Consider the following 52,365-nt stretch of genomic DNA (forward strand, 5'->3'; position numbering starts at 1 on the left):
CTGACGCTGAGCGTGGACGGGGCCTGGCTGCTCTCGGATCTCGGCTCGACGAACGGGACGTACCTCAACGACGAGCAGCAGGCGCTGACGGCGGGGCAGACGCGCTCGCTCAAGGACGGCGATCAGGTGCACGTGGGCGCCTGGACGACGATCACCCTGCACGCCCCGGCGGCGTAGGACCGGGCGGGGTCTCTTTCGGCCGGTCTTCGCGCGAAATCGCCGCGCCGTCGTCCGCGGGCGCGTTACCTTGCCGAGCGTGTCGAAGGACCGCCGCGTGGGGCACGCCGAGCGCACCCAGGTGCTCGGGCTGCTCGGCAACGCCTTCGAGGCGGGCGTGCTGCCGGTCGGCGAGTACGACGCGCGGGTGGCGGCGGTCGGAACCGCCACGCGCGCGTCGCAGTTGCGACTTCAGGTTTCCGACCTGCCACCGGCGTACGCGTGGGGTGGATCCGCCGCGGCCGTGACCGAACCGCCGTCCGGCGCCGGACGGATCGCCCTGATTCTCGGCGTCGCCTCGGTGCCGATGTCGATCTGCGGGGTCGGCCTCGTCCTCGGGATTCTCGCGGTGATCGCGAGCCGCGGCCCCGGCCGGCGGCGGGGCGTGCCGACGGCGCTGGTCGGGCGGGTCTTCGGGATCGTCGGGATCGCGCTGTCGCTGGCGGCGCTGACCACCGTCTTCCTCGCCTGGAACGGCCGCACGAGCCCGTGACAACCACGGCGACGGCGGGCGGGGCGATGGTCAGGGCCGGAACAGGTGGGCGTGGCGTGCGCACCAGTCGGCGAAGGTGCGCGGAGCGCGGCCGAGGAGCCGCCGGACGGTGTCGGTGCGGAATCCGGTGGTGTCGGCGCGCATGAGCGCGAAGCCCTCGACGAGCGCGGCGGCCAGGGCGGGCGGGGCGCCGTGCGGGAACCGGGAGCGGACGGCCTCCTCCGGCGTGCCGACCGGGCGGACCTCGAGGTCGCGGCCGATCGCGGCGGCGAGGATCCGCACCTGCTCGGCGACCGTGACCGTCTGCTCGCCGGTGAGCACGTACTCCGTGCCCTCGTGGCCATCGGCGGTGAGGGCCAGGGCGGCCACGGCGGCGATGTCGGCGGGGTCGATCGGCGCGTACCGGCCGGGGCCGATCGGGTCGAGCACGAAGCCGCCCTCGCGGATGGTGGGCAGCCAGTCCAGCGCGTTCGTCATGAAGCCGCCCGGCCGCAGGATCGTGGCGGGGATGCCGGAGGCCCGGACCACCTGCTCGCGATCGTGGTGCCACCGGCCCATGGCCGGCATCGGGTCGCCGAGGACGTTGGACGAGGACAGGTGCACGATGTGCCGGACGCCGGCGGCTCGCGCCGCGGCGACGGCATGCTCGGTCTGCGTACGGCCGATCCCCGGGGTGAGCAGGAACAGCTTGTCGGCGCCGTCGAACGCCGCCGGCAGGGTGGCCGGGTCGTCGAGGTCGGCGACGACCCGCTCGGCCCGGCCCACCGCCCGGGACGGATCGCGGACCAGGACGCGCACCATGGCGCCGCTCGCGTCGAGGGCCGCGGTGAGCTCGCGGCCGATGTTCCCGGTGGCGCCGGTGATCAGTAGCATGGGGACTCCCGAGGTCGCTAACCAGTTAACGAGCTTGTCGGTGGGAACGCTAACCGGTTAACGACTTTCCGTCAACGAGGAGGCCGCGGTGCCCGCGTTCCTGGATCTGCACGGCCGGACCAACAAGGTGCTCCGGGCCGCCGCCGAGGCTGCGGTCCGGCGCCACGGCCTGCACCTGGGCCAGGACCACCTGCTGGCCGTGCTGTGGCGCCGGGACGGCCGCACCCCGGGCGAGATCGCCGCCGCGGTCAACGTCTCGACCCCGGCGGTGGTGAAGATGTCCGGCCGCCTGGTCGACGCCGGGCTGATCACCCGCCTGCGGGACGACCGGGACAGCCGCCTGGTACGGCTGTGGCTGACCGACGCCGGCCGCGCCCTGCAGGAACCGATCGAGGCCGAGCGCCGGCTCCTCGAGGAGCGGGTCACGGCCGATCTCACCGAGGCCGAGCGCGCCGCGCTGATGTCGGCGTTGACGAAGATCTACGCGGCGGCGCGGGCGCTGCCGGACGAGCCCGCGTGACGCGGCGGCTCAGGCGGGCTGCCGTCCCCGGGCCGCCTGGCCGATGATCTCGTCGATCACCTGGGACCAGACCGCCGCCGGCGGGAACTCGTGACCCACCCCCTCCAGCCAGACGAGGCGGGCGCCGGGGATCTCGGATTGCAGGGCGTACGCGTGCGCGGCCGGGAAGAACGGGTCCTGGGTGCCGTGCAGGATCAGGGCCGGTGCGGTGATCGTGCCGAGCAGGTGACGGTACGGGGTGCCGTCGGCGCAGCAGAAGTGGTTGGCCTGGGTGGCGGCCATGTCGGCGGTGCGGTCGAAGATCCGCTCGGCCAGGCGGCGCAGGTGGGGCTCGGCGGCGGTGAAAGGGCCGCCGAGCTCTTGGGTGCTCTCGACGAGGCGGCGCACCGCGGCGGCGCGGTCGGACCAGTCCGGGTCGGCGGGCATCTCCGCGGGTTCCGGCGACCCGGCGGGGGCCGATGACGGGGCGGGATCCGGCTCGGGTGCGAAAGCGTCGGCGGAGCCGAGCCCGGGGCTGGTCGACATCAGCGTCAGCGACAGCACCCGGTGCGGGCGTTCCACGGCGATCCGCTGGGCCAGCGCACCGCCCATCGACAGGCCGACCAGGTGGGCGCGGCGCACGTGCAGCGCGTCGAGCACGCCCAGGGCGTCGTGGGTCAGGTCCACTGCGGAGTACGGCGGGCGCCCGGGCGGGAACGACGTCGACCGGCCGGTGTCGCGGTGGTCGTAGCGGATCACGTACCGGCCGCGGGCGGCGAGGCGGCGGCAGAACTCGTCCTCCCACCAGTCCATGGAGCTCGCCGCGCCGGCGATGAGCATCAGCGGAGGGTCGGCCGGTTCGCCGAACGTCTCGACGCAGAGCTCGATGCCGTTGACCGGCAGGGTGGAGGCCACCATCCCGCCATTGTCGGGCATCACACTTGACAGCCGGGTTAAAACTCGCTCACCACGCTCCGAAGTGGCCCGATACACCGCCAATTTCGGATTTATCCCCCGCGCGTGGCGCCCGGGAGCGGGCTGGCGCATGCCCGGCCTGGAAAAGGCCTACGAGCGCAGAGCCTCGGCGATGAAGTCGAACGCCGCCGGCAAGCATCGCGACCAGTACCCGAAGTCGTGCCGCCCGTCCTCGAACGATCCGGCCCGCGGCGGCTCCGGCAACCGGCGCCGCAGCTCGAGGACGTCCTCGTACCAGCTGTCCTGCTTGCCGCACCACAACCCGACCGGGGTGCCCCGCAGCAGCCGCGCCGCGCCCGCCACGTCGTCGTCCGGCCGGACCGCGGGCGAGAAGGCCGCCACCCCCTTGAGGAATCCGGGGAACGCCTCGGCCAGCAGCAACGCGCCGGACCCGCCCATCGACCACCCCCAGGCGGCCACCCGGGACGGGTCGAAACCCCGCTGCCGGCACCACACCGGGATCTCCTCGTGCACCATCCGCTGCGGGTCGTCCCGGGCGACGGGCCGCCACGCGAGCCGCCCGCCGTCCGCCCCGGCGAGCACGAAGGGTGGCAGCCCCCGCCGTACCGAATCGGTCAGGAAGCGTCCGAGGCCCAGGGCCGCGTAGTCCGCGGGATTCTTCGAGGCACCGTGCATCACGAGGCAGACCGGGAGCCCGCGCCCGTCGCCGAAGCCGGCCGGGACCGCCGTGTAGAAGCCGACCGTCCGGCCGCGGGCCGCCGACCACCGGTGTTCGAGCCGTTCCGCGCCGGGCGGCGCCGGCGGGACGACGGGCCGCGATCCGGCCATCCGGGTGCGATATCCGGCCACTCCGACATACGCCGCCAGCGCCGCGGCGCCGGCCAGCACGATTCGTCGTCTCATCGTCCCCCACAACGGCGATATGTCCGATGGCGTGACGTTCGTGACCCTCGTGGGCGGCTGCCACGGCGACTACCTGACGCCGGCCAACCGGGCCCACCCCCGGGCCACGACGGCGATCCTTACCTTCCGCGGCGCCCCGAAAGACACCCGGCAAGGGAATTAGCGCTTTTACCCGGAGTGATTCGGACGGCCGGAAGACTCGGCCGTTCGGCCGGTCCTGCACTCTTAGTGATCTTGCCTAGGCTGCTCCGGTGCAGCTCACTCACGTAGCAATGGCCGCAGCCGTCACAGTAAGTACGGCCGGCGTCTCTTACGTAGCGTTGAACCCCGACCGCCTCGAGAAGCGGGCCCGAGCCGTCGCCGACCGCGCTAGCTGCCGCACTGTCGACGCGGCCATCACCGCGTACGTGGCCGTGCACGACGAGCCGCCGGCCGCGATCGCCGACCTGGCCGGCTACGTGAAGGGCGACATCACCGCCTACCGCATCGTCGACGGGACGGCCACGGGCCCCGGCTGCTAGCCGGCGTGCCGGGCGTCCCCGAGCGTCTCCAGCGCCGCCAGCCGCAACGCCTCGCTGCGCGCGTACAGCGACGCCCCCGCCCCGGGCCGGGTCCGGCCGCTCAGGCCGCTGAACGACCCGCCCGCCTCGGTCAGGATCAGCGACGTGGCCGCGAAGTCCCAGATCTGTCCCCCGGTCTGGATCGCGAGGTCCAGCTCCCCGCGGGCCACCATCAGGCCCGGGTGGATCGCCCAGGGCAGCGGCGGCGTGACCGCCTTGAGCGGCGCGACCAGGTGGGGCGCCCACTCCTCGGGCACCACCGCGAACCGGCTTTCCCCGAGCGTGTCCGGCCCGCCGCCGTCGACGTGCACCGGCGTGGCCGCCACGGCCCGGCCGCCGACGATGCGCCCCTCGAAGGCCCCCGATCCGCGCGCGGCCCACCAGATGCCGCCCTGGGCCGGGTGCGCCGCCACCCCGGTGACGATCTCGCCGTCCTCCTCGAGCGCCAGCAGCACCAGCCACCGGTCGTCCCCCTCGACGAACAGCCGCGTCCCGTCGATCGGGTCGATGATCCACCGCCGCGCGGCGCCCGAGGTGGCGCCGCCCTGCTCCTCGCCCAGGATCGCGTCGCCCGGGCGGGCGGCGGTCAGCACGCCGCGGATGGCGGCCTCCACGGCGCGGTCGGCCGCCGTCACCACGGACCCGTCGGCCTTGCGCTCGCGGGGCAGGTCGGCGAGCGCGCCGAAGTGCGGCAGGGCCACCGCGGCCCCGGTGATCACCGCGCGCTGGGCCAGCTGAAGGTCGGTCTCCACCAGCCCATCCTGCACGTGCGCCCCGGCATTTCCCCGGCAAGCCAGCCGCGACGACCGTTTCGTGTTCCCCTGATGCCGTGCGCGGAGCGGTCGGCGGTCAGCGGCCCCCGTCGCGCCGGCGGAGCGAATTGAGCAGGCACATCCCGGCCGCGAACGCGCCCGTGCACATCGCCAGGTAGATCAGCAGCAGGGCCGCCCCGGTGTGGAACGGCAACGTCGCGAAGAACAGCGTCAGCACCGCGCCCAGCGCCGCCGAGCCCGCCGTCAGCGTCCAGCCGGCCGCCTTGTCCGCCGGCGTGAAGTGCGGGGACGCGCTGGCCAGCAGCATGCCCGCCACCGGCGACACCACCGGCAGGAAGAACGCCCCGGCGGTCAGCATCCCCACCGCCGTGTATTCCGCGACGCCCGCCCGCGGCGCCGGCCCGGACACCGGCATCGCCGCCATCGTCGGCATGGCCGGCATCGGCGGCGGGACCAGGGCGGGCAGCCGGATGTGCGGCGGAAGCTGTCCGCGCCGGACCGCGTCGACGAGCCGCTCCGGCGGCCCTAACCGCTGCACGATCGCCGCCGCGTCCTCGAGCGGCGACGACGCCATCCGGCGCGCCGAGATGTAGTCCGCCACGGTGCTCATCAGCTCGTCCCGCAGCTGCGGCGACAGATCCTCGCTCTGCGCCCACAGCGCCGCGAGATAGTCCAGAACGATCACATCGGTGTGCGCAAGCGGTGCCGTGCTCATGTGTCTCCCCCATGCTGGTCCGGCGGGTGCCGACAGCATCCGCGCCGGCGCCGGCCGGCCGCATCCCTCCCCGGACCGAATCCGCGCCCCGGCATCGGCCGAAAGGCGTAGCGGAGCCGCCCGCGCAACCGCAGGGCCGGGAGAGACGCCTGCCCGACGAGCTACCCGACGAGGGCCGGACGCGGCGCCGACCAGCGCACCCGGGCCGCCGCCCGCACCCGCGAGGCCTTGTACAGCCACCTCGCGTCCCGGCCGAACGACCAGGTCAGCGACGCCAGCGCCACGGCGAGGGCGAGCTGCGACAGCAGCGGCGGCAGCAGGTCGGCGGTCACCAGCGCCAGCACGATGCCCTGCAGCGCCGCCACGACCTTGCGGGAGAACCGGTACGGCAGCGCCGCGGTCAGCCACGGCAACGCCCACGAGGCCGCCACGAACAGGTACCGGTACGCGCCGAGCGCCACCGTCCACCAGCCGAACCGGTCCCCCGCGTACACGCTGAGCACCAGGATCAGGAACGCGTCGACCTCCATGTCGAAGCGGGCGCCGAGCGCGGTCGTGCTCCCGGTGCGGCGGGCCACCTGACCGTCCACCCCGTCGAGCGCGAGCGCCACGCCGGCCACCGCCACCAGCGCCGGGGTGCTCACCGGGTGCGCGAAGGACGTCACCACCAGGGCGGTCACGCCGCCGACCAGGATCGCGCGGGAGAACGTGACGACGTTCGCCGGGCCCATCGACCGCATGCCGTGCCGCCGCAGCCCGGCGCCCAGGCCGCCGCAGAGCACCAGCCCGTAGACCGCCCCGGCCAGCAGCCCGGCCGCGGTGAGCCCGAGCGTCGCGGCCAGCGCGCCGAGCAGGACGGCCTGCGCCCCGAGGCCGATCATCGGGCCGCGAGCGGGCGCCGACGGGGTGGCTGCGAGTGTCACCGTTCCTCCAGAGCAAGATCGGCTGCGTATGGTTGCCGCTGTCAGCGCTTAACACGTGCGGCAGCGATGTTCGGTTCAGCAGTTGAGGAGACAGCCCATGCCGGCCGACGCCAGGGCGTTCTGGCTCGCCTCCCCCGGGCGGGGCGAGATCCGCACCGAACGGGTGCCACGTCCGGCCCGCGACGAGGTCCTGGTCCGTACCCTGCATTCCGGGGTGAGCCGGGGCACCGAGACCACGGTCTTCGCCGGCCGTGTCCCGCGCAGCCAGTGGCCGCTGATGCGGGCGCCGTTCCAGGAGGGCGACTTCCCGGCGCCGGTCAAGTACGGCTACCTCAACGTGGGCGTCGTCGAGGAGGGGCCGGCAGAGCTGCGGAATCGCGTCATCTTCTGCCTGTACCCCCATCAGACCCGATATACCGTCCCGGCGACGGCGGTCACACTCGTGCCCGACGGCGTGCCGCCGCATCGCGCGGTCCTCGCGGGCACCGTGGAGACGGCGGTGAACGCGCTCTGGGACGCCGCGCCGATGATCGGCGACCGGATCGCGGTGGTGGGCGGGGGCATGGTGGGCGCGTCGGTCGCGGCCATCGCCGCGCAAATTCCGGGTGTACGGGTGCAGCTCGTCGACGTCGACGCGTCCCGGGCCGCCCTCGCGGCCGCGATCGGCGCCGAGTTCGCCACCCCCGAGGACGCCCGGGACGGCTGCGACATCGTCGTGCACGCCAGCGCCACCTCGGCGGGCCTGGCCCGGTCGCTGGAGCTGGTCGCGCCGGAGGCCACCGTCGTGGAGCTGAGCTGGTACGGCGACCAGCCGGTCACGGTCCCGCTGGGCGAGTTCTTCCACTCCCGCCGGCTGACCGTGCGCTCGAGCCAGGTCGGCGGGATCGTCCCCGGCCGCCGCCGCGGTTACCCGCAGCGCCTGGCGCTCGCACTCGACCTGCTGGCGAACCCGGCCTTCGAGGCGCTGATCACCGGCCGCTCGCCCTTCGCCGAGCTGCCCGAGGTGTTGCCCCGGCTCGCGGCGGGTAGCCTTCCCGCCCTCTGCCACGTGATCGACTATCCCGAGGAGTAGGCACTTGTTCAGCGTCACCGTCCGCGACCACATCATGATCGCGCACAGCTTCCGGGGCGAGGTCTTCGGACCGGCCCGCAAGCTGCACGGCGCCACCTTCGTCGTGGACGCCACGTTCCGCCGGCCGGAGCTCGACGACGACAACATCGTGGTCGACATCGGCCGGGCGAGCGAGCGGCTGCACGCGATCTGCGGCGGTCTGAGCTACCGCAACCTCGACGACGAGCCGGACTTCGCGGGCGTCAACACCTCGACGGAGTACCTTGCGAAGGTGATCGCCGACCGCCTCGCCGCCGCGGCGGCCGCCGGCGAGCTGGGCCCCGGCGCGGCCGGTCTCACCGGGATCGCGGTGACGCTGCACGAGTCGCACATCGCGTGGGCCACCTACGAGCGCGATCTGTGAGCGGTCCGCTGTGGGCGGTGCTGCCGGGCTCGATCGACGACCCGGCGGCGCCCAGCGGCGGCAACCGCTTCGACCGCATCGTGCTCAACCTGCTCTCCGGCGCGACCAGCCCGCAGGCCGGCGCCGCCGACTTCCCGACGCGGCCGGTCTACGAGGTCGCCGTCGACGGCGCCTGGCCCGCCCCGGACGAGCGGGCCCGCGAGTGCCTCGGCCACGCCCTGTCGGACATCCCGGACAGGTCCGATGTGCTGCTCGACGGGCTGGTGGCCTGCGGGGTCCCCGAGATCCTCGCCCCGCACAAGAAGCGGCTGCGCCTGATCGTGCTCGTCCACCTGCCGCTGAGCGACGAGACCGGCCTGACCGCGCGGCAGCAGGCCGACCGCCGGGCTCGCGAGCGCGCCACCCTGCGCCTGGCCGCCCTGGTGATCGCCACCAGCCGGGCCGCCGCCGCCCGCATCTCGCGGATGCACGAGCTGCCGGGCGAGGTCGCGGTGGTCGAGCCCGGCGTGTCCCCGGCCGAGCCGGCGGCTCCCGGCGAGTCGGGCCACCGGCTGCTGTGCGTGGCCGCGGTCACCCCCCGCAAGGGCCAGGACCTGCTCGTCGCCACCCTCGAGAAGAGCCTCGCCGGCCTGCGCTGGACCTGCACCTTCGCCGGGGCGATCGGCACCGCCGTCCCGCACACCGGCGAGAACATCCGCTTCGCCGGGCCGCTGCACGGCACGGCGCTGGACGCCGCGTACGCCGATGCCGATCTTTTCGTTCTTCCCTCGCGCGCCGAGACCTACGGCATGGTGGTCACCGAGGCCCTGGCCCGCGGCCTGCCGGTGGTCGCCACCAGCGTCGGCGGCGTCCCCGAGGCCCTGGGCCGGGCGCCCGACGGCACCCGGCCCGGCATCCTCATCCCGCCGGACGACCCGGCCGCCCTGGCCGACGCCCTCCGGCGATGGCTCACCGACCCCGATCTGCGCGCGCGCCTGCGCGCCGCCGCCGCCCAGCGCCGGCAGACCCTCCCGACCTGGGATGACACCGCGAGACGACTGAGTGAGGTGCTCGACTCATGACCGGAGAGTTCAGCGCGTCCTGGCTGACCCTGCGCGAGCCCGCCGACGCCGCGGCCCGCAGCCGGGAGCTGGTCACCCTGCTGCCCGGCCCGATCCGCACCATCCGCGACCTCGGCTGCGGCACCGGCTCGCTCGGCCGCTGGCTGGCGCCCCAGCTGGACGGCCCGCAGCACTGGATCATGGCGGACCGCGACCCCGCGCTCCTCGAGCACGCCGCCGCCAACATGCCCTTCCCGGCGGTGACCGTCGAGACCGCCCTGGGCGACGTCACCGCGCTCACCGGCGCCGACCTGGCCGGCACCGACCTGGTCACCTGCTCGGCCCTGCTCGACCTGCTCACCGCCGGGGAGGTCACCAACCTCGCGAACGTGCTGGCCGAGTCGAAGACCGCGGCGCTGTTCACCCTTTCGGTGGCCGGCACGGTGACCCTCGACCCCGCGCTGCCCGAGGACGCGACGATCGAGGAGGCCTTCAACGCCCACCAGCGCCGGGTCGACGGCGGGCGGCGGCTGCTCGGCCCGGACGCCCCGGCCGCCGCGCGGGCGGCCTTCGAGCAGGCGGGCGCGACGGTGATCACCCGACCGAGTCCGTGGCGGCTGGGCCCGGAGAGCGCGGCCCTGATCGCCGAATGGCTGCGCGGCTGGGTCGGCGCCGCCGCCGAGCAACGCCCTGACCTGCGATTCGACACCTATCTGGACACCCGCCTGGCGAATCCGCCGAACGCCACGATCGGGCATGTTGATCTTTTGGCGATCTTCGGCTGAACCCTTTGCGCCCGTCCCGGCGTACTAGGGGAGGACGGGCACAACGGAGGGGACGGCGACGTGACGCGATCGATCTGGCCTTGGCTGCGGCTGCTGGGCGGGGCCGGCATCCTCGCGGTGCTGCTGTGGCGGCTCGGCACCGGCGCCTTCCTGGACGGCCTGCGGGTGCTCGACCTGCCGATGCTGTCGGTCGCGTTCACCATCGGCGTGGTCACCACCGTGTTCAGCGCGTGGCGGTGGTGCCTGGTGGCGCGCGGGCTGGGGCTGCGGCTCGGCCTGCGCGGCGCGATCGCCGACTACTACAAGGCGCTGTTCCTCAACGCGGCGCTGCCGGGCGGCGTGCTCGGCGACGTCGACCGGGCCGTCCGGCACGGCCGCGACGAGGGCGATGTCGGGCGCAGCGTCCGCGCCGTGGTGCTGGAGCGCACGGCCGGGCAGATCGTGCTCATCGGCGTGGGCGTCGCGGTGCTGCTGTCCGTACCGTCGCCGGTCCTGACCCTGCTCGAGGAGCACGGCGCGGTGGCCGCCGCCGGCGCCGCGAGCATCGCCGCGGCCGCGGTCCTGATCCTGCTCGCCTGCCGCAAGCTGCGGCAGGGCGGCTCCAAGGTGGCCGCCGCGGTGCGCACCGGGCTCGCCGAGATCCGCACCGGCCTGCTGGCCCGCCGCAACTGGCCAGGCATCACCCTGGCCTCGACGGCCGTCCTGGCCGGACACCTCGCGACGTTCGTGGTCGCGGCCCGCGCGGCCGGTTCGAGCGCCTCGCTGCTGCGGCTCGCCCCGCTGATGCTGCTGGCGCTGCTGGCCATGTCGCTGCCGCTGAACATCGGCGGCTGGGGCCCGCGCGAGGCGGTCACCGCGTGGGCGTTCGGCGCGGCCGGCCTCAGCGCGACCCAGGGCCTGACCACGGCGGTCGTCTACGGCGTCTTCGCCTTCGTGGCGGCGGTGCCGGGCGCGGTCGTGGTGCTGGTCCGGGCGCTGCGCCCGCTTGCGGTGGCTTCTTCGGTACGGGCGGTGGCGCCGGTCTCCCCCGCGCCGGCGATCACGGTGCCCGCCTCCTTCGGCACGCCGCCGCGTGAGCTGGCCCGCACGGGCGCCTGATGTCAGTTCTGCTCACGGAACCGGTCGGAGAGGGCATACCGCAGCAGCACGACGTCGCCGATCTGGCGGACCCCGGCAAGCCGGGCCCGGTGGCCGGGCCCCCACGGGAACTCGCCGTCGCCGACGAAGCGCGGGGCCCGCGAGTCGCCGACGAAGAAGGGCGCGACCACCAGCTGCAGCTCGTCGGCGAGCCCGGCGGTGAGGAACTGCGTGTGCATGGTGCCGCCGCCCTCGACCATCAGCCGGCGCACGCCGCGCGCGGCCAGGTCGGCGGCGACGAGGCGCACGTCGACCGGGTCGCCGCCGTCTATCACGGTCGCCACGTCGCCGAGCCGCTTGCGGGCGTCCTCGACGGTCGGTGTGGCACAGTAGACGAGCTTGTCGGCCTCGCCGAGCGTGAAGAAGCGCGCGGCCGGGTCGATGTCGCAACTGCCTGTGACCGTCACCTTCACCGGGTGTGGCGGCTCGCCGCGCGCCACGCGGGCGGCCCGCCGTTCCGCCGAGCGCACCAGCAGGCGCGGGTCGTCCTGCCGGATCGTCGAAGCGCCGACCAGGATCGCGTCGCACCCGGAGCGGACCTCGTCGACCCGGTCGAAGTCGGCGTCGTTGGACAGCAGCAGCCGGTGCCGGGTCGCGTCGTCGAGATATCCGTCGATCGACATGCCACAGCTCAACAGCGTGTAAGGACGCTCAACCACCGATGACGCCTCCAGTAGAGCGACGATCGTCACCCCGGTCGAACAGTTGCGTACAAGATAAACCGAGCGACGATGACAGGCACGTTCGCAAAGTGTTGCGTTCCGGAGACCTTGTCGGTGGGCAAAGACCAGCGGGGAACCAACGAGGAGGACCGATACCGATGAAGAAGGCCACGGTACGCCGGCAGGTCACTGTTCCATTGCGCTTCTCGGACGGCTACACGACGACCGCGCGAGTGATGACCTTCGACGGCCTGGTCGACGGCAAGGAGCACATCGCCCTCGGGCTCGGCGACTGGCAGCGGGCGCTGACCAAGTCGGCGGCCGGCGGGCGGGCCCCGCTGGTGCGCCCGCACAGCGAGTGCCTGACCGGGGACGTGTTCGGCAGCCAGCGCTGCGACTGCGGGCCGCAGCTGCGCGAGGCCGCCGAGCGGATCACCGAGCAGGGCGGCTTCCTGCTGTACCTGCGCCAGGAGGGCCGCGGTATCGGGCTGTACGCCAAGCTGGACGCGTACGCGCTGCAGGACGCCGGCTTGGACACCTACGAGGCGAACGTGGCGCTCGGGCACGGCGAGGACGAGCGCGACTACACGGCGGCGGCGCAGATGCTGCTCGCCGTGGGCGCCGAACGCGTACGCCTGCTCAGCAACAACCCGGACAAGGCGACCCAGCTGGAGGCGTGCGGCATCGAGGTGGCGCAGCGGATCCCGACCGGGGTGCACATGTCCGCGGCGAACGTGCGCTATCTGGCCACCAAGGCCTCGCACACCTCTCACACGATCGAGCTACCGCTGGCCGAGTAGGAAACTGTCAGTCCCCTCCGGCACGATGGGGGGATGGACGAGGATCCGCTGCTGGCCGCTCTCGACCAGGTGCCGTTCATCCTGGTCGTGTGCGAGGGGCCCGACCTGCGGGTGCTCGGCCTCAGCGCGGCGACCAGGGCGGTGCTGCCCGGCCGGCCCTGGCGGGGGGTGCCGATCCGCGACGTGATCAGCGACCTGATCGGGCAGCAGTTCGTCGACGCCTACTACGAGGTGTACCGGACCGGCGAGCCGGTAACCGGCCAGGAATGGCGGGCAAATCTAGATATGCCGGATGGGTCCGTTCTAGAGATGTATGCGAACTTCACGATCACGCCCTGGCGCGCCCCCGGCGGCGGCGTCCGGGGGGTGATCGCCGTCGGCTTCGACGTGACCGAGCTCGTGCGCGAGCGGCAGGCCGCGGCCCTCGCCCAGCGCAAGTACGAGGAGAGCCTGCAGGTCATCACCTCGCTGCAGCGCGAGTTGCTGCCGGCCGGGCTGCCGGTGCTGCCGGGCCTGCGGCTGGCGGCGAGCTATCTGCTGGCCGACGCGGACACCGCGGCCGGCGGCGACTGGTTCGACGCGGTGGCGCAGCGGGACGGGCGGGTCGCGCTGATCGTCGGCGACGCGGTCGGGCACGGGGTCACCGCGTCCGGGGTGATGGGCCAGCTGCGGGCGGTGCTGCGCGACCGGCTCGACGACGGCGCCGGGATCCTCGAGGCGCTGAGCGCGGCCGACCGGTTCGCGTCGCGGTCGGCGGCGGCGCACGCGACGACCGTCTGCATGGTGTCGCTCGACCCGGTCTCGGGCGCGCTGACCTACTGCACGGCGGGCCATCCGGCCCCGCTGGTGGTGTCGCCCTCCGGGCAGACACGCTTCCTGCCGGGTACGGGCGGGGCGCCGCTGGCCACCGGCGGGTCGTTCCCGATCGGTACGGACAGCCTGGCCCCTGGCGAGCTGCTGCTGCTCTATTCCGACGGCGTCCTGGAGCGGCCCGGGCGCACCCACGCGACCGGGTCGGCCGAGCTCGCCCGGGTCGCGGCCTCCTGCGCGGCCGGGCGGGCGTTCGCCGACCCCGGCCTGTCCGCGGCCGAGCGGGTCTGCGTGCAGACGGTCGAGATGCTGGTCCGGGCCACCGGTCACCACGACGACATCACATTGCTCGCGGCCCGGCGCGTACCCGTGGCCGTTGATCTTGATCTTGATCTGCCGCCGGAACCGGCCGCGCTGAGCGGCGCCCGCGAGGCGATCGGCGAGTGGCTGGCCGCCGCCGGGGCCGCGCCGCCGGACACCTTCCGCATCCAGCACGCGGTGGGCGAGCTGATGAGCAACTCGATCGAGCACGCCGGCAGCATGGTAGCCGTGAGCGGCTGGCTGACGCCGGCCGGCGAGGCCAGGTTCTCGGTGCGCGACCAGGGCGCCTGGCTGACCCCCACGGTATCGCCGGCGCGCGGCCGCGGCCTGGCCATGGCCGCCCAGCTGGTCGACGGCCTCAAGGTCGAGCCGTCCGCCGAGGGCACCACGGCGTGGGTGCGGCACACGCTGACCCGGCCGGCCCGGCTGCTCGACGTCGCGCCGCCGGCGTCCCCGGTCCGGCCCGCGACGGCCGGCTTCCGCGTCGTCGAGGAGCCCGGCGGCGGCGAGACCCGGGTCCGCATCGAGGGCCCGGTCGACGCGGTGACCGCCGAATCCGCCCGCAAGGAGCTGCTGCGCCGCAGCCGGGGCGGCACGATCGCGCTGCGGGCCGACCTCTCCGCGGTGACGCATCTGTCCAGCGCCGGGGTGTCGGCGCTGCATCAGGTGACCGCGGTGCATCTCGAGCAGGGCGCGCCGATCACGCTGGTGGCCGCGGAGGGCACGCCGGCGCAGGTGATCCTCGATCTTGTCGGGCTGCCGCGCGAGCCGGCGTTGTCCACAGGCAGCGGCGAACTGCCCGCCGGCCTCTCTAGTATCGCGGGGTGACTTCTGACTCCGCCGCCGTCGAGGTACTGAACCGCGTCTTCGGCTACCCGTCGTTCCGCGGCGCGCAGGCCGAGATCATCGACCACGTGATCGGGGGCGGCGACGCGCTGGTGCTGATGCCGACCGGCGGCGGCAAGTCGCTGTGCTATCAGATTCCCGCGCTGGTCCGCCCGGGCACCGGCATCGTGGTGTCGCCGCTGATCGCCCTGATGCAGGATCAGGTCGACGCGCTGCGCACGCTGGGCGTCCGGGCCAACTTCCTGAATTCCTCGCAGGACTACGAGGAGCGCCGCATCGTCGAGGCCGAGTTCGTCAACGGCGAGCTCGACCTGCTCTACGTGGCGCCCGAGGGCCTCGGCGTCCCGGCCACGCAGCGGCTGCTCGACCGCGGCAAGATCTCGCTGTTCGCGATCGACGAGGCGCACTGCGTCTCGCAGTGGGGCCACGACTTCCGCCCCGACTACCTCGGCCTGTCCATGCTGCACGAGCGCTGGCCCGACGTGCCGCGCATCGCGCTGACCGCCACCGCGACCAGCGCCACCCGCGCCGAGATCGCGACCCGCCTGCGGCTCACCGGCGCCCGCCACTTCACCGCGAGCTTCGACCGGCCCAACATCCAGTACCGCATCGTGGGAAAGAACGAGCCCCGCAAGCAGCTGCTCGACCTGCTGCGCACCGAGCACGCGGGCGACTCCGGCATCGTGTACTGCTTGTCGCGCGCCTCGGTGGAGAAGACCGCGGAGTTCCTTTCCCAGCAGGGGATTCCCGCGCTGCCGTACCACGCGGGGCTGGACAGCCGCACCCGCGCCGCCAACCAGTCCCGGTTCCTGCGCGAGGACGGCCTGGTCATGGTCGCGACGATCGCCTTCGGCATGGGCATCGACAAGCCCGACGTGCGGTTCGTGGCCCACCTCGACCTGCCGAAATCGGTCGAGGGCTACTACCAGGAGACCGGCCGGGCCGGCCGCGACGGGCTGCCGTCGACGGCGTGGCTGGCCTACGGCCTGCAGGACGTCGTCCAGCAGCGCAAGATGATCGAGAGCTCGGACGGGGACACCGCCCACCGCCGCAACCTCTCCCAGCACCTCGACGCGATGCTGGCGCTGTGCGAGACGGTCTCCTGCCGGCGCGCCCAGCTGCTGGCCTATTTCGGGCAGGACGCCGCCGGGGAGAGCTGCGGCAACTGCGACACCTGCCTGACCCCGCCGTCCTCGTGGGACGGCACGATCCCCGCGCAGAAGCTGCTGTCCACCGTGCTGCGGCTGCAGCGCGAGCGCGGGCAGAAGTTCGGCGCCGGCCAGTCGATCGACATCCTGCTCGGCAAGCAGACCGACAAGGTGCGGCAGTTCCGCCACCACGAGCTGTCGGTCTTCGGCATCGGCGCCGACCTGCGCGAGCAGGAGTGGCGCGGGGTGGTGCGCAAGCTGCTGGCGGCCGGTTACCTGGCGGTCGAGGGCGAGTACGGCACGCTGGTGCTCACCCCGGCCAGCGCCGAGGTGCTGCGCGGCGAGGCCAAGGTGATGATGCGGCGCGAGGCCCCGAAGCCGCCGCGCGCGCCCCGGGCGCGTTCTGCCGGCTCCAGCTCCAGCTCGGCCGGCACGGGGTCCGCTCCCGATTTTCCCGCCGAGGCGGCGCCGGTCTTCGAGCGTCTGCGGGCCTGGCGGGCCGCCACGGCCAAGGAGCAGGGCGTGCCCGCCTACGTCATCTTCCACGACGCCACGCTGCGCGCGATCGCGACGCTGCGGCCGGCCACGCTGGCCCAGCTGGGCACGGTCTCCGGCGTCGGGCAGAACAAGCTGGCCAAATTCGGTCAGCAGGTGCTCGACACCCTCGAGGGCGCCGCGCCGGACGCCACACCGCCCACCGCCACGCCGCCGTCAGGGCGGCCCGCCGCGTCACCGCCCGCCGCGCCACCGCCCGCCACACCGCCCACCGCCACGCCGCCGTCAGGGCGGCCCGCCGCGTCACCGCCTGCTGCGCCACCGCGCGGCGCGCAGCCACCCGTCGCACCGCGGACGGCGTCCGCTGCCACGTCGCGGTCGGCGACCGGCGCGCGTCGACCGGCGGCCGCGCCCTCGCCGCGTGTGCCGGAGCACGAGCCGTTCTTCTTCGACGAGGAACCGCCCGACGAGGAGCCGCCCTACGACGACTATGACGACCGCACCTACGGCTGAGCCGCGGGGCCGGCGGGCGCATGGCCGGCGGGCGCATGGCCGGCGGGCGCCAGGGCGGCGGTGAGGCCGGCCGCGCGGACCTCCAGGGGGTCGGACATCAGCGCCGCGAAGCCCAGGTCGGCGGCGCCGATCAGGGTGGCGTCGTCGGCCAGCGCGGAGACGCTCAGCCGGGCCCGCTCGCGCGAGACCGGCATGGCGTGCTGGGCGATGCGGGCGGTCACCTGCGGCTCGGCGGCGGCGTAGACGTCGCGCAGCGTGCCGCCGAAGATGACGACGCCGGGGTTGAAGAGGTTGATCAGGTTGGCGACGCCGATGCCGAGCCAGTCGCCGATCTCGGCGACCGCCGCCGCGGCGACGCGCTCGCCCGCCACGGCGTCGCGGACCACGGCGCGTACCGCCTCGCGGCCGAACTCGCCCCGCTCCCGGCCGGCCGCGTCGAGCAGCGCGCACTCCCCCGTCTCGGCCTCCAGGCAGCCGCGGGAGCCGCACAGGCAGGGCCGGCCGTCGACCGGGTTGACGAGCATGTGGCCCACCTCGGAGGCGTACCCGCCCTCGCCGCCCAGCAGCTTGCCGCCGACCAGGATGCCGCCGCCGACGCCGACGTCGCCGTGCAGGTAGATCAGGTCGGAGGAGCCGGCGCCGGCGCCGCGCTGGAACTCGGCCAGCGCGCCCAGGTGGGCCTCGTTGCCGACGGCCACCGGCAGGCCGATGCCGAGCGCCCGGGACAGCTCGGCGCCGAAGGCCTGGTCGACCCAGCCCATCTCGGGGCCGTACCGGACCATCCCGTCGCCGGGCCGGATCATCCCGCAGTAGGACGCGCCGACCCCGGCGCAGAGCGAGCCGGGCACGATCAGCTCCCGCCCGAGCGCCGCCAGCTTGCGCACCACCGTGTCGAGGTCGACGCCGGCGCGGGGCCGGGCCGCCTCGCGCCGGTCCAGGATCCGGCCGCCCAGCCCGACCCGGGCCGCCACCAGCCGGTCCACCGCCACGTCGAAGGCGAGCACCCACACCCGCTCGGACTCGGGGACCACCACCAGCGACGGCCGGCCCGCCCGGGTGGTGCCGGCCGGATGCTCCTCGCGGACCAGCCCGGCGGCCACCAGCTCGGCCGTCCACCCGAGGATCGTGCTGCGGTTGACGCCCATCCGCTCGGCGAGCGCGGCACGCGACAGCGGCCCGCTCACATGGATGTGGTGAAGCAGGTCCCCCAGGCTAGATCGGTGCCGGTACATCCCGCCCACCAACCTAACCGGTCGCCCCCGGACTTCGCTCGTCATCGACCGGCGAGAATTGACGCATGATCAAAGGGCTGCTGCTGGACTTCTACGGCACGGTCGTCGAGGACGACGACGCCACCATGCTGGCCATCGCCGAGCGGGTCGCCGCCGGCTCGCCGGCCCGCCCGGCCGCCACCGACGTGCTGGCCGACTGGGAACGGGAGTACGCGGCCGTGGCGGCCGGAACGCCGTTCCGGAACCTGCGCGACTGCGCCGTCCGCAGCCTGGCCACCGTCATGGCCGCGCACGGCTGCCCGGGCGATCCGGCCGAGTACGGCGCCGGCCAGTTCAGCGGGCAGGTGCTGCCGCTGCGCCCGGGCACGCGGGACTTCCTGTCGCGGGTCACGGTGCCCATCTGCGTGGTCTCCGACGCCGACCACGCGGTGCTGTCGGCCGCCATCGCCCACCATGGGCTGCGCTTCGACGCCGTGGTGTGCAGCGAGCGGGTCGGCGCCTACAAGCCGCACGCCGCCATGTTCGGGCACGGCCTCGCCGCGCTCGGCCTCGACGCCGCCGACGTCATGCACGTGGGCGACTCGCTGCGGGCCGACGTGGCGGGCGCCAACGCGGCCGGCATCCGCTCGGTGTGGGTGAACCGGCACGGGCGTCCGGCCGCGGACGGCGCGGCCGCCACGCACGTGGTCGCCGACCTCTCGGAGCTGGCCGCCCACCTCTGACATCCCGCCGCCCCCTGCTGACAGCCAGCCGCCCACCTCTGACAGCCAGCCGCGCGAGCTGACGTCGATGCTTCCGGCGCTTTGCTCTGCTTCCCGCCAGGAAGCAAAGCCCCGTGCTTCCCGCCAGGAAGCAGAGCCCGGCGCTTCCCGCCAGGAAGCAGAGCCCAGCGCTTCCCGCCAGGAAGCAGAGCAAAGCGCGGGCACCCACGGGCCGGCCGCCGCCCGGCCACGGGACCGGCCTCGAACCCGGAGCGCTGCCGGTGGCGGCGTAAATGCGGTGCGGCGCCGGCGACCCGCCGACATGCTGGGCCCGTGGATTTCACCGAAGCCCTGGCCGGGCACCTGGCCGCGATCGAGGCCCGCGACCTGGCGGCCTACCTGGACACGGTCCGCGACGGCGCCGCCCTGATCATGCCGAACGGCCGCCTGCTGCAGGGGCGCGCGGCGATCGCCGACTTCCACCGCGAGTGGTTCGGCGACCCGGACTGGAGCTGGCGCCTGGCCCCCGCGCACACCGCGATCGCCGGCGACACCGCCGTGGCCGTCTTCACCGTCGACTACGCCGACCGCGACCAGCGCGGCGAGCCCTACACGACGCGCTACCTTTTGAGCCTCACCTTCGCTCGCGACGCCGGCGGCTGGCTCCTCCTGCACGACCAGAACACGCCGCTCCCCTGACACCCGGCCGCAGGAGGCCCGGCGCAGGAGGCCGCGCGGCAGCAGACCGCGCGGCGGAACCCCGGCCGCAGAAGACCGGGCCGCGGATTACCGCGCGGCGAGGGCGCCGCTGCCGGGACCGCGTAGTGCGTCAGGAACCGGCGACGTCGACCATCCACTGGATGCCGTACCTGTCCTTGCACTGGCCGAACGTGTCGCCCCACATCTGCTTCTCGAACGGGACGTGGACCTCGCCGCCCTCCGCCAGCTTTTCCCAGACCTCCTCGAGGCCCTCGCCGGGGTCGCCGCTGAGGCTGCAGGTGACGTTGTTGCCGGGAGTCAGGGTCATGCCGGGCGCGGTGTCGGAGGCCATCAGGCGGTAGCCCCGCGGGGTGTCCAGGTTGGCGTGCATGACCAGGTCTTTCGCGGACGGGTCGGGGTTGCCGAACTCGCCGAAGGTGTTGATTTTCAGGTCGCCGCCGAAGACGGACCGGTAGAACTCCATGGCCTCGCGGGCGTTGCCGTCGAAGGTCAGGTAGGGGTTGAGCTGAGACGCCATCACAGGCTCCTTTGGCTGGTATGAGCTGTCACCGGCGACGTTAGACCTCCCCACCGCAAAATTGAGCCCTCCGGAGGAGACTTCCCCCGGAGGGCTCCAGCACAGGCCCAGCACCGGCTCAGCGGTGGTCGGAACCCGTGGACTCGATCGCGGCGCGGCCGGCCTCCAGGCGGGCCACCGGCACCCGGAACGGCGAGCAGGACACGTAGTCCAGCCCCACCTCGTGGAAGAAATGCACCGACTCCGGGTCGCCGCCGTGCTCGCCGCAGACGCCCAGCTTCAGGCCGGGGCGGGCGGCGCGGCCCTCCTCGGCGGCGATCCGGACCAGCCGGCCGACGCCGTCGCGGTCGATCGACTCGAACGGGCTGATGCCGAAGATGCCCAGCTCCAGGTACCGCCAGAAGAACGCGCCCTCCACGTCGTCGCGGGAGAAGCCCCAGCCCATCTGGGTCAGGTCGTTGGTGCCGAAGGAGAAGAACTCGGCCGCCTCGGCGATCTGCCCGGCGGTCAGCGCCGCCCGGGGCACCTCGATCATCGTGCCGATCAGCACCTCCACCCCGGAGTCGCCGACCACCTCGGCGATGATCTTCTCGGCCTCCGCGCGTACCGTCTCCAGCTCCTGAACGGCGCCGACCAGCGGCACCATGATCTCCGGTCGCGGGCGGCCGCCCTCGGCGGCCAGCGCGACCGCGGCCTCCGCGATGGCCCGCACCTGCATGCCGAACAGCCCCGGGATCACCAGGCCCAGACGCACGCCGCGCAGGCCCAGCATCGGGTTCTGCTCGTGCATGCGCCGCACCGCGGCCAGCATCCGCTCGTCGCGCGGGGAGTCCTCGCCGCGCGCCTTGGCCACCGCCACCTGCACCGCCAGATCCTCCAGCGACGGCAGGAACTCGTGCAGCGGCGGGTCGATCAGCCGCACGGTGACCGGCAGGCCGTTCATCTCGCGGAAGATGTCCAGGAAGTCGGCCCGCTGCAGCGGCTGCAGGGCGCTGAGCGCGTCGTTGCGCTCGGCCTCGGTGCGCGCCAGGATCAGCCGCTCGACCAGCTCCCGGCGGTCGCCGAGGAACATGTGCTCGGTGCGGCAGAGGCCGATGCCGTGCGCGCCGAACCGCCGCGCACGCGCGGCGTCGGCGCCGGTGTCGGCGTTGGTGCGAACCTTCAGCCGGGCCTTTTCATCCGCGTGGGTCATGAGCATGTGTACGGCGGACACGAGCGGTTCGTTGGCCAGCGCCGGGTCGAGGTCGCCCTCGAAGTACTGCACCACCTCGGACGGCCGCACCGGCACCTCGCCGAGGTAGACGCGCCCGGTCGTGCCGTCGACCGAGATCACGTCGCCCTCGTGGACCACCTGGCCGCGGACGGTGAACCGGTCGCGCCCCACCTCGATGTCGTCAGCGCCGCAGACGCAGGTCTTGCCCATGCCCCGGGCGACCACGGCGGCGTGCGACGTCTTGCCGCCGCGGGAGGTGAGGATGCCCTGCGCCGCGATCATGCCGGGCAGGTCGTCGGGGTTCGTCTCCCGGCGTACCAGAATGACGTTCTTGCCTTCGCCGGCCCGCGCGACCGCCGCGGCCGACGTGAAGACCACCTCGCCGAAGGCCGCGCCCGGCGACGCGCCCACGCCGCGGGTGAGCGGCGCCGGGTCGGCGGAGAGGTCGAAGCGGGGGAACATCAGCTGGGCCAGCTGCGCGCCGGAGACCCGGGTGACCGCCTCGTCGAGATCGATCACGCCCTCCTCGACGAGCTGGGCGGCGATGGTGAAGGCGGCCGCCGCGGTGCGCTTGCCGACCCGGGTCTGCAGCATCCACAGCTTGCCGCGCTCGATGGTGAACTCGATGTCGCACAGGTCGTGGTAGTGCCCCTCGAGGGTTGCCATGATCCGCAGCAGCTCGTCGTACGACTTCTTGTCGATCTTCTCGAGGTCGGCCAGCGGGAGCGTGTTGCGGATGCCGGCCACCACGTCCTCGCCCTGCGCGTTCTGCAGGTAGTCGCCGTAGATGCCGCTCTCGCCGGTCGCCGGGTCGCGGGTGAACGCGACGCCGGTGCCGGAGTCCGGCCCGAGGTTGCCGAAGACCATCGCCACCACGTTGACGGCGGTGCCCAGATCGGCCGGGATGCGCTCCTGCCGGCGGTAGAGCACGGCGCGGTCGGCGTTCCACGAGCGGAACACCGCCTCGATCGCCAGATCGAGCTGATGGCGCGGGTCCTGCGGGAAGTCGTGGCCGACATGCTTGGCGAAGACCTTCTTGTACGCCGACACGAGCGCCCGCAGGTCGTCCGCGTCGAGCTGCACGTCGTCCTTGACGCCCTTGGCCACCTTCGCCTGGTGCAGCGCTTCCTCGAACTCCTCGCCGGGCACGTCGCACACGGTCTTGCCGAACATCTGGATGAGCCGGCGGTAGGAGTCCCACGCGAAGCGGTCGTTGCCGCCGGCCTGCCGGGACAGCCCGGCCACCGAGTCGTCGTTGAGGCCGACGTTGAGGACGGTCTCCATCATGCCGGGCATGGAGAACTTGGCCCCGGAGCGTACCGACACCAGCAGCGGGTCGGCCGGGTCGCCGAGCTTGCGGCCCATCGCCCGCTCGAGCGCCGCGAGATGCTGGTCGATCTCGTCGCCGAGGCCCTCGACGTGCGTGCCCCGGGCCAGGTAGCGCTGGCACGCCTCGGTGGTGATGGTGAAGCCGGCCGGCACGGGCAGGCCGAGGTTCGTCATCTCGGCCAGGTTGGCGCCTTTGCCGCCGAGCAGGTCCTTCATGTCCTTGTTGCCCTCGGCGAAGTCGTAGACGTACTTCTCCATGCCGACCACCTCCGGTTTCGATTCCGCGGCCGAAATGGTTTCTGCCCCGAGATTCGTAAGGCTAAGCAGACCTTGACCGAATAGTTAACCGATCCGTGGGGTTTTCCACAGGCCCTCGCAGCTCCGTGTTCGGGAAGCGCTCTCTTCGCGCAGTTCCGTGCACCCGGACCTGCGGGTAGCCTTTCGGCGTGAAAGGTCTGCGGTGGCGGAGCGAGCGGCGCCTGCGGGGCATCAGGGTCCCCCGGCCGTTCGACCTCGACGCGTTCTGCGCCGAGGTCGCCGCGAGCCGTGGCCGGCCGCTGATCCGCCGCCCGATTCCCGGCCTGTCCGCCGAGGCGCCCTGCGGCATGTGGATCGCGACCGGCCAGGCCGACCACGTCTTCTACGATCCCGGCACGTCGCCGCTGCACGCCGAGCACATCGTGCTGCACGAGCTCGCGCACATCCTCTGCGGTCACACCGGCTCCGCGGGCGCGCTCGCCCGGCTGTTCCCCGACCTCGACGCGGCGACGGTCAGCCAGGTGCTGGGCCGGGTCAGCTACACGTGCGAGCAGGAGCGCGAGGCCGAGATGGTGGCCTCGCTGATCCGCGGCCGTGCGGCGCCCCCGCCGGGCACGATCGGCCGGGTGGCCGGCGCCTTCGGCTTCGTCGAGTGAGCCCGGACGTCGCGCTGCTGGCGCTCCTGTGGGGCGCCACGGTCGCGCGGCTGCCGACGCTCTGGCGCGACCGGCGGCAGCAAGCGATGTGGGCGACGCTGTGCGCCGGGACGCTGACCGAGACCGCGACGTTCCCGCCGGTCGCGCGGGCGGCCGGCTGGCCGATCCTGCCGCACCTGCTCGGCGCGCTCACCGCGTTCCTGCTGCTGCGCTTCCTGGCGCTGCTGACCGGCACCGGCGGCCGGCGCTGGCCGGTCGCGCTCACCTCGGCGGTGCTGGTCGCGCTGCTCACCCTGGACGTCGTCGCGGGTGGGATCGACACCAGCCCGGCCCGGCTCAGCGGCGACCTCTCGGCGGCGACGGTCGCCTACTGGGTGGTGCTCGAGGGCTTTCTCGGCGCGGTGCTGGTCAGCACGACGCTGCTGTTCTGGTCGGTGGCCCGGGACGCGCCGGCCGGCCTGCCCCGGCTCGGGCTGCGCACGATCGCGGTCGGCGCCGCGATGATCGCGGTCTACGCGGCGGCCAAGACCGTCCTGATCGTGCTGCACGGCGCCGGCGTGCCGATCGACTTTCCGGAAGTGGCTCCGGGCGGGCGGCTGCTGCAGGGCGCGGGCACGCTGCTGGCGGTGGCCGGGGCCCTGGTGCCGGCCGGGCGGCGGGCGCGCTCGGTCCTCGGCACGTACCGCGACCTGCTGGTGCTGCGGCCGCTGTGGACGGCCATGCGGGACGCGTTCCCCGAGGTCATCCTGTTCACGCCGCGGCGGGCGGTGATCGAGATGGCCGGCGTGGACGATGTGCACCTGCGGCTCTACCGGCGGGTCATCGAGATCCGGGACGGGATGCTGGCGCTCCGGCCGTACCTCCCGGGGGTGGAGCATGAGACGCCGGAGGCGGAAGCCGCGGCCATCGCCGAGGCGCTGCGGCGTCGCGCCGCCGGTGTGGCGCCGGCCGCGGACCATCGCGGGTTCGCCGAGATCGGCCCGGAGATGTCCGACGAGGTGGCCTGGCTGAGCCGGGTGAGCCGCGCCTACCGCAAGGGCGGGTTCACGGCTCGCGCTGCTCCGACTCCCAGACCTTCCGGATCAGCTCGCTGATCGTCTCGCGGCCGCGCGGCGAGACGTCGGCCGCGCGCAACGCGATCTCGGTGACGCCGGCGTCGCGAATGGTCCGGAGCAGCTCGAGCTGGGCGTCGACCCGGGCGGTCTGCTCGTCGTCGAGGAAATACGAGACCGGCACGCCGAAATAGGTCGCCAGCGCGGTCAGGTGCTGGACCGTCGGGTTGTCGCGGCGGCCGGTGCGCAGCTGCCAGATGTAGGTGTGCGAGATCGGCACACCCTGCTCGCGGCGGATCGCCTCGGCGACCGTCATGTGGCTCGGCTCCGCCTGGCCCGGGGCGCGGACCTGGCGGAACAACCGGTCGAGCTTTTCCGCGATGGAGAAGGCGCCCATCACGCCCCTCCCTCCCGGTGCCCTATCTCGGCGCTCGGACGCCCATGAGCAGGGACGCTTGCCGCGTCCATGCACATCCCCCGATGCAGGGCGTCATAAACTGTGGTTGATGAGACGGTCACGAGCCTAGGCCACCGGACCGCGCCGCTCAAGTAGGGCCGGCCCCGAGCAGGGCCGGCCGGGCGCGGACATCGTGGAGAGATCGTCGCCGGAACGCGGATCGTCGCCGGAAGTTCGTCGGCGGAAAAGGTAGACGCCGCTGCGAATTCCACGGGGGAAGAACTCGCAACGGCGCACGCCGAACATTAGACGACCCCGGCGGGTCTGTCTATCCCACCCGCTGCACGACCGTGCCGACCAGCTTTTTCCAGTCCTGGTCGAAGCCCGGGCCGGTGCTCGCGTTGTCCAGCTGGTAGAGCGCGTACGCGTCGACGAGCACCACATTCGACGTCTGCACGACCACGACGGCGGTGTCGGCCGTGCCGGGGTGGCCGGCCTCGTACTTCTTGTGCCGGATCACCACGAACCCGGTCCATCCGCCCTCGTCGAGCGGCTGCACCTCGACGGTCTCGGTGTAGGCCGGCTCGTTGCGGTCGCTGGTCTTGACGGCCGGCACCGACAGGCTCTTGCGGCAGCCGTCGGCCACGCCGCGCAGCCCGGCCAGGGCGGCGTCGGCGCCGGACTTGTTGCCGTAGACCAGGGCGATCTGCTCGAGGGTCTGCGCGCCCTTCTCCCCCTCGTCGACCAGCGGCGCCGCGACGACCTGGCCACCCGGCGGCACGGTCGGCGGGGTGGTGGTGCCGCCGCAGATGCTCATCAGCTGGTTGGGGTCGGCGCTCTCCTCGGGGGCCTTCCAGGTCGGCCCGACCTCGGACGCCTGCAGCAGCGCGCCGCGCATGGTGGTGGCGGTGATCAGGCCCCGGCCGGGTTGCTCGCCGTCGTCGCCGGAGTCGCTGCAGGCGGCCGTCACGGCGAGGGCGCAGAGGGCGGTGACGGCGATGCCGGCGGCTCGGGCGGCGGCTCGGGCAGCGGCTCGGGGGGTGGCGAACATCGGGCCATCTTTGCAGAAGTTCCGCCGGGCGCCGACTGGCGTACCGACGGTGACCGGGCGGCTCCGGCGAGCGGTCGCGCGGGGTGCCGGTGGCGGGTTACGTTGACCGGAAACCCGTCGGTGGGGAGGTCGCTGGTGGCTGATGTCGGGAAGCTTGCCGAGCGGCTGCGGGCCGCGCTCGGGGCCAGGCGGGTGATCACCGATCGGCAGGAGCTGCGCACCTACGAGTGCGACGGGCTGGCGCATTACAAGGTGATTCCGGCGCTGGTGGCGCTGCCGGCGGACGCCGGGCAGACCGCGGCCGTGGTGCGGGCCTGCGTCGACGCCGGGGTGCCGTTCGTGGCGCGCGGGTCGGGCACCGGGCTGTCCGGGGGAGCGCTTCCGCACGCCGACGGGGTGCTGATCGTGACGGCGCAGATGCGCCAGATCCGGGCGGTCGACCCCGCCGACGAGCGGGCCGTGGTCGAGCCGGGAGTGATCAATCTGCACGTGACGCGGGCGGCCACGCCGCACGGGTACTACTACGCGCCGGACCCGTCCAGCCAGCAGATCTGCTCGATCGGGGGCAACGTGGCGGAGAACTCGGGCGGGGCGCACTGCCTGAAGTACGGGTTCACCACCAACCATGTGACCGGGCTGCAGGTGGTCACGCCGGACGGGGAGATCACCCGGCTGGGCGGGCGCTCGCTCGACCCGCCGGGGTACGACCTGCTCGGCGCGTTCGTCGGGTCGGAGGGGACGCTGGGCGTGGCGACCGAGGTGACGGTGCGGCTGACCCGGCTGCCGGAGGCGGTGCGGACGCTGCTGGCGGCGTTCCACGGCACCGATGAGGCGGGGGCCGCCACCTCGGCGATCATCGGGGCCGGGGTGGTGCCGGCGGCGATCGAGATGATGGACGCGCTCGCCATCGAGGCGGCCGAGGCCGCGGTCGCCTGCGGGTATCCGCAGGGCGCGGGCGCCGTGCTGATCGTCGAGCTGGACGGGCCGGCCGCCGAGGTGGCGGCGCAGTTCGACGAGGTGACCCGGCTGTGCGAGGAGAACGGGGCCTTCGAGATCCGGATCGCAGCCGACGACGCCGAGCGCGCCCTGTTCTGGAAGGGGCGCAAGTCGGCGTTCGCGGCGGTGGGCCGGATCAGCCCGGACTACATCGTGCAGGACGGCGTGATCCCGCGGACCGCGCTGCCCGAGGTGCTGCGCCGCATCGGCGACCTGGCCACGTCGCACGGGGTGCGGGTGGCCAACGTGTTCCACGCCGGCGACGGCAACCTGCATCCGCTCGTGCTGTTCGACGACGGGGTGGCGGGCGAGGCCGAGCGGGCCGAGGCGGCCTCCGGCGCGATCATCGACCTCTGCATCGAGTACGGCGGGTCGATCACCGGCGAGCACGGGGTCGGCGCCGACAAGGCCAAGTACATGCCGCGCATGTTCACCGACGACGACCTCGACACGATGCAGCTGGTCCGCTGCGCCTTCGACCCGGCGGGGCTGGCCAACCCGGGCAAGGTCTTCCCGACCCCGCGGCTGTGCGGCGAGCGTCCCGGCCGCCACCGGGGCGCGCACCCGCCGCAGGAGGCCGCCGAACCCGGCTGGCAGGGCGCGGAGGTCTTCTGATGCCGGTCCTCGACGATCTGACCCGGCCGGCGAAGGACGACGATGTGGTCGGCGGCGTGCCGGCCCGCCTGGTCGCCGCGCCGGCCAGCACCGAGGAGGCGGCCGCGCTGATCCGGGCCGCGCAGGATCTCGCCGTGGTGGTCCGCGGAGCGGGCACGAAGATCGACTGGGGCGTCCCGCCGCGCGAGCTCGACCTGATCATCGACACCCACCGGATCAGCGGGGTCGTCGAGCACGCGGCCGGCGACCTGATCACCGTCGTCCGGGCCGGGACGCCGCTGCGGGACATCGATCTCGGCGACCAGGTGCTCGCGCTCGACGGCCCGGCGGGGGCGACGGTCGGCGGTACGGTGGCGACCGGCACCAGCGGGCCGCGGCGGCTCCACTACGGCGGCGTCCGCGACCTGCTGATCGGCATCACCGTGGTGCGCCCGGACGGCAAGGTGGCCAAGGCCGGCGGCAAGGTCGTCAAGAACGTCGCCGGGTACGACCTGGGCAAGCTGTTCACCGGCTCGTACGGCACGCTGGGGCTGATCACCGAGTGCGCGTTCCGGCTGCATCCCCGCCCCCGCGCCGCGTCCTATGTGGTGGCCAAGGCGCCTCCCGCCGACGCCGCCCGGGTACGGGAGGCGCGGGTGGCGCCGGCCGCGATCGAGTACGACTCGGCCACCGGCGAGCTGGCCGTCCTGATCGAGGGGACCGCCGAGGGCGTACGGGAACGGTCTTTGAAAATCGCCGAGCTGATCGGCGGCGATGTCGCGGATGGGCCACCCGGCTGGTGGGGTGTGGACCCGTGGCCGGAGGGCGGGATCGCGATGAAGCTGTCGGTGCCGCTGTCCAAGGTGCCCGATCTCGTCGATGGGGGCGACCCGGTGCGAGGTTCGGCGGGCACCGGGGTGCTCTACGCGGGCGCGGCCGGGATCACCGAGGTGGAACGGCTGCGCGGCCTGTGCGTGCGGCTGGGCGGGCATGCGGTCGTGCTCACCGCGCCGCCGCCGGTGCGGGACATCCTCGACATGTGGGGGCCGGTGCCGGGGCTCGCGCTGATGCGCCGGATCAAGGACCAGTTCGATCCGGGGCATCGGTTCGCGCCCGGCCGCTTCGTGGGAGGGATCTGATGGTCGACGCCACCTGGGGCACCGGCGAGGCGCCGCGCGACGTGCTGGGTCCCGTCAAAGCCGAGCCGGCCTTCGATGACGACCATCCGCCGCGCAAGGACCTGATCGCGGACTGCGTGCACTGCGGGTTCTGCCTGCCCACCTGCCCGACCTACGTGCTGTGGGGCGCCGAGGCCGACTCTCCGCGCGGCCGGATCTACCTGATGAACGAGGGCGTCGGCGGCGAGCCGCTCAGCGACTCGATGGTCGAGCATTTCGACCGGTGCCTCGGCTGCATGTCGTGCGTGACCGCCTGCCCGTCGGGCGTGCGATACGACCGGCTGATCGAGGACACTCGCGCTCAGATCGAGCGCCGCCACACGCGTACGCCGAAAGACCGTGCCCTGCGCGCCGCGATCTTCGCCCTGTTCCCGTACCCGAAGCGCCTCCGACTGCTGCGGGGCCCGCTCCGGGCGTACCAAATCTCTGGTCTGCAAAGCCTGGTGGCCCGCACCGGTCTGCTGGCGCGACTCGCGCCCACGCTCGCGACCCTCGACTCGCTCGCGCCGCGGCTGCGAAGCGTGCCGCGACCGCCGCGCCGGATCCCGGCGCGCGGCCGGCGCCGGGCCGTCGTCGGGATGCTGACCGGGTGCGTGCAGAGCGCGTTCTTCCCCGACGTCAACTCGGCCACCGTGCGGGTGCTGGCCGCCGAGGGCTGCGAGGTGCTGATCCCGCCGGCGCAGGGCTGCTGCGGCGCGCTGAGCGTCCACAACGGACGCAAGGAGGAGGCCAAGCGGTTCGCCCGCCGGCTCATCGCCCTCTTCGAGAAGACCGGGATGGACTACTTCGTGGTGAACGCGGCCGGCTGCGGGTCGTCGCTCAAGGAGTACGACGAGCTGCTCGCCGACGACCCCGCCTACGCCTCGCGGGCCAAGGCCTTCACCGCGAAGGTGCGCGACCTGGCCGAGCTGCTCGCCGAGCTGGGGCCGGTCGCCACCCGGCACCCGCTCGACGTTACCGTCGCCTACCACGACGCCTGCCACCTCGCGCATGCGCAGGGCATCCGGGCCCAGCCGCGCGCGCTGCTGCGGGGCATCCCCGGGCTGACCCTCAAGGAGATCGCCGACCCGGAGATCTGCTGCGGCTCGGCCGGCGTCTGGAACGTGCTCAACCCGGAACCGGCGGCCCAGCTGGGCGATCGCAAGGCCGCCGACGTCCTGGCCACCGGCGCGTCGGTGCTGGTGACCGCGAATCCCGGCTGCCTGATGCAGGTCGCGGCCGGGATCCGGCGGCAGGGCGGCGCGATCGCGCTCGCGCACACCGCCCAGGTGCTCGACGCGTCGATCCGAGATCTGGGCGCCGGCGCGCTGGTGAGCGGCCGCTGACGGATGCGCGCCCGGATCGTCCTGATCGCCCTGTCGCTGTCCACCTTCTTCTTCGTCACCGTCGAGACCCTCCCGATCGGCCTGCTCCCGCAGATCGCCGAGGGCGTGCACGTGCCCGCGTCGGCGGTGGGGCTGCTCGTCACCGCGTACGGCCTGGTCGTCGTGGTCGCGACGATCCCGCTCACCCGGCTCACCCATCGGTGGCCGCGCCGCCGCCTGCTCACCGCGCTGCTGCTGGTCGCGGCGTGCGCGACCGCCCTCTCGGCGATCGCCCCCAGCTACCCCTTCCTGCTGGGCGGCCGGGTGGTGACGGCGGTGAGCCAGGCCGTCTTCTGGGCGGTCGTGACACCCGCCGCCGCGAGTCTCTTCCCGCCGCGGGCGCGGGGTCGCGCCATCGCCGTCCTGTACGCCGGGAGCTCGGCCGGCCCGCTCGTCGGCGTGCCCGCCGGAACCTGGCTGGGCCAGCAGTTCGGCTGGCGGGTGCCCTTTCTGGCGCTGTCGGTCGTGGGCCTGCTCATCGCCGGCGTCGTCGTCAGCCTGATGCCGGGCATCGCGCCCGGCGAGAGCCACGCCGACCGGGGCTCCGAGCCCGACCGGGTCCGCTACCGCACCCTGATCGTGGCCACGGCCGTCACGGTCACCGGCGTGTTCACCGCGATCACGATCATCACGCCGTTCCTCACCGACGTCAGCGGCGTCCCGTCCTCGGCCATCGCGGTGATCCTGCTGATCCGCGGGGTGGCCGGCATGTCCGGGGTGGTCGTCGCGGGCTTCCTGCCCGATCGCCACACCTGGCGGGCGTTGGTGGCGCTGACCGCGCTGGAGACCGTCGCCCTGGCTCTGCAGGGTCTCTGGGCCACGCACGCGGGCGCGGCGGTGGTCGCCGTCGCGGCCGGCAGCTTCGCCCTGTCCGGGCTGGTCACGGTCAACGGGACCCGGGTGTTGCAGGTCGCCCCGGCCGGCACCGACCTGGCGTCGGCCGCCGTCTCCACCGCCTTCAACGTGGGCATCACGGCCGGCGCGCTGATCGGCAGCCTGATGCTGACCGCCAACCTGCGCGCCGCGCCGCTCGTGGCCGCCGCCTTCGCCCTGGGCGGGGTGATCACCTTGCTGGCCGAGCCGCGGCTGGCCCCCCACGCCGCCCGCGAGGATCCGGAGCGGGTCGGCGTGGGCTGATCCGGTGCGTCACTGGATGGCGAAGCTCGGGTGCGGCGGCTGGTTGTACGCGGTGTTCTGCCAGGCGATCGCCTCGCGGTACTGCGGGTCGTGCAGCAGCGTCACCACCCGCCGGCCGGTCTGGGTCGGCGTGCTGTAGATGCGCAGCGCGTTGTTGGCGCTCGTCGGCCAGATGACCTCCTCGCGCCAGTCGCCGAGGATGTCGCCGGACAGCGACGGCGTCGACTTGGTGCCGTTGTTGGAGTGCACGTCGGCGCCGGTCAGCAGCCGGGTGTCGCCGGAGGTGCCGTACTTGTCGATGTGCGTGCCGTCGAGCAGCTCGCGGGTGGCGTCGCCGTCCCACCAGATCACGAAGTTGGTCGAGCCGGGCTTGCGCGACGCGACCACCGCGCCGGAGGGGCTGCGCACGCCGTCGGCCGCCGCCGACCACGACTCGGCGCCCGGGCTGCCGGCCCAGATGTCGGCCGAGACCCCGCGCCCGTTGTCGCCGTTCGCCGACGTCGACCAGATGACCTGGCCGGTGCGGGCGTCGGCGAACCAGGACGACGGCTTGCTGCCGTCTTCGTCCACCTTGAACTCCTCCAGGCCCGGACGCGACGGGTCGAGATCGCCGACGTGCATGGCGTCGCCGTGGCCGTTGCCGTTGTTCCACAGCCGGCCGCCGTTGTCGTCGACCGCCATCGCGCCGTAGATGATCTCGTCGCGGCCGTCGGCGTCCACGTCGGCGATCGACAGCTGGTGGTTGCCCTGCCCGACGTAGGAGCCGTTGCCCGAGGAATTCGAGTCGAAGGTCCAGCGCCGGGTCAGCGTGCCGTTGCGGAAGTCCCAGGCCACGATCACCGACCGGGTGTAGTAGCCGCGCGCCATGATCACGCTCGGGCGGCTGCCGTCCAGGTAGGCGGTGCCGGCCAGGAAGCGGTCGACCCGATTTCCGTACGAGTCGCCCCAGCTGGAAACGGTGCCGCGCTGCGGCTCGTAGTTCACCGTGGACAGCGCGGCGCCGGTGCGGCCGTCGAACATCGTCAGGTACTCGGGACCGGAGAGAATGTAGCCGCTGGAGTTGCGGTAGTCGGCGCCCGCGTTGCCGATGACCCGGCCGGTGCCGTCCACGGTCGCGTCGGCGGTCTTCATGGCGACTTCCGCGTCGCCGTCGCCGTCGTAGTCGTACACCTGGAACTGGGTGTAATGCGCGCCGGCCCGGATGTTGCGGCCGAGGTTGATCCGCCACAGACGCGTGCCGTCGAGCTTGTAGCCGTCCACGTAGACCGGATCGGTCACACCCGACTGCGAGTTGTCCTTGGCGTTGTTCGGGTCCCACTTCAGGACGATGTCGAGCTTGCCGTCGCCGTCCAGGTCGCCGACGCTGGCGTCGTTCGCGGTGTAGAGGGAGCTGTTCGGATTCTGGATCGGCACGTCCAGATAGCCGTTGGCGAAGTTGAGCGCCGGGCCGTCGGCGGCCTGCTCCGAGCCGTTGACCACGGCCCGGACCGTGTACGTCTGACCGGCGGCGGCGCCGGAGTCGAGGTAGTTGGTGGAGCCGGTGATCGGGCTGGAGTTCAGCTTGCTGCTGCCGCGGTAGACGTTGAACGCGATGCCGCCCGGGTCGGTGCCGAGCAGCCGCCAGCTGATCAGGTTGCCGCTGCCGGAGTGGACGCTGACCACGCCGCGGTCGAGGCGTTCCATCTGCTTGCCGCCGATGGTGACCGGGCCGCTGCTGGGTGGCGGGGTCGTCGGCGGCGGGGTCGTCGGCGGCGGTGTGGTCGGGCTCGGGCTCATCGAGCTGGTCGGCGGCAAGGTCGTGTTCGTCGGCGCGGGGGCGCCGGTGCACGCCACCCCGTTGAGGGTGAAGGCCGCCGGGGTGGCGGCCTCGCCGTTGCCGTTGAAGCCGAAGCTGGTGGTGGCATTGGTGGCCAGCGCCGCGTTGTAACCGGCGTCCTTCACCCGGACGTCCCGGCCGGACTGGGTGGCCACGCCGCTCCACAGTTGACTGATCGTCTGCGAGCCGGGGAACGAGAAGGTCAGCGTCCACCCGTTGATCGGGTCGCCGAGGTTGGTCACGTCGACCGCCACCCCGAACCCGCCCGGCCAGGAATTGGTGACGGTGTACTTGACCCCGCAGCCCGCGGCCGCGTCCGCGCGCGCCGCGACGGCCATCAGCCCGGCGCCGACCGTGGCGGCGATGAAGATGGCGGCGAACTTTCTCCTGCTGGCCACGCGCGGCTCCTTAGATTTACAGTCTTGAATGGGAGCGCTCCCAGATTGAGCCCTCTCCCGCGGTTAGTCAAGGTCTCGCGGTTGGCCAAGGTCTCGCGGTTGGTCAAGGTCCGCACCCACATCCCGCCGTCCTCCGGGAGGACCCATGCAACGACGACGACTGGCGATCCTCGCCGGCACCACCAGCGCGCTGCTCATCGGCGCCGGCGTCACCGCCGGCCAGGCCTCGGCCGCGACCGGCTGCCAGGTGAGCTACACGATCTCGAGCCAGTGGCCGGGCGGCTTCGGCGCCGCCGTGGACGTCACCAACCTCGGCGACCCGGTCGACGGATGGTCGCTCGTGTTCACGTTCGGCGCCGGGCAGACCGTCACCCAGCTGTGGAACGGATCGGTGACCCAGTCCGGGTCGACGGTGACCGTCCGCAACGCCGGCTGGAACAACGCCATCGCCACCGGCGGCAAGGTCTCGTTCGGTTTCAACGGGTCTTGGACCGGCAGCAACCCGGTGCCGGCCTCGTTCGCCCTCAACGGCGTGACCTGCACCGGTGGCGTCACGCCGACGGTGACCCCCACGACGCCGCCCACGACGCCGCCCAGCACCCTGCCCCCGACCACTCCTCCGACGTCTCCCCCGACCTCTCCCCCGGTCGGCTCCCCGGTCAAGATCATGGCGCTGGGTGACTCGATCACCGGCTCGCCCGGGTGCTGGCGGGCCCTGCTGTGGCAGATGCTGCCCGCCGCCCGGGTCGACTTCGTCGGCACGCTGCCGCCCCAGGGCTGCGGCTTCCCCTACGACGGCGAGAACGAGGGACACGGCGGCTTCCTGGCCACCAGCGTCGCCAACCAGGACCAGCTGGTCGGCTGGCTGGCCGCCACCCACCCCGACGTGGTGATGATGCACTTCGGCACCAACGACGTGTGGAGCAACATCCCGACATCCACCATCCTGGCGGCCTACACCAGACTCGTCGGTCAGATGCGCGCTTCCAAGCCGGCCATGAAGATCCTGGTTGCCCAGATCATTCCGATGAACGCGAGCGCCTGCCCGGAGTGCGCGGCCCGGGTGGCCGGCCTCAACGCCGCGATCCCGGCCTGGGCGGCGTCACTGTCCACCACGGCCTCACCCATCACGGTCGTCGACCAGTGGACCGGCTTCAGCACCGCCACGGACACGTACGACGGCGTCCACCCGAACAACGCCGGCGACGTGAAAATCGCCAACCGCTGGTATCCGGCGGTCTCGGCCGCGATCTCGTAGCCGGGTCCTCGGCCGCGCCCCGTTTTTGGGGCGCGGCCCGGTGCCGACGCTGTCCTTTCCCGGCGGCTCCCCTCGTCAGATCTCGGAAGCCGCTTTCGCCACAGTGGACCCGGCAATGTCCCAGGTCAGGCCTCCTGGGTGGGAAAGTGTCGTACCCGGAGGGCATACTTCGGACCGCAACCCGGAAATCTGAGGAAGGCGGTCCGCATGGCGGACAAGGATCCGTTGGTAGACACCTGGCGGCAGATCATCACGGGCGACCAGAAGTCGTGGGTGCTGTTCGAGCACGGCACCTGCGTCGTGCTGGCCGATCCCGCGGACGATCTGGCGGCCCAGGCCGTAGCGATCCTCCGCGAGCACGGGCCGGTCCGGGCAGGCTCCCCCGCGGCGGACTTCGGCACGGTCCCCCTGGAGTCGGTCCCGGGCTGGGTGGTCACCAGCCACCACCCCGACATCCTGACCTACGTCTCCCCCGACGACACGGATCAGGACGACATCACCCAGGACGATGACAACACCCCGCTCGCCGTGGGCTTGATCGGCCGCGCCAACCGCGACCGCGACGCCCACGACCTGACGGTCATCCACGTGGAGGACAAACGCCCCTAGCCACCCGGCTCGCCGGCCACCCGGCGAACGCCGGCGGGCCACCACCCCCCGCGGCGACGGCCGCAGGGGCCCGGCGACGTCAGGGCGGCGAAGACCACAAGGCGCGGGCGGCGACGGCTACAAGGCGCGCGGCGGCGACGGGGGCGTCGGCCCAGGCACGGCCGTGACGACCGGCGGCACAGCGCGGAACGGGGCGGCGAGCGCAGGCACGACCGTGACGGCCGCACGCCGCGGAACGGGGCGCGGGGGCGGCGACCGCCACGGTGCGCACGAGCGCGGCGCGAGCTGCGGGCGCCGCGACAGGGGCACGGCGACGACCGCAAGGTGGGCGCGGCGCGGCGACGGCTGCGGAGCGCGGGCGCGGCGCGGCGACGGCTGCGGAGCGCGGGCGCGGCGACGGCCGTCGTTGGCGGACTGCCACGTTGCGAGCACGGTGCTGGGTTGAACGGATCGCGGCCGGGCGGAGGCTCGCTCGGGGTCCGCCCGTGACCGAAATGGTGAGCAGGTGGTAGGTGGTAGGGAGGGTCAAGCGAACGCAGCCCTTGCCCCCTCGCGCTGCCACGCTTCTGTGTGTCCGCGCCGCCGGGTGTGGGAGCCTCGGATGGCTGATCGCGGGAAAGTCGCGGAAAGGTGACTGTCATGATCTTCATTACCGCCAAGTTCCTCGTCAAGCCGGAGCACGCCGAGCAATGGCCGGAGATCGCGGGTCCGTTCACCCGGGCTACGCGGGGCGAGCCGGGGTGCATGTGGTTCGACTGGTCGCGCAGCCTCGACAATCCGCAGGAGTATGTGCTGGTCGAGGCGTTCCGGGACGGCGACGCCGGTGCCGCTCACGTGGGGTCGGCGCATTTCAAGCAGGCCCAGCGGGACCTGCCGCAGTATCTGGTGGCTACCCCGAAGATCATCAGCCAGACGATCGATCAGGACGACTGGTCGGAACTGGGCGAGCTGGCCGTCAAGTAAGCACCATGCGCGCCGCCGGGCAACACCGTCGGACAAGGACCGACGACGCGGGCCGGGCACCCGCGCGTCCTATCGGGCCGGACACCTTCCCGAGCCACGGCGGCCGGTTACGGAGCCGACCTCAGCGCCGAAAGTACCCAGGGTTCATCGCTGCCCGGTGCCGGTGCCGGTGCCGGTGCCGGTGCGGGATCGCGGTCTCGTTCTCGCGCCGGCCACGCTGCTCGCCGCCTTGCCGGGCCGGGGATCCCCGGCCCGGCAAGGAGTGCGGCCTCAGTGCGTCAGCTCGGGTTCGGATGTTGACGACGGCTCGGGTGTCTCGTCCTCGCCGGCCTCGTCGCGCACCTGGGTGAGCTTCGACGGCCACCACATCCAGCGGCCGATGTCGAGGTTGAGGGCGGTCACCAGGACCGAGCGGACGATCATCGTGTCCAGCAGGACGCCGAACGCCACCGCGAAGCCGATCTCGGCGAACGCAACCAGCGGCAGGCTGCCGAGGGCGGCGAACGTGCCGGCCAGGACGATGCCGGCCGAGGTGATGACGCCGCCGGTCGCGGCCAGCCCGATGAGCGAGCCGCGCCGGGTGCCGTGGACGCGGGCCTCCTCGCGTACCCGGGTCATCAGGAAAATGTTGTAGTCGATGCCGAGCGCGACCAGGAACACGAAGACGAACAGCGGGAACGACGTGTCCTCGCCGGACCAGCCGAACACGTGCCGGAAGACCAGCGCGCTGACGCCCAGCGCGGCCGCGAACGACAGCACCACGGTGAGGATCAGGATCACCGGCGCCAGGATCGCCCGCAGCAGCAGGGCCAGGATCAGCAGCACGACCAGCAGCACGAGCGGGATGATCAGCCGGTTGTCGTGCCGGTTGGCGGCGTTGATGTCGACCACCATCGCGGTCGCGCCGCCGACTTGGGCGTTGGCGCCGGGCACGGCGTGCACGGTGTCGCGGACCCGCTCGACCGTCGCCTGGGCGGCGGTGCTGTCGGGCGCGTCGGTCAGCGTGGCGTCCAGCTGGACCAGCCCGTTCTTCACCACCGGGTCGGCAACCGAGCTGATGCCCCGCACCCCGGCCAGGGCCTGGCGCACCTGGTCGGCCTGGGCCGCGTTGGCGATCACGGTGACCGGCTGGCCACCGCCCGCCGGGAAGTGCCGGCCGAGCGCCTCCTCGCCGACGACCGACGGCTGCTTGGTGGTGAAGCTGTCGGCGGTGGACAGGCCGTTGGCGTTGAGCTGCAGCAGGCCGAGCGCCATCACGCCGAGCGCCAGCGCCGTGCCGATCCAGACCGCGCGCGGGCGGCGGCCGATGCGGTTGCCGAGCCGCGCGTAGAAGCCGGTGGCGGTCGGCTCGCTGGTGCCGAACTTGGGCCGGGCCGGCCAGAACAGCCAGCGTCCGCAGATGACCAGCAGAGCCGGCAGCAGCGTGATCATGGCGAGCAGGCCGACCACGATGCCGAGCGCGGCGACCGGGCCGAGGCCGGAGGTCGAGTTGAGCTCGGCGAGCGTGAGGATCGACATGCCGACCGCGACGGTCGCGGCGCTCGCGATGATCGCCGGGCCGGCCCGGTGCAGGGCCAGCATCATCGCCTCGTGCCGGTCCTCGTGCTTGCGCAGTTCCTCGCGGTACCGCGCGACCAGCAGCAGCGCGTAGTCCGTCCCGGCGCCGAAGACCAGCACCGTGAGGATGCCGGCGCTCTGCGCGTTCACCACCAGGCCGGCGTGCTTGGCGAGCAGGTAGATCACCGCCTGCGCGCTGGTCAGCGCCACGCCCGCAGTGATGATCGGGAAGAGCCAGAGGACGGGGCTCCGATAGGTGATCAGCAGGATGATGGCGACCACGATCAGCGTCGTGTACAGCAGGGTGCCGTCGATGCCCTCGAACGCGCCGGCCGAGTCCGCCGCGTTGCCGGCCGGACCGGTCAGATAGATGGCGAGCCCGTCCCCACCCGTACCGGAAATGCCCTTGATCTCATCGACGACGTCGACGATCTTGTCCCACCCGTCCTCGTCGACCTTGACGTTCACCAGCGTCGACAGGGCGTCCTTGTCCTGCGCCGGGAGCGGGCCCTGCACCTGGCCGACGACGCCCTGGACGCCGGCGAAAGCCTTGGCGTCGGCGGCTGCCTTGGCCTGGTCGGCCGGCGTGATGCCGCTCGTGCGCTCATAGACGATGATCGCCGGGACGATGTCGTCCGGCTGGAACTGCTTCTGCAGATCCATCACGGCGGTGGACTCGGCGCCGCCCGGCAGCCACGCCGAGTTGTCGTTCTTCTCGACCCCGGTCAGCTTGCCCGCCAGCGGAGCGGCGAGCGCCAGCACCACGACCCACAACGCGAGCACGATCCATTTCGACCATCGGCCGCAGACCAGTCTCGCTATCCCACCCGTCGCCATCCTCGTCTCCCCCCGAGACGCCTGAAACCGTCTGACGGGCGAAGGGTATGCCGGACCCCGCGGCTGCCCCAACCCGATAAAGCCCAAGCTCAGGGTTATCTCAGGGAAGCGTCACGCAGGTCACAGTCGGAAGGTGCGCAGCGGGGTTGCGGTGTCGAGATCGGACAGCGCGCCAAAAGGGGTATTGGCATAATCGAACGGGTGACGAACTGGGAATACGCGCGGCTCGAATACCGCGCCGCCGGCACGCTCGGCACCGACCGATTCATGGACTGGACGGCCACTTTCCACCACCCCGGGGGCGTGTTGCGCTGGGGTACGGACGAGCGCTTCGACGACCTGCGCCACCTCAACCGGGCCGGCGCCGCGGGCTGGCAGGCGTACGCGCGAGCCGCGATCCACGTCAAGGACGAGCCGCATCGGCTGAGCAGCGTGACGTACGCCATGCGGCGCCCAGTACCGTAGGCGGGTGGCAAAGGAACAGGGCCGGAAGCTGATCGCCTCGAACAAGAAGGCGCGGCACGACTACGCGATCCTCAAGACGTACGAGGCGGGCCTGGTCCTGGCCGGCACCGAGGTGAAATCCCTGCGGGAGGGCCGCGCCTCCCTGGTCGACGCGTTCGCCCAGGAGTACGAGGGCGAGATCATGCTGTACGGCCTGCACATCGCGGAGTACGGCTACGGCAGCTGGACCAATCACGCCCCGCGCCGCACCCGCAAGCTGCTGCTGCACCGGATCGAGATCGCGAAGATCCTGAACCAGCTGCGCGACGGGAACGGCCTGACCCTGGTCCCGTTGTCGATGTACTTCAGCAACGGCTGGGCGAAGGTCGAGCTCGGCATGGCGCGGGGCCTGAAGTCGTACGACAAGCGGCAGGTGATGGCCGAGCGCGACGCCCGGAAGGAGATCGCCCGGGAGATGGGCCGCCGCCTCAAGGGCCGGCTGTAGCGCGAGGAACGGGGGGGTAGCGTGTGATCATGGTCGAATTCGGTCTGGACACGTTCGGCGACGTCACCGCCGACTCCCACGGCACTCGCCTGAGCTACGCCCAGGTCATCCGCAACGTGATCGAGCAGGCGGTGCTCGCCGACCGGCTCGGCGTGGACGCCTTCGGCCTGGGCGAGCACCACCGCGACGACTTCGCGGTCTCCGCCCCCGAGATCGTGCTCGCGGCGATCGCGAGCCGCACCGAGCGGATCGCCCTGGGCACCGCGGTCACCGTGCTCAGCTCCGACGACCCGGTCCGGGTCTACGAGCGGTTCGCGACGCTCGACGCGGTCTCCCACGGGCGCGCCGAGATCACGCTGGGCCGCGGCTCGTTCACCGAGTCCTTCCCGCTGTTCGGCTACGACCTGTCCGACTACGACCGCCTGTTCGCCGAGAAGGCGGACCTGATGGCGAAGCTGCTGACCGAGGGCCCGGTGACCTGGGAGGGAACCGTCCGGCCCGGCCTGAAGGATCAGCAGGTCTACCCCAAGACCGAGAGCGGGCGCATCCGCACGTGGATCGGCGTGGGCGGCAGCCCCGAGTCGGTGGTCCGGGCCGCCGAGTACGGCTTCCCGCTGGTGCTCGCGATCATCGGCGGCGCGCCCGCCCGGTTCGCGCCGTATGTCGAGCTCTACCGGCGGGCGCTGAAGGAGTTCGACCGGCCCGAGGACACCCCGGTCGCGGTGCACTGCCCCGGTTTCGTAGCCGAGACCGACGAGGAGGCCGCCGAGGTGCTGTGGCCGCACGTACGCGTCATGATGAACCGCATCGGGCGCGAGCGCGGGTGGCCGCCGCTGGCCCGGGACCGCTTCCAGGCCGACATCGACGAGGGCGCCTGGCACGCCGGGTCGCCCGAGACCGTCGCCCGGAAGATCGCCAAGACCGTCACGGACCTGGGCATCCAGCGTTTCGACCTGAAGTACTCGGCCGGCACGCTGCCGCACGAGCGCCTGATGGCCGGCATCGAGCTGTACGCCACGAAGGTCATCCCCCGAGTGAAGGAGTTGCTGGCATGAGCGCGCGCCTGGATTGGGCGGACCCGACTCTGCGGGAGTGGGACTGCACCGTCATCTCGGCCGACCCGGAGGCGGGCATCGTGCTCGACCGGTCCGCGTTCTACCCCGGCGGCGGCGGTCAGCCGCCGGACCACGGCGTGCTGCTGTGGCAGGGCGTGCAGACGCGGATCGTCGACACCCGCAAGGGCGACGACTTCTATCTGATCCCGGCGCCGGGCGACCCGGTCCCGCCGGCCGGGACGACGGTGCGCGGCGCGATCGACGACGAGCGGCGCAGCACGCTCATGCGCACCCACTCCGGCCTGCACATTCTCTGCGGCACGGTGTTCCGCGACTTCGGCGCGCTGGTCACCGGCGGCAACATGCAGCCGGGCGAGGCGCGCATGGACTTCAACCTGCCCGAGGTGCCGGCCGGCTTCAAGCAGTCCCTGGAGGACGCGGTCAACGCCGAGATCGCGGCCGACCGCAAGATCGTGGCGCGGATCCTGCCGCGCGAGGAGGCGCTGCGCATCCCGACGCTGGTGCGCACCCAGGACGCGCTGCCCCCGCTGGAGGAGCCGGAGATCCGGATCATCGACATCGTCGGGCTCGACGTGCAGGCCGACGGCGGCACGCACGTGGCCTCCACCGCGCAGGTGGGCCGGGTCGAGGTGGTCAAGGTCGAGAGCAAGGGCCGGCAGAACCGCCGCGTACGGATCCGCCTGGCCCCCGCCCGGTGACGATCCCGGTTACTTGACCTTGTACTTGGCGCAGAGCGTCGCGTACTTGCCGGCGCAGAGCTTGGCCTTGTCGACGAAGCCGTCCGCGACGACGTCCTTGACGTTCGCCGCGAAGATCGGCTGCGGATCGAGGCTGATGAACGGGACGTAACCGCCCGACTCCGGGTCCTTGATCTGCTCCCGGGTGGTCGGCTTGTTGCCCTTGAACAGGTCGATGGCCAGTTCCGCGGCCCTGGTCGCCTCGGGCCGGAGCGGCTTGTAGACCGTCATGCACTGGTCGCCGGCGAGCACCGCCTGCAGGCCCTCGATGGTGGCGTCCTGACCGGTGACCGGAACCTTGCCGGCCAGGCCCTTCGAGCGGAGCACCTTGATCGCCGCGCCGCCGAGGCCGTCGTTCGCGGAGAGGACGCCGGCGATCTTCGGCTGCTGCTGGAGCATCTGCGCGAAGATCTTCTCGCCCTCCTCGTTGTCCCAGTCCGGCACCGACTGGTCGGGGCCCTTGGTGTAGACCGCCGCGTCGTACTTCGGGTTGAGCAGCGAGTCGTACCCGGCCTTGAACAGGGTGGCGTTGTTGTCGGTGGGCGAGCCGTTGAGCTCGGCCACGATGGGGTTCTCGACGCCCTTGGCCGTCAGACACGAGATCAGGCCGCTGGCCTGCAGTTGCCCGACCTTCTCGTTGTTGAAGCTGACGTAGTAGTCGGCCCCGCCGTTGAGGGTCAGCCGGTCGTAGTCGATCGTCGGGATCTTCTTCGCCTTGGCCTTGTCGAGCACCTCTTTGCCGGTGTCCGAGTCCAGGTTCGCGATGATCAGCACCTTTACGCCGCTGTTCAGCATGTCGGTGCCGATCTTCACGAAGTTGGCCCGGTCGCCCTGCGCGTTCACGATCTCGACCGGCACGCCCGCCTTGTCGAACGCCGCCTTCAGGTACTTCGGGTCCTCGTTGGCCCAGCGCGTCGAGCTCTTGGTGTCCGGCATGATCACGCCGACCCGGGCCTTGCCCGAGCCGCTGCCGGACCCGCTGCCACCCTCGGCGTCACTCGAACCATCGGAGTCGTCACACGCCGTCATCGTGGCGGTAGCCAGCAGCCCGACCGTCGCGAGCGCCAGCAGCTTCTTGCGCATTTCCGAGAATTCCTCTCAGGTGGATCCCGACCTGTGTGGTCCGCCGAAAAAACGTCCCCCAGTATCGAGCAGCACACGATGCGCTCGACAAGGGGTACGGCGCCGGGGTGAAAGATAGTTCACCACCGGTGCGTATACATCGGCCGACTACCCAAAGTGCCCTCGGACCCTACGCCACCCGGCGGCGAATCCACCAGAAGCAGAAGATCGCGAGAAGCGCCGAAAGTACCACCAAAACGCCCAGTTCGCGCCACTGGAGGACCCAGAACTTGTCGGCGCCCAGGTAGATCACCCGTTGTTTCAGATTCTGCGAAGCGATCCACCGGGCGCAGCCCCTCGGCCCGTCGTCGGGGGCGTCGGGACCGCAGTACTGCGGGTCGTACGGCCCGCGCCACTGCGCGCCCGCCGAGGTGAGCACGTCGTTGCTGAGGATCCAGGCGCCCCGGACCGGCGACTCGGCCTCGACCCGGATCACCCGCCGCGGGTCGTCGACGCCCAGGCTGATGCCCCCGACGCTCTCGGCCGTCAGCGTGGTCTCGTACGTGGTCCGCGCGACCAGATGCGGCCGGAGGAACCCGATCGTCAGGAACATCGTGAGCCCGACCGCCACCAGCGTGACCGCCATCGCCGCGACCGTGCGGCGCAGCAGCATGCCGATCGTCACCCCGGCCAGGAAGCCGAACAGTGCGTAGCCGACCGGCACCACCCCGCGCACCGTGAAGGTGTCCGGGCCCATCCAGCCGCCGGCCCGGTCGATCGGGCTGGCCCAGGCGGTGAAGGCCCAGCTGATCAGGCCGGCGACCGCGACCGTGGCCAGCCCGGCGCCGCCGAGCTTGATCGCCAGCCAACGGGTGCGGCCGACCGTCTGGTTCCACACCAGGCGATGGGTGCCGGCCTCCAGCTCGCGGGCGATCAGCGGGGCGCCCCAGAACAGGCCGATCAGCACGGGCAGGGCGTACAGCAGGACGCTGCCGGCGAAGAACAGCCGGCCGAAATACTCCCGCTGGGCCTGCCGGGCGAACTGGTCGGCGAGGGTCGCGCAGTCGGTGGCGCACCCCGTGTATCCCATGTCGCGGGCGAGGTCGAGCAGGGCGCCCCGGGTAATCCAGAAGGCGGCGACGATCGCCGCCGCGGCGGCGAGGCCGACCACGGCCTGGGTGCGGAACTGACGCCAGGTGAGCCAGATCATCGCTGCTTCTCCAGTACGCGATCGCGGCCGCCCTCCGCGGCCTCGGACATGTACGCCAGGACCAGGTCTTCGAGATCGATGCCGTCGACCGTGAACGCCGGGTCGTCGATCGGGGCGGAACTGCGCACGACCAGCGTCGACTGCACATCGGTGTGCCGGGCGTGCACCACCTGCCGGCCGCCCCCGAGCGTGGCCGGATCGAGGCGCGCGCCGGTGATCCGGTGGTGGGTGGCGAGCAGTTCCTCCACCTCGCCGGTGACCCGCACCCGGGACCGGACCAGCACCACCAGGTAGTCGCAGACCCGCTCGAGGTCGGCGACCAGGTGCGAGGACATGACGACGCTGGTGCCGGACTCGGCCACGTACTCCATCAGGCCCTGCAGGAACTCGCGGCGGGCCAGCGGGTCGAGGGCGGCGACCGGCTCGTCGAGCAGCAGCAGGTCGGGCCGTTTCGCGATGGCCACGGTCAGGGCGAGCTGGGCGCGCTGGCCGCCGGAGAGCTTGCCGGCCTTCTGCGCGGGGTCGAGGCCGAGCCGGTCGACGCGCTCGCGGGCCAGCGCGTCGTCCCACGCCGGGTTGAGGTGGGCGCCGAGGCGCAGGTGGTCAGCGACGGTGAACCCGGCGTAGACCGGGGTGTCCTGGGCGACGAAACCGACCCGCGGCGAGCCGCTGACCGGGTCCCCGCCGAGGACCGTGACCCGGCCGGCGGTGGGGCGCAGCAGGCCGCAGACGATCTGCAGCAGCGTCGACTTGCCGGCGCCGTTCGGCCCGACCAGGCCGACGACGTGCCCGGCCGGGATGTCAAGGGTGCAGTCGGACAGGGCCGGGCGCCTGCCGTAGCGCTTGGTGAGTCCTTCGGTGACGACCGCGCTGGTCATGCGTCATCCTCGCCTTCCCGCTCGTGCTGCCGAAAAACGGCGAAATGTGTTCGCGAACAGGGCCTCGATGCTCTCGTCGCCGAGGCCGGCGTCGCGGGCCTTGGCCAGCCAGCCCTCGAGGTCGCGGCGCAGCGGCTCGTGCGCGGCGACCTCCGCCTCGCCGCCGAGGGTGCGGGTGACGAAGGTGCCGAGGCCGGGCCGGGGCTGCACGAGCCCCTCGTACTCCAGCTCGCGGTAGGCCTTGAGCACCGTGTTCGGGTTGATGGCGACGCGGGCGACCACGTCCTTGACGGTGGGCAGCTTGTCGCCCTCCTTGAGCAGCCCGAGGCGCATGGCGTGCCGCACCTGCTGGATGAGCTGCATGTAGGGCGCGACGCCCGAGCGGGCGTCCAGATGGAACTCAATCATCGATACCTCTAATCAACTAGGTTCCTAGCACAATAGCAATAAAGGAGAGGCCGGGGTCAATGACCCCGGCCCCTCTCGGCCAGTTGTCTCAGCCAGTTACCAGTTGACGGCGATGTACTTCGACTCCAGGTACTCCAGGAGGCCCTCGTGGCCGCCCTCGCGCCCGATGCCGCTCTGCTTCACCCCGCCGAACGGCGCGGCCGGGTCGCTGACGAGGCCGCGGTTCAGGCCGACCATCCCCGCCTCGATCGCCTCGCTCACCCGCAGGCCCCGGGCCAGGTCGCCGGTGTACACGTACGCCACCAGGCCGAACTCGGTGTCGTTGGCGTACCGCACGGCCTCGTCCTCGGTGTCGAAGGTGACGATCGGCGCGACCGGCCCGAAGATCTCCTCCCGCAGGATCGGCGCGTCCCCAGGCAGCCCGGTCAGCACGGTCGGCGGGTAGTAGAAGCCCTCCCCCTCCGGCCGCTCGCCGCCGGTCACCGCGGTGGCGCCGCCGGAGAGCGCGGCCCGCACCAGGCCGTCGACCTTGGCCACGGTGTCCTCGTTGACCAGCGGGCCGACCTGCGTCTTCTCGTCGGTGCCCGGGCCCACGACCAGCCCGGCCATGCGCTCGGCGAGCCGCCGGGAGAACTCCTCGGCCACCGGCGCCTCGACGTAGAACCGGTTGGCCGCGGTGCACGCCTCGCCGCCGTTGCGCATCTTCGCGATCATCGCGCCGTCCAGCGCGGCGTCCAGGTCGGCGTCGGCGAAGACCAGGAACGGCGCGTTGCCGCCCAGCTCCATCGACGTGTTCACCACGTTGTCGGCCGCCTGGGCGAGCAGGATGCGGCCGACCTCGGTCGAGCCGGTGAACGACACCTTCCGTACCCGTGGGTCCTTGAGCATCTTCGAGACGACCTTGCCCGAGCTGCGCGACGGCAGCACGTTGACGACCCCGTCCGGGACGCCGGCCTCGGCCAGGATCGCGGCCATCGCCAGGGCCGTCAGCGGCGTGTCGCTGGCCGGCTTGAGGATCACCGTGCAGCCGGCCGCGAGAGCCGGACCGATCTTGCGGGTGGCCATCGCCGCCGGGAAGTTCCACGGCGTGACGAGCACGCAGACCCCGACCGGCTGCCGCACCACCAGGATCCGGTTGGCTCCGCTCGGCGCCGTGCTCACCAGGCCTTCGCCGCGCACGGCCTCCTCCGCGAACCAGCGGAAGAACTCGGCCGCGTAGGTGACCTCGCCCTTGGCGTCGACCAGGGCCTTGCCGTTCTCCAGGCTGATCAGCTTGGCGAGCTCGGCGGCCCGCTCGGTCATCAGCTCGAACGCCTTGCGCAGCGCCTCACCGCGTACCCGGGGAGGGGTCGCCGCCCAGGCCCGGCCCGCCGCGGCCGCCGCATCCACCGCCGCGATCGCGTCCGCCTCGCCGCCGTCGGCCACCGTGGCGATCACGCCGCCGGTCGCCGGGTCGAGCACATCGAAACGATCCCCCGAGGATGCGGGGACCCACTTGCCACCGATGAAGAGTTCAGTTTCCACAAGCCCCAGCATCGTCCTGCGGAGGCGGTCCCGCCAGGATTCCGCTATGACTGAGTCATGCATAGCGCCAACGTGGTGGTCGCCTGGCTCAACGCGACGCAGGATCGGCTGCGCGCCGAGATGCGCGGCCTCGGCGTCGAGGCGCGCGACCTGGCCGCCCTCACCCTGGTCGCCACGTACGACGGCTGTTCCCAGGACTGGCTGCGGCCACGGGTCGAGCTGACCCAGTCCGGGACGGTGCGGCTCGTCGACCGGCTCGCCGCCCGCGGACTGCTCTCCCGGGGCGCGTCCACCGGGCGCGGCGTGCCCCTGCACCTCACCCCGGCCGGCGCCGAGCTGTTGCGGTCCTGGTCGCAACGGCGCGACGCGGCGATCGCGGCGATGCTCGGCGGCCTGCCCGGCGACGTCCGCGCCGGCCTGGTCGACGGCATGGCCCGATCGCTGCTCGCCCAGCCGCGCGAGCGGGCCCACGCGGACGCGACGTGCCGGGTGTGCACGTGGCCGGCCTGCGGCGCGGACTGCCCGGTCGACCGCAGCGTGACCTCGTGACCGTCGCGCCCGCCCGCCGGCTTCCCGCCCCGGTCGGGCGCTGGGCGGGCGGTCGACCGGTGGGGCGCGCGCCGCGTCGCCGCCGCCGACCTCGCCGTGCGCCGCGCGGCCCTGCTGGCGCTGATCACGTCCGGCGCGGTCGCCGGCCACCTCCCGATCGCCGCCGTGCTGGTGGCCGGCGCCGTGTGCGGCGCGGCCAGCCCCGGCACCTACGCCGCCACCGGGTGGGCGATCCCCGCCTGGTCGACCCGCCCCGGCTCGGGCCGGCCAACACGGTGATCGGCCTGAGCGAGCAGTTGCCGCTGCTGGCCGCCGGCGTGCTGTTCGGGCCGTCGTTCGCCCTGCTCGGCCCGGTGTACGCGGTGGTCGGGCCGTCGTTCGCCCTGCTCGGCCCGGTGTACGCGGTGGTCGTGCCGGCCGCGCTGCTGCTCGGCGCGCTACCCGTCGTACGCTGGCTGCCGGCGGTTGGGGCCCGCTTCGCCGACGGACCGGCGCGCGGGTCACGCCGGATGCCGCGCCGGGTGGTCGCGCTGATCGCCCTGTCGACGGCGCGGCCGCCGGAGCGGTCCTTGCCTCGGTCGGCGCGCCGCAGCTCGTGCTGGCCGGCAGCGCGGCGGCGTGCGCGCTCGCCGGGGTCGCCGCGCTCACCGATCGCGGGCTGCGCGACGCCACCTGAGGCGAATGAACCAGCGTCCGGATGATTGGCCGGATGTAGGCGCACGATCGCGGCGGCCGGCCGCCGGCCGGCGTCCTATCTTGTCGGCATGGTGCTGGGGTTTCTGGGGCTCGGCGTGATGGGGCGGCCGATGGCCGCGAACCTGGTCACGGCCGGTCATCAGCTCGTCGTCTGGACCCGGTCCGGCGTGCCGCTCGACGGGGCACGCTTCGCCGCTGGGCCCGAGGAGGTCTTCGAGCAGGCCGAGGTCGTGTTTCTCACGCTGGCCGGCGCAGAGGCCATCGACGGCGTCCTCGGCCCGCACGTGGCCGGGCGGACCGTCGTCCACATGGGCACGACCTCGCCCGGGTACTCGGCCGGCGTCCGGGACCGGATCGTGGCGGCCGGTGGGCGCTACGTCGAAGCGCCGGTGTCGGGGTCGCGGGGGCCGGCCGAGGCCGGACAGCTCGTCGCGATGCTGGCCGGAGAAGAACCGGACCGCGATCTCGTACGGCCGTTGCTGGCGCCCATGTGCCGGGCGGTGGTGGACTGCGGATCCGTGCCGAACGGGCTGCTCATGAAGCTGGCGGTCAACACGTTCCTGATCAGCATGGTCACCGGCCTGGCCGAGGCGTTCCACTTCGCCGAGGGGCACGGGCTCGACCTGACCGTCCTGCGGAGCGTGCTGGACGCGGGGCCGATGGCCAGCTACGTGTCGCGGGGCAAGGCGGAAAAGATCGTGGACGGCGACTTCGCGGTGCAAGCGTCGGTGCGGGACGTGCACTACAACAACCGGCTGATCGTGGCGGCGGCCGCCGAGCGCGGAATCGCGGCGCCGCTGCTGGACGTGTGCCGCGAGCTCTACGCGGAGACCGAGGAGCAGGGTTTCGGCGGGGAGGACATGGTGGCCGTCATCCGGGCGATGTTGTCGCGAAGCGGGCTCGGTACGCCGACGGGGAGCAGCCGAAGCGCCGCTGGAAGTGCTGCCGCAGCAGCGCCGCCGAGCTGAACCCGGCGCGGCCGGCGGCCTCCTCGACACCGACGCGCGGGTCGGTCTCGAGCAGCTGCTGGGCCAGGCGGACCCGCTGCTCGAGGATCCACGCGTACGGGCTGGTGCCGGTGGCGGCCCGGAATCGGCGCGCGAACGACCTGGTCGACAGGAAGGCGCGGCGGGCGAGGACGTCGATGGAGAGGTCCTCGTGCAGGTTGCCGAGGACCCACTCGAGCAGCTCGTCGATGCCGTTGTCGGGGCGGCGCGGCGGCGGGGGCGGCGCCTGGCGGGCCGCGCGCTGCGGGCCCAGAACCATGCCGCGGGCGACCGCCTCGGCGGCCGCGGAGCCGTGGTCCATGCGGATCAGGTGCAGGCACAGGTCGATCCCGGCCGCGGTGCCGGCCGAGGTGAAGATGGGGTCGTCGTCGACGTACAGCACGGAGGGGTCGACGTGGACGGCCGGGAACCACTCGCGCATCCGGTCGGCATGCAGCCAATGCGCGGCGACCGTACGGGAATCGAGAAGGCCGGCCGACGCCAGGACGAAGCCGGCCGTGCAGACCGCGACCACCCGCGCGCCCCGGTCGACGGCGGCGTGCAGCGCCGCCGAGACCGCCGGGCTCACCTCGCGCGTCGGCGAAGCCGGCGGCGCCACCGCGACCAGGTCGGCCGCCGCCAGCCGGTCGAGGCCCTCGGTCGGCGTGACGTGCAGGCCGCCCGAGGTGGGCACGGGCACGCCGGGATGCTCGGAGCAGATCGCGAAGTCGAAGGCGGGCACGCCCCGGCCGGTCCGGTCGATCCCGAACACCTCGCAGTAGACGGCCAGCTCGAACGGGAGAACCGTAGACGTCATCAACACGGCAACGTTCCGCACGCCATCGAGCCTGCCAGCGCGAACACGCGGGCGGGACAGCCAGTTGACCGAAGGTGGCCCGGCCGCGCGGCAAGCTCACTAAGCTGCGCGCGTGGCGAAGTATTTCGACGTGCATCCGGTCAATCCGCAGCCGCGCGCGATCCGGCAGATCGTGGACATCGTGCGGGCCGACGGGCTGATCGCCTACCCGACCGACTCGTGCTTCGCGCTCGGCTGCCGGATGGGCAACAAGGACGGCCTCGACCGGATCCGGGAGATCCGGCACCTCGACGACCGGCACCACTTCACCCTGATGTGCCGCGACTTCGCCCAGCTCGGCCAGTTCGTGCAGATCAACAACGCGTCGTTCCGCCTGGTCAAGGCGTCGACCCCGGGGCCGTACACGTTCATCCTGCCGGCCACCAAGGAGGTGCCGCGCCGGCTGTGGCACCCGCGGAAGAAGACCGTCGGAGTGCGGATCACCGAGCACGTGGTGGCCCAGGCCCTGTTGGCCGAGCTCGGCGAGCCGCTGGTCTCCAGCACGCTGCTGCTGCCCGGGCACGAGGAGCCGATGACGGTGGGCTGGGAGATCAAGGAGGAGCTCGACCACGCGCTGGACGCCGTGGTCGACTCGGGCGAGTGCGGCGTCGAGCCGACCACGGTGATCGACCTCTCCGGCGGCGAGCCCGAGATCGTCCGGGCCGGCGCCGGCGACGTCGCCCGCTTCGAGTGAGGGTGTGGCGCGTTGCCCGCTCCGCCGGCGAGGCCTATTGGCGCTGGTGGCAGAGATTGCGGCGGGGTCGTTGGCCGGGGTCGACGAGGGGCGGTGGGATGAAATCCGGGCGCCGGTCGGCGCCGAGCCGAATCTGCCAGCCCGCGCCGGGCTCGTGGACGAGGCGGTGGTGGTGGCGGCAGAGCAGCACGAGGTTGTCCAGGCTGGTCTCGCCGCCATCGTTCCACGCGGTGATGTGATGGGCGTCGGTCCAGCGTGGCGGCAGGTCGCAGTCGGGAAAGGCGCAGCCCTGATCACGGACGTGCAGGGCGCGGCGCAACGCCCCGGTGGCCAGCCGCCGGGCGCGGCCGGTGTCGAGGACCTGGCTGTTGCCGCCGAGCACCACCGGAAGGATCCGGGCGTCGCAGGCCAGCCGCCGCACCGTCGCGGCGGACAATCGCTGACCGGTGTCGGTGCGGGCGGTGCCGAGGGTCCGGGTCAGCGGCTGGTAGGCGACCGTGACCGCCAGTTGGGGTGGTTCCCCGCCGTCGTCGGGCAGCTTCTCGGTGCGCAACGCCAGCCGGCACACGTCGACCAGCGCATCGGCGCGGCGTTGCGGAGCGGTGCGGTCGTCCTCGGGCAAGGGACGGCACAAGGGATGGAGGGCGGCCTGCACGGTGGCGGCGTCCTCGGCGCCGAGCACGCCGGACACCCGGACCAGGCCGTCGACCGGCAGCGACAGGGTCAGTGCGCGGCGGCGGCGGGCGCGGGCCTCCTGCCGGGTCAGTGCGGCCTCGTCGGCCCGCTCGAGCAACTCCGGAGCGACGTGCGCGAGGATTCGCTCACCGACCCGCCGCAACTGGTACGCGGGCAGCCGATCCGCCATGTCGATCATCGTTTGCTCGGCCTGGCCGACGATCCGGGCGGCCTCGTCGGCGGCGATGTCGTCGAAGTCGCCGAGGTCGGCCGGGATGGCCTCGACGGTCGTCGCGATCACCGCGGCCTGACGCAGATCGGCGTGGCCGTCCAGGACCGCCCGCTCGATCACCGGCCGGCGCAGGGCGGTCGCGGCCTCGGCGAGCTCCCGCGCCGGCTGCGGGTCGAGCATCAGCAGGGTGCGTAGCCATCGGGCGGTGGACCGATACCCCTGGGCCGCGGGCACGCCACGGGCGTCGGCCTGCCGCACCAGCTGTGCTTGCAGGACCTGAGCGGCTTGGGTCAGGCGATGTGCGGCGCGCAGCGTGTCGGTGAGATCGTCGTCGGAGAGCGGCCAGAGCGGGGCCGCGGCGAGTTTCGCCGTGTCCTCGCTGAGCTCCTTCACATCCACCAACATGGCGACCACATTAGAACACCCGTACGACAGTTCCGGCTTCCGCGGGTAGTCCGAAGCGACCCCGCCGAGGTAGAGGTAGAAGCCGAAGCCACGTCGTTGGACAAGCCGGATCTTGGCGTTGATGCCTTCGAGGCGGGAGTGGGACAGGCCGAGTTCGGCGGCGACGACGACGTCGGCGCGTTTCTCGATCCAGCGTGCCAGGTTGCGGGCGTCGGTGGGGGCGGTCGTGCGGGAGAGATCGCGTAGCTGTTCTTTGAGTTCTCCGGTGCGCCAAAGCCGGTAGCGGTGACGCCGGAGCAGGCTCAGGATCTGGCGGTGTTGGTCGTCGAGGTTCTCCCGGCCGCGCCGGCGAAGCGGGCGCGGCGCCAGTCGCGGCGCTCGGGCATGCCGGCGCCAGACGGCATGGTGGGTGCTTCGGCCCGGTAGACCGATTCGACGACTTCGTTGGTCCACTTGATCACGTGGAACGGGTCGAGGCAGATCCGGGCTTGTGGGACCTGTTCGCGGGTGACGGGCAGGTAGACGCTGCTGCCGTCGAGGCTGATCCCTCTCGGTCAAGATCGTGTGAGACACCCCGTGTGACTGTGGGGTGGTGACCTGAGGGCGGGGATCGGAGATCCTTGTGAGCGTGTCCACTTCATCTGACAAGCAGCCGGCGGCGGCCGGTGACGG

55 protein-coding genes (1 of these 55 cut by a window edge) are annotated in these 52,365 nt (G+C 72.7%); 33 read left to right on the forward strand and 22 right to left on the reverse strand.

Features of this window, described 5'->3' with window-relative positions; translation table 11 throughout:
- Positions 1-177, forward strand: partial view of an FHA domain-containing protein gene (locus ACFQS1_RS27925; RefSeq protein ID WP_378973932.1) — the end only. Its footprint begins 489 nt before the window's first position; only the last 177 of its 666 coding nucleotides appear in the window; its start codon lies beyond the left edge, outside the window; it ends in the stop codon at positions 175-177.
- A 79-nt stretch (positions 178-256) separates the two neighbouring features.
- Complete coding sequence (locus tag ACFQS1_RS27930) at positions 257-709, forward strand: DUF1707 SHOCT-like domain-containing protein (RefSeq protein WP_378973934.1); 453 nt, start codon at positions 257-259, stop codon at positions 707-709.
- Positions 710-739: 30 nt separating this feature from the next.
- Here ACFQS1_RS27930 and ACFQS1_RS27935 read toward each other — a convergent pair whose 3' ends face one another.
- Complete coding sequence (locus ACFQS1_RS27935; RefSeq protein WP_378973937.1) at positions 740-1,582, reverse strand: SDR family oxidoreductase; 843 nt, start codon at positions 1,580-1,582, stop codon at positions 740-742.
- Between the two features lie 88 nt (positions 1,583-1,670).
- On the opposite strand from ACFQS1_RS27935, the gene ACFQS1_RS27940 reads away from it, so the two are divergent.
- Positions 1,671-2,102 carry a MarR family winged helix-turn-helix transcriptional regulator gene (locus tag ACFQS1_RS27940; protein ID WP_378973940.1) on the forward strand — a complete coding sequence of 144 codons (432 nt, stop codon included), beginning with the start codon at positions 1,671-1,673 and terminating at the stop codon, positions 2,100-2,102.
- A 9-nt stretch (positions 2,103-2,111) separates the two neighbouring features.
- Here the strand turns inward: ACFQS1_RS27940 and ACFQS1_RS27945 are convergent, their stop codons facing one another.
- The gene (locus ACFQS1_RS27945; RefSeq protein WP_378973942.1) at positions 2,112-2,999 is read right to left on the reverse strand and encodes an alpha/beta fold hydrolase; all 888 of its coding nucleotides are present in this window, start codon (positions 2,997-2,999) and stop codon (positions 2,112-2,114) included.
- Positions 3,000-3,146: 147 nt separating this feature from the next.
- Complete coding sequence (locus ACFQS1_RS27950; protein ID WP_378973944.1) at positions 3,147-3,920, reverse strand: alpha/beta hydrolase; 774 nt, start codon at positions 3,918-3,920, stop codon at positions 3,147-3,149.
- A gap of 31 nt (positions 3,921-3,951) precedes the next feature.
- Between ACFQS1_RS27950 and ACFQS1_RS27955 the strand changes: the two genes are divergently transcribed.
- Both ACFQS1_RS27955 and ACFQS1_RS27960 read left to right on the forward strand, forming a co-directional pair.
- Positions 3,952-4,083, forward strand: a complete 132-nt coding sequence (locus ACFQS1_RS27955) for a hypothetical protein (RefSeq protein WP_378973947.1) — start codon at positions 3,952-3,954, stop codon at positions 4,081-4,083.
- Positions 4,084-4,240: 157 nt separating this feature from the next.
- The gene (locus ACFQS1_RS27960; RefSeq protein WP_378973949.1) at positions 4,241-4,441 is read left to right on the forward strand and encodes a hypothetical protein; all 201 of its coding nucleotides are present in this window, start codon (positions 4,241-4,243) and stop codon (positions 4,439-4,441) included.
- Here ACFQS1_RS27960 and ACFQS1_RS27965 read toward each other — a convergent pair.
- From ACFQS1_RS27965 to ACFQS1_RS27975, 3 genes are all read right to left on the reverse strand, one after another.
- Entirely contained in the window at positions 4,438-5,232 is a 795-nt protein-coding gene (locus ACFQS1_RS27965; protein ID WP_378973952.1) for an inositol monophosphatase family protein, read from the reverse strand. The genes ACFQS1_RS27960 and ACFQS1_RS27965 overlap by 4 nt on opposite strands.
- Positions 5,233-5,329: 97 nt before the next feature.
- Positions 5,330-5,968 carry an HAAS signaling domain-containing protein gene (locus ACFQS1_RS27970; protein ID WP_378973954.1) on the reverse strand — a complete coding sequence of 213 codons (639 nt, stop codon included), beginning with the start codon at positions 5,966-5,968 and terminating at the stop codon, positions 5,330-5,332.
- Positions 5,969-6,129: 161 nt separating this feature from the next.
- The gene (locus ACFQS1_RS27975; RefSeq protein ID WP_378973957.1) at positions 6,130-6,891 is read right to left on the reverse strand and encodes a CDP-alcohol phosphatidyltransferase family protein; all 762 of its coding nucleotides are present in this window, start codon (positions 6,889-6,891) and stop codon (positions 6,130-6,132) included.
- 97 nt (positions 6,892-6,988) lie between these two features.
- On the opposite strand from ACFQS1_RS27975, the gene ACFQS1_RS27980 reads away from it, so the two are divergent.
- Genes ACFQS1_RS27980 through ACFQS1_RS28000 form a run of 5 tightly spaced genes read left to right on the forward strand, consistent with a single transcriptional unit; the run spans position 6,989 to position 11,289 of the window.
- Positions 6,989-7,963 (forward strand): zinc-dependent alcohol dehydrogenase, encoded by a 975-nt coding sequence (locus tag ACFQS1_RS27980; protein ID WP_378973960.1) that lies wholly within the window; start codon positions 6,989-6,991, stop codon positions 7,961-7,963.
- A 4-nt stretch (positions 7,964-7,967) separates the two neighbouring features.
- On the forward strand, positions 7,968-8,366 hold the full coding sequence (locus ACFQS1_RS27985) for a 6-pyruvoyl trahydropterin synthase family protein (RefSeq protein ID WP_378973963.1): 399 nt from the start codon (positions 7,968-7,970) through the stop codon (positions 8,364-8,366).
- Positions 8,363-9,427 carry a glycosyltransferase family 4 protein gene (locus ACFQS1_RS27990; RefSeq protein WP_378973965.1) on the forward strand — a complete coding sequence of 355 codons (1,065 nt, stop codon included), beginning with the start codon at positions 8,363-8,365 and terminating at the stop codon, positions 9,425-9,427. Before ACFQS1_RS27985 ends, ACFQS1_RS27990 begins: the two co-directional genes overlap by 4 nt.
- Positions 9,424-10,191, forward strand: coding sequence for a class I SAM-dependent methyltransferase (locus ACFQS1_RS27995; RefSeq protein WP_378973968.1), 768 nt, complete (start codon positions 9,424-9,426; stop codon positions 10,189-10,191). Before ACFQS1_RS27990 ends, ACFQS1_RS27995 begins: the two co-directional genes overlap by 4 nt.
- 60 nt (positions 10,192-10,251) lie before the next feature.
- On the forward strand, positions 10,252-11,289 hold the full coding sequence (locus ACFQS1_RS28000; protein WP_378973971.1) for a lysylphosphatidylglycerol synthase transmembrane domain-containing protein: 1,038 nt from the start codon (positions 10,252-10,254) through the stop codon (positions 11,287-11,289).
- A gap of 2 nt (positions 11,290-11,291) precedes the next feature.
- Here the strand turns inward: ACFQS1_RS28000 and ACFQS1_RS28005 are convergent, their stop codons facing one another.
- Entirely contained in the window at positions 11,292-11,987 is a 696-nt protein-coding gene (locus tag ACFQS1_RS28005) for a RibD family protein (RefSeq protein ID WP_378973973.1), read from the reverse strand.
- 161 nt (positions 11,988-12,148) lie between these two features.
- On the opposite strand from ACFQS1_RS28005, the gene ACFQS1_RS28010 reads away from it, so the two are divergent.
- The 3 genes from ACFQS1_RS28010 to recQ are packed head-to-tail and all read left to right on the forward strand — an operon-like array spanning position 12,149 to position 16,923.
- The gene (locus ACFQS1_RS28010) at positions 12,149-12,790 is read left to right on the forward strand and encodes a GTP cyclohydrolase II (protein ID WP_378973976.1); all 642 of its coding nucleotides are present in this window, start codon (positions 12,149-12,151) and stop codon (positions 12,788-12,790) included.
- A gap of 33 nt (positions 12,791-12,823) precedes the next feature.
- Entirely contained in the window at positions 12,824-14,749 is a 1,926-nt protein-coding gene (locus ACFQS1_RS28015) for a SpoIIE family protein phosphatase (protein ID WP_378973978.1), read from the forward strand.
- Complete coding sequence (recQ, locus tag ACFQS1_RS28020) at positions 14,746-16,923, forward strand: DNA helicase RecQ (protein ID WP_378973981.1); 2,178 nt, start codon at positions 14,746-14,748, stop codon at positions 16,921-16,923. The genes ACFQS1_RS28015 and recQ overlap by 4 nt, the downstream gene beginning before the upstream one ends.
- On the opposite strand, the gene ACFQS1_RS28025 is transcribed toward recQ, so the two are convergent.
- The gene (locus tag ACFQS1_RS28025) at positions 16,914-18,155 is read right to left on the reverse strand and encodes an ROK family protein (protein WP_378973983.1); all 1,242 of its coding nucleotides are present in this window, start codon (positions 18,153-18,155) and stop codon (positions 16,914-16,916) included. The two genes, recQ and ACFQS1_RS28025, sit on opposite strands and share 10 nt — an antisense overlap.
- 65 nt (positions 18,156-18,220) lie before the next feature.
- Here ACFQS1_RS28025 and ACFQS1_RS28030 point away from each other — a divergent pair, with 65 nt between their 5' ends.
- Positions 18,221-18,877 (forward strand): HAD family hydrolase, encoded by a 657-nt coding sequence (locus tag ACFQS1_RS28030; protein WP_378973985.1) that lies wholly within the window; start codon positions 18,221-18,223, stop codon positions 18,875-18,877.
- Between the two features lie 312 nt (positions 18,878-19,189).
- On the forward strand, positions 19,190-19,555 hold the full coding sequence (locus ACFQS1_RS28035) for a YybH family protein (protein ID WP_378973988.1): 366 nt from the start codon (positions 19,190-19,192) through the stop codon (positions 19,553-19,555).
- Positions 19,556-19,685: 130 nt separating this feature from the next.
- Here the strand turns inward: ACFQS1_RS28035 and ACFQS1_RS28040 are convergent, their stop codons facing one another.
- Together ACFQS1_RS28040 and ppdK are read right to left on the reverse strand one after the other, a co-directional pair.
- Positions 19,686-20,093, reverse strand: a complete 408-nt coding sequence (locus ACFQS1_RS28040) for a VOC family protein (protein WP_378973990.1) — start codon at positions 20,091-20,093, stop codon at positions 19,686-19,688.
- Positions 20,094-20,211: 118 nt separating this feature from the next.
- Positions 20,212-22,893, reverse strand: a complete 2,682-nt coding sequence (gene ppdK / locus ACFQS1_RS28045) for a pyruvate, phosphate dikinase (protein ID WP_378973992.1) — start codon at positions 22,891-22,893, stop codon at positions 20,212-20,214.
- 188 nt (positions 22,894-23,081) lie between these two features.
- Between ppdK and ACFQS1_RS28050 the strand changes: the two genes are divergently transcribed.
- Both ACFQS1_RS28050 and ACFQS1_RS28055 read left to right on the forward strand, forming a co-directional pair.
- On the forward strand, positions 23,082-23,549 hold the full coding sequence (locus tag ACFQS1_RS28050) for a hypothetical protein (protein WP_378973995.1): 468 nt from the start codon (positions 23,082-23,084) through the stop codon (positions 23,547-23,549).
- A complete protein-coding gene (locus ACFQS1_RS28055; RefSeq protein WP_378973998.1) occupies positions 23,546-24,643 on the forward strand; it encodes an MAB_1171c family putative transporter in 1,098 nt (365 codons plus the stop codon). The genes ACFQS1_RS28050 and ACFQS1_RS28055 overlap by 4 nt, the downstream gene beginning before the upstream one ends.
- Here the strand turns inward: ACFQS1_RS28055 and ACFQS1_RS28060 are convergent.
- Positions 24,594-24,998: a helix-turn-helix domain-containing protein gene (locus tag ACFQS1_RS28060; RefSeq protein ID WP_378974000.1), complete on the reverse strand. Its 405-nt coding sequence runs from the start codon at positions 24,996-24,998 to the stop codon at positions 24,594-24,596. The two genes, ACFQS1_RS28055 and ACFQS1_RS28060, sit on opposite strands and share 50 nt — an antisense overlap.
- A 328-nt stretch (positions 24,999-25,326) precedes the next feature.
- The gene (locus ACFQS1_RS28065; protein WP_378974003.1) at positions 25,327-26,049 is read right to left on the reverse strand and encodes a hypothetical protein; all 723 of its coding nucleotides are present in this window, start codon (positions 26,047-26,049) and stop codon (positions 25,327-25,329) included.
- A 135-nt stretch (positions 26,050-26,184) separates the two neighbouring features.
- Between ACFQS1_RS28065 and ACFQS1_RS28070 the strand changes: the two genes are divergently transcribed.
- Genes ACFQS1_RS28070 through ACFQS1_RS28085 form a run of 4 tightly spaced genes read left to right on the forward strand, consistent with a single transcriptional unit; the run spans position 26,185 to position 31,318 of the window.
- Positions 26,185-27,660 carry an FAD-linked oxidase C-terminal domain-containing protein gene (locus tag ACFQS1_RS28070; RefSeq protein WP_378974005.1) on the forward strand — a complete coding sequence of 492 codons (1,476 nt, stop codon included), beginning with the start codon at positions 26,185-26,187 and terminating at the stop codon, positions 27,658-27,660.
- The gene (locus ACFQS1_RS28075) at positions 27,660-28,778 is read left to right on the forward strand and encodes an FAD-binding oxidoreductase (RefSeq protein WP_378974008.1); all 1,119 of its coding nucleotides are present in this window, start codon (positions 27,660-27,662) and stop codon (positions 28,776-28,778) included. Before ACFQS1_RS28070 ends, ACFQS1_RS28075 begins: the two co-directional genes overlap by 1 nt.
- Positions 28,778-30,142 (forward strand): (Fe-S)-binding protein, encoded by a 1,365-nt coding sequence (locus ACFQS1_RS28080; RefSeq protein ID WP_378974011.1) that lies wholly within the window; start codon positions 28,778-28,780, stop codon positions 30,140-30,142. The genes ACFQS1_RS28075 and ACFQS1_RS28080 overlap by 1 nt, the downstream gene beginning before the upstream one ends.
- A gap of 3 nt (positions 30,143-30,145) precedes the next feature.
- Positions 30,146-31,318 carry an MFS transporter gene (locus tag ACFQS1_RS28085; protein WP_378974013.1) on the forward strand — a complete coding sequence of 391 codons (1,173 nt, stop codon included), beginning with the start codon at positions 30,146-30,148 and terminating at the stop codon, positions 31,316-31,318.
- A 9-nt stretch (positions 31,319-31,327) separates the two neighbouring features.
- Here ACFQS1_RS28085 and ACFQS1_RS28090 read toward each other — a convergent pair whose 3' ends face one another.
- The gene (locus ACFQS1_RS28090) at positions 31,328-33,472 is read right to left on the reverse strand and encodes a rhamnogalacturonan lyase family protein (protein ID WP_378974057.1); all 2,145 of its coding nucleotides are present in this window, start codon (positions 33,470-33,472) and stop codon (positions 31,328-31,330) included.
- Positions 33,473-33,677: 205 nt separating this feature from the next.
- Between ACFQS1_RS28090 and ACFQS1_RS28095 the strand changes: the two genes are divergently transcribed.
- The 3 genes from ACFQS1_RS28095 to ACFQS1_RS28105 all read left to right on the forward strand — a co-directional run bounded on the left by ACFQS1_RS28095 (position 33,678) and on the right by ACFQS1_RS28105 (position 36,362).
- Complete coding sequence (locus tag ACFQS1_RS28095; protein WP_378974015.1) at positions 33,678-34,790, forward strand: cellulose binding domain-containing protein; 1,113 nt, start codon at positions 33,678-33,680, stop codon at positions 34,788-34,790.
- Between the two features lie 207 nt (positions 34,791-34,997).
- On the forward strand, positions 34,998-35,399 hold the full coding sequence (locus ACFQS1_RS28100; RefSeq protein ID WP_378974018.1) for a hypothetical protein: 402 nt from the start codon (positions 34,998-35,000) through the stop codon (positions 35,397-35,399).
- 639 nt (positions 35,400-36,038) lie between these two features.
- Entirely contained in the window at positions 36,039-36,362 is a 324-nt protein-coding gene (locus tag ACFQS1_RS28105; RefSeq protein ID WP_378974020.1) for a putative quinol monooxygenase, read from the forward strand.
- A gap of 270 nt (positions 36,363-36,632) precedes the next feature.
- Here the strand turns inward: ACFQS1_RS28105 and ACFQS1_RS28110 are convergent, their stop codons facing one another.
- Positions 36,633-38,756: an MMPL family transporter gene (locus ACFQS1_RS28110; protein ID WP_378974022.1), complete on the reverse strand. Its 2,124-nt coding sequence runs from the start codon at positions 38,754-38,756 to the stop codon at positions 36,633-36,635.
- Between the two features lie 201 nt (positions 38,757-38,957).
- Between ACFQS1_RS28110 and ACFQS1_RS28115 the strand changes: the two genes are divergently transcribed.
- Genes ACFQS1_RS28115 through ACFQS1_RS28130 form a run of 4 tightly spaced genes read left to right on the forward strand, consistent with a single transcriptional unit; the run spans position 38,958 to position 41,479 of the window.
- A complete protein-coding gene (locus ACFQS1_RS28115) occupies positions 38,958-39,221 on the forward strand; it encodes a hypothetical protein (protein ID WP_020517247.1) in 264 nt (87 codons plus the stop codon).
- A 4-nt stretch (positions 39,222-39,225) separates the two neighbouring features.
- Entirely contained in the window at positions 39,226-39,705 is a 480-nt protein-coding gene (smpB, locus tag ACFQS1_RS28120; protein ID WP_378974025.1) for an SsrA-binding protein SmpB, read from the forward strand.
- 29 nt (positions 39,706-39,734) lie between these two features.
- Positions 39,735-40,760 carry an LLM class flavin-dependent oxidoreductase gene (locus ACFQS1_RS28125; protein ID WP_378974028.1) on the forward strand — a complete coding sequence of 342 codons (1,026 nt, stop codon included), beginning with the start codon at positions 39,735-39,737 and terminating at the stop codon, positions 40,758-40,760.
- Positions 40,757-41,479, forward strand: a complete 723-nt coding sequence (locus ACFQS1_RS28130) for an alanyl-tRNA editing protein (protein WP_378974031.1) — start codon at positions 40,757-40,759, stop codon at positions 41,477-41,479. The genes ACFQS1_RS28125 and ACFQS1_RS28130 overlap by 4 nt, the downstream gene beginning before the upstream one ends.
- Positions 41,480-41,488: 9 nt before the next feature.
- On the opposite strand, the gene ACFQS1_RS28135 is transcribed toward ACFQS1_RS28130, so the two are convergent.
- The 5 genes from ACFQS1_RS28135 to ACFQS1_RS28155 all read right to left on the reverse strand — a co-directional run bounded on the left by ACFQS1_RS28135 (position 41,489) and on the right by ACFQS1_RS28155 (position 46,612).
- Positions 41,489-42,601 (reverse strand): sugar ABC transporter substrate-binding protein, encoded by a 1,113-nt coding sequence (locus tag ACFQS1_RS28135; RefSeq protein WP_378974034.1) that lies wholly within the window; start codon positions 42,599-42,601, stop codon positions 41,489-41,491.
- 169 nt (positions 42,602-42,770) lie between these two features.
- Positions 42,771-43,790: an ABC-2 transporter permease gene (locus tag ACFQS1_RS28140; protein WP_378974036.1), complete on the reverse strand. Its 1,020-nt coding sequence runs from the start codon at positions 43,788-43,790 to the stop codon at positions 42,771-42,773.
- On the reverse strand, positions 43,787-44,668 hold the full coding sequence (locus tag ACFQS1_RS28145; protein WP_378974038.1) for an ABC transporter ATP-binding protein: 882 nt from the start codon (positions 44,666-44,668) through the stop codon (positions 43,787-43,789). Before ACFQS1_RS28145 ends, ACFQS1_RS28140 begins: the two co-directional genes overlap by 4 nt.
- A gap of 3 nt (positions 44,669-44,671) precedes the next feature.
- Positions 44,672-45,076: a GntR family transcriptional regulator gene (locus ACFQS1_RS28150; protein ID WP_378974040.1), complete on the reverse strand. Its 405-nt coding sequence runs from the start codon at positions 45,074-45,076 to the stop codon at positions 44,672-44,674.
- Positions 45,077-45,172: 96 nt separating this feature from the next.
- Positions 45,173-46,612: an NAD-dependent succinate-semialdehyde dehydrogenase gene (locus ACFQS1_RS28155; protein ID WP_378974060.1), complete on the reverse strand. Its 1,440-nt coding sequence runs from the start codon at positions 46,610-46,612 to the stop codon at positions 45,173-45,175.
- A 45-nt stretch (positions 46,613-46,657) separates the two neighbouring features.
- Here ACFQS1_RS28155 and ACFQS1_RS28160 point away from each other — a divergent pair, with 45 nt between their 5' ends.
- From ACFQS1_RS28160 to ACFQS1_RS28175, 4 genes are all read left to right on the forward strand, one after another.
- Positions 46,658-47,149, forward strand: a complete 492-nt coding sequence (locus ACFQS1_RS28160; protein WP_378974042.1) for a MarR family winged helix-turn-helix transcriptional regulator — start codon at positions 46,658-46,660, stop codon at positions 47,147-47,149.
- Positions 47,150-47,245: 96 nt separating this feature from the next.
- On the forward strand, positions 47,246-47,428 hold the full coding sequence (locus ACFQS1_RS28165; protein WP_378974045.1) for a hypothetical protein: 183 nt from the start codon (positions 47,246-47,248) through the stop codon (positions 47,426-47,428).
- Positions 47,374-47,850: a hypothetical protein gene (locus ACFQS1_RS28170; protein ID WP_378974047.1), complete on the forward strand. Its 477-nt coding sequence runs from the start codon at positions 47,374-47,376 to the stop codon at positions 47,848-47,850. The genes ACFQS1_RS28165 and ACFQS1_RS28170 overlap by 55 nt, the downstream gene beginning before the upstream one ends.
- 63 nt (positions 47,851-47,913) lie before the next feature.
- On the forward strand, positions 47,914-48,813 hold the full coding sequence (locus ACFQS1_RS28175) for an NAD(P)-dependent oxidoreductase (protein ID WP_378974049.1): 900 nt from the start codon (positions 47,914-47,916) through the stop codon (positions 48,811-48,813).
- On the opposite strand, the gene ACFQS1_RS28180 is transcribed toward ACFQS1_RS28175, so the two are convergent.
- Entirely contained in the window at positions 48,716-49,648 is a 933-nt protein-coding gene (locus tag ACFQS1_RS28180) for a GlxA family transcriptional regulator (protein WP_378974052.1), read from the reverse strand. The genes ACFQS1_RS28175 and ACFQS1_RS28180 overlap by 98 nt on opposite strands.
- 112 nt (positions 49,649-49,760) lie before the next feature.
- On the opposite strand from ACFQS1_RS28180, the gene ACFQS1_RS28185 reads away from it, so the two are divergent.
- The gene (locus ACFQS1_RS28185) at positions 49,761-50,381 is read left to right on the forward strand and encodes an L-threonylcarbamoyladenylate synthase (RefSeq protein ID WP_378974054.1); all 621 of its coding nucleotides are present in this window, start codon (positions 49,761-49,763) and stop codon (positions 50,379-50,381) included.
- Positions 50,382-50,415: 34 nt separating this feature from the next.
- Here the strand turns inward: ACFQS1_RS28185 and ACFQS1_RS28190 are convergent, their stop codons facing one another.
- The gene (locus ACFQS1_RS28190) at positions 50,416-51,693 is read right to left on the reverse strand and encodes an HNH endonuclease signature motif containing protein (protein ID WP_378974062.1); all 1,278 of its coding nucleotides are present in this window, start codon (positions 51,691-51,693) and stop codon (positions 50,416-50,418) included.
- 302 nt (positions 51,694-51,995) lie between these two features.
- A complete protein-coding gene (locus ACFQS1_RS28195; protein ID WP_378974064.1) occupies positions 51,996-52,238 on the reverse strand; it encodes a transposase in 243 nt (80 codons plus the stop codon).
- Positions 52,239-52,365 lie beyond the last annotated feature (127 nt).

The organism is Paractinoplanes rhizophilus, from assembly GCF_042664765.1.
In the GTDB taxonomy this organism is placed as follows: Bacteria; Actinomycetota; Actinomycetes; order Mycobacteriales; family Micromonosporaceae; genus Actinoplanes; species Actinoplanes rhizophilus.

What these genes read in the sequence shown, in the direction of transcription:
- ACFQS1_RS28040 (WP_378973990.1), bottom strand. Translation starts at nt 20,093, where the DNA reads ATGGCGTCTCAGCTCAACCCCTACCTGACCTTCGACGGCAACGCCCGC.
- ACFQS1_RS28075 (WP_378974008.1), top strand. Translation starts at nt 27,660, where the DNA reads ATGCCGGTCCTCGACGATCTGACCCGGCCGGCGAAGGACGACGATGTG.
- ACFQS1_RS28080 (WP_378974011.1), top strand. Translation starts at nt 28,778, where the DNA reads ATGGTCGACGCCACCTGGGGCACCGGCGAGGCGCCGCGCGACGTGCTG.
- ACFQS1_RS28105 (WP_378974020.1), top strand. Translation starts at nt 36,039, where the DNA reads ATGATCTTCATTACCGCCAAGTTCCTCGTCAAGCCGGAGCACGCCGAG.
- ACFQS1_RS28095 (WP_378974015.1), top strand. Translation starts at nt 33,678, where the DNA reads ATGCAACGACGACGACTGGCGATCCTCGCCGGCACCACCAGCGCGCTG.
- ACFQS1_RS28190 (WP_378974062.1), bottom strand. Translation starts at nt 51,693, where the DNA reads ATGTTGGTGGATGTGAAGGAGCTCAGCGAGGACACGGCGAAACTCGCC.
- ACFQS1_RS28085 (WP_378974013.1), top strand. Translation starts at nt 30,146, where the DNA reads ATGCGCGCCCGGATCGTCCTGATCGCCCTGTCGCTGTCCACCTTCTTC.
- ACFQS1_RS28090 (WP_378974057.1), bottom strand. Translation starts at nt 33,472, where the DNA reads ATGGCCGTCGCGGCGCGCGCGGACGCGGCCGCGGGCTGCGGGGTCAAG.
- ACFQS1_RS27945 (WP_378973942.1), bottom strand. Translation starts at nt 2,999, where the DNA reads ATGGTGGCCTCCACCCTGCCGGTCAACGGCATCGAGCTCTGCGTCGAG.
- ACFQS1_RS28135 (WP_378974034.1), bottom strand. Translation starts at nt 42,601, where the DNA reads ATGCGCAAGAAGCTGCTGGCGCTCGCGACGGTCGGGCTGCTGGCTACC.
- ACFQS1_RS28155 (WP_378974060.1), bottom strand. Translation starts at nt 46,612, where the DNA reads ATGCTGGGGCTTGTGGAAACTGAACTCTTCATCGGTGGCAAGTGGGTC.
- ACFQS1_RS28180 (WP_378974052.1), bottom strand. Translation starts at nt 49,648, where the DNA reads ATGACGTCTACGGTTCTCCCGTTCGAGCTGGCCGTCTACTGCGAGGTG.
- ACFQS1_RS28140 (WP_378974036.1), bottom strand. Translation starts at nt 43,790, where the DNA reads ATGATCTGGCTCACCTGGCGTCAGTTCCGCACCCAGGCCGTGGTCGGC.
- ACFQS1_RS28100 (WP_378974018.1), top strand. Translation starts at nt 34,998, where the DNA reads ATGGCGGACAAGGATCCGTTGGTAGACACCTGGCGGCAGATCATCACG.
- ACFQS1_RS28125 (WP_378974028.1), top strand. Translation starts at nt 39,735, where the DNA reads ATGGTCGAATTCGGTCTGGACACGTTCGGCGACGTCACCGCCGACTCC.
- ACFQS1_RS28145 (WP_378974038.1), bottom strand. Translation starts at nt 44,668, where the DNA reads ATGACCAGCGCGGTCGTCACCGAAGGACTCACCAAGCGCTACGGCAGG.
- ACFQS1_RS28160 (WP_378974042.1), top strand. Translation starts at nt 46,658, where the DNA reads ATGCATAGCGCCAACGTGGTGGTCGCCTGGCTCAACGCGACGCAGGAT.
- ACFQS1_RS27970 (WP_378973954.1), bottom strand. Translation starts at nt 5,968, where the DNA reads ATGAGCACGGCACCGCTTGCGCACACCGATGTGATCGTTCTGGACTAT.
- ACFQS1_RS27950 (WP_378973944.1), bottom strand. Translation starts at nt 3,920, where the DNA reads ATGAGACGACGAATCGTGCTGGCCGGCGCCGCGGCGCTGGCGGCGTAT.
- ACFQS1_RS27980 (WP_378973960.1), top strand. Translation starts at nt 6,989, where the DNA reads ATGCCGGCCGACGCCAGGGCGTTCTGGCTCGCCTCCCCCGGGCGGGGC.
- ACFQS1_RS28065 (WP_378974003.1), bottom strand. Translation starts at nt 26,049, where the DNA reads ATGTTCGCCACCCCCCGAGCCGCTGCCCGAGCCGCCGCCCGAGCCGCC.
- ppdK (WP_378973992.1), bottom strand. Translation starts at nt 22,893, where the DNA reads ATGGAGAAGTACGTCTACGACTTCGCCGAGGGCAACAAGGACATGAAG.
- ACFQS1_RS28060 (WP_378974000.1), bottom strand. Translation starts at nt 24,998, where the DNA reads ATGGGCGCCTTCTCCATCGCGGAAAAGCTCGACCGGTTGTTCCGCCAG.
- ACFQS1_RS28110 (WP_378974022.1), bottom strand. Translation starts at nt 38,756, where the DNA reads ATGGCGACGGGTGGGATAGCGAGACTGGTCTGCGGCCGATGGTCGAAA.
- ACFQS1_RS28010 (WP_378973976.1), top strand. Translation starts at nt 12,149, where the DNA reads ATGAAGAAGGCCACGGTACGCCGGCAGGTCACTGTTCCATTGCGCTTC.
- ACFQS1_RS27935 (WP_378973937.1), bottom strand. Translation starts at nt 1,582, where the DNA reads ATGCTACTGATCACCGGCGCCACCGGGAACATCGGCCGCGAGCTCACC.
- ACFQS1_RS28015 (WP_378973978.1), top strand. Translation starts at nt 12,824, where the DNA reads ATGGACGAGGATCCGCTGCTGGCCGCTCTCGACCAGGTGCCGTTCATC.
- ACFQS1_RS28030 (WP_378973985.1), top strand. Translation starts at nt 18,221, where the DNA reads ATGATCAAAGGGCTGCTGCTGGACTTCTACGGCACGGTCGTCGAGGAC.
- ACFQS1_RS28150 (WP_378974040.1), bottom strand. Translation starts at nt 45,076, where the DNA reads ATGATTGAGTTCCATCTGGACGCCCGCTCGGGCGTCGCGCCCTACATG.
- ACFQS1_RS28025 (WP_378973983.1), bottom strand. Translation starts at nt 18,155, where the DNA reads ATGTACCGGCACCGATCTAGCCTGGGGGACCTGCTTCACCACATCCAT.
- ACFQS1_RS28130 (WP_378974031.1), top strand. Translation starts at nt 40,757, where the DNA reads ATGAGCGCGCGCCTGGATTGGGCGGACCCGACTCTGCGGGAGTGGGAC.
- ACFQS1_RS27995 (WP_378973968.1), top strand. Translation starts at nt 9,424, where the DNA reads ATGACCGGAGAGTTCAGCGCGTCCTGGCTGACCCTGCGCGAGCCCGCC.
- ACFQS1_RS28175 (WP_378974049.1), top strand. Translation starts at nt 47,914, where the DNA reads ATGGTGCTGGGGTTTCTGGGGCTCGGCGTGATGGGGCGGCCGATGGCC.